61 protein-coding genes and 1 tRNA gene (1 of these 62 only partly in view) are annotated in these 55,746 nt (G+C 58.0%); 39 read left to right on the top strand and 23 right to left on the bottom strand.

From position 1 onward, the window contains the following. A protein-coding gene (gene hppD / locus TK42_RS22320; RefSeq protein ID WP_032875438.1) for a 4-hydroxyphenylpyruvate dioxygenase crosses the window boundary here: on the bottom strand, positions 1-851 show its 5' portion. It extends 226 nt beyond the left edge of the window; 851 of the gene's 1,077 nt are visible here — the first part of the coding sequence; its start codon is at positions 849-851; its stop codon lies beyond the left edge, outside the window. A 426-nt stretch (positions 852-1,277) separates the two neighbouring features. Between hppD and TK42_RS22315 the strand changes: the two genes are divergently transcribed. Both TK42_RS22315 and TK42_RS22310 read left to right on the top strand, forming a co-directional pair. Next, entirely contained in the window at positions 1,278-2,819 is a 1,542-nt protein-coding gene (locus TK42_RS22315) for an EAL domain-containing protein (protein WP_103735145.1), read from the top strand. A gap of 174 nt (positions 2,820-2,993) precedes the next feature. Beyond that, on the top strand, positions 2,994-3,359 hold the full coding sequence (locus TK42_RS22310) for a histone-like nucleoid-structuring protein, MvaT/MvaU family (RefSeq protein ID WP_032875443.1): 366 nt from the start codon (positions 2,994-2,996) through the stop codon (positions 3,357-3,359). Positions 3,360-3,471: 112 nt separating this feature from the next. Here the strand turns inward: TK42_RS22310 and TK42_RS22305 are convergent, their stop codons facing one another. Then, positions 3,472-4,008 (bottom strand): DUF4946 domain-containing protein, encoded by a 537-nt coding sequence (locus TK42_RS22305; RefSeq protein ID WP_078821338.1) that lies wholly within the window; start codon positions 4,006-4,008, stop codon positions 3,472-3,474. Positions 4,009-4,186: 178 nt separating this feature from the next. Between TK42_RS22305 and gloA the strand changes: the two genes are divergently transcribed. Continuing rightward, positions 4,187-4,708, top strand: a complete 522-nt coding sequence (gloA, locus tag TK42_RS22300; RefSeq protein ID WP_005788230.1) for a lactoylglutathione lyase — start codon at positions 4,187-4,189, stop codon at positions 4,706-4,708. An 83-nt stretch (positions 4,709-4,791) separates the two neighbouring features. On the opposite strand, the gene ahpF is transcribed toward gloA, so the two are convergent. The 3 genes from ahpF to TK42_RS22285 form a co-directional block, all read right to left on the bottom strand. After that, positions 4,792-6,357 carry an alkyl hydroperoxide reductase subunit F gene (gene ahpF, locus TK42_RS22295; RefSeq protein ID WP_032875448.1) on the bottom strand — a complete coding sequence of 522 codons (1,566 nt, stop codon included), beginning with the start codon at positions 6,355-6,357 and terminating at the stop codon, positions 4,792-4,794. A gap of 130 nt (positions 6,358-6,487) precedes the next feature. Then, positions 6,488-7,051, bottom strand: a complete 564-nt coding sequence (gene ahpC / locus TK42_RS22290; RefSeq protein ID WP_005788226.1) for an alkyl hydroperoxide reductase subunit C — start codon at positions 7,049-7,051, stop codon at positions 6,488-6,490. Positions 7,052-7,184: 133 nt separating this feature from the next. Beyond that, positions 7,185-8,117, bottom strand: coding sequence for a site-specific integrase (locus TK42_RS22285; protein WP_032875451.1), 933 nt, complete (start codon positions 8,115-8,117; stop codon positions 7,185-7,187). 169 nt (positions 8,118-8,286) lie between these two features. On the opposite strand from TK42_RS22285, the gene TK42_RS22280 reads away from it, so the two are divergent. Then, on the top strand, positions 8,287-9,294 hold the full coding sequence (locus TK42_RS22280; RefSeq protein WP_032875454.1) for a DNA-binding protein: 1,008 nt from the start codon (positions 8,287-8,289) through the stop codon (positions 9,292-9,294). Here the strand turns inward: TK42_RS22280 and gorA are convergent, their stop codons facing one another. Continuing rightward, positions 9,295-10,653 (bottom strand): glutathione-disulfide reductase, encoded by a 1,359-nt coding sequence (gene gorA / locus TK42_RS22275; protein ID WP_103735144.1) that lies wholly within the window; start codon positions 10,651-10,653, stop codon positions 9,295-9,297. 105 nt (positions 10,654-10,758) lie between these two features. Further along, positions 10,759-11,598, bottom strand: coding sequence for a UTP--glucose-1-phosphate uridylyltransferase GalU (galU, locus tag TK42_RS22270; protein ID WP_003173830.1), 840 nt, complete (start codon positions 11,596-11,598; stop codon positions 10,759-10,761). Between the two features lie 312 nt (positions 11,599-11,910). Between galU and TK42_RS22265 the strand changes: the two genes are divergently transcribed. The 11 genes from TK42_RS22265 to TK42_RS22215 all read left to right on the top strand — a co-directional run bounded on the left by TK42_RS22265 (position 11,911) and on the right by TK42_RS22215 (position 20,801). After that, positions 11,911-12,096: a hypothetical protein gene (locus TK42_RS22265; protein ID WP_103735143.1), complete on the top strand. Its 186-nt coding sequence runs from the start codon at positions 11,911-11,913 to the stop codon at positions 12,094-12,096. Between the two features lie 507 nt (positions 12,097-12,603). After that, on the top strand, positions 12,604-13,125 hold the full coding sequence (locus TK42_RS22260) for a fimbrial protein (protein WP_032875466.1): 522 nt from the start codon (positions 12,604-12,606) through the stop codon (positions 13,123-13,125). A gap of 47 nt (positions 13,126-13,172) precedes the next feature. Next, a complete protein-coding gene (locus TK42_RS22255; protein ID WP_032875469.1) occupies positions 13,173-13,733 on the top strand; it encodes a fimbrial protein in 561 nt (186 codons plus the stop codon). 19 nt (positions 13,734-13,752) lie between these two features. After that, positions 13,753-16,365 (top strand): outer membrane usher protein, encoded by a 2,613-nt coding sequence (locus TK42_RS22250; protein WP_103735142.1) that lies wholly within the window; start codon positions 13,753-13,755, stop codon positions 16,363-16,365. Then, a complete protein-coding gene (locus TK42_RS22245) occupies positions 16,362-17,123 on the top strand; it encodes a fimbria/pilus periplasmic chaperone (RefSeq protein ID WP_103735141.1) in 762 nt (253 codons plus the stop codon). The genes TK42_RS22250 and TK42_RS22245 overlap by 4 nt, the downstream gene beginning before the upstream one ends. Positions 17,124-17,143: 20 nt before the next feature. Further along, positions 17,144-17,716, top strand: coding sequence for a fimbrial protein (locus TK42_RS22240; RefSeq protein ID WP_032875475.1), 573 nt, complete (start codon positions 17,144-17,146; stop codon positions 17,714-17,716). 10 nt (positions 17,717-17,726) lie between these two features. Then, positions 17,727-18,221 (top strand): fimbrial protein, encoded by a 495-nt coding sequence (locus tag TK42_RS22235; protein WP_103735140.1) that lies wholly within the window; start codon positions 17,727-17,729, stop codon positions 18,219-18,221. 29 nt (positions 18,222-18,250) lie between these two features. Continuing rightward, positions 18,251-18,730, top strand: coding sequence for a fimbrial protein (locus tag TK42_RS22230; RefSeq protein ID WP_103735221.1), 480 nt, complete (start codon positions 18,251-18,253; stop codon positions 18,728-18,730). Between the two features lie 11 nt (positions 18,731-18,741). Next, positions 18,742-19,281, top strand: coding sequence for a fimbrial protein (locus TK42_RS22225; protein WP_103735139.1), 540 nt, complete (start codon positions 18,742-18,744; stop codon positions 19,279-19,281). Positions 19,282-19,398: 117 nt separating this feature from the next. Next, on the top strand, positions 19,399-20,370 hold the full coding sequence (locus TK42_RS22220; protein ID WP_032875484.1) for a fimbrial protein: 972 nt from the start codon (positions 19,399-19,401) through the stop codon (positions 20,368-20,370). 149 nt (positions 20,371-20,519) lie between these two features. Next, complete coding sequence (locus TK42_RS22215; RefSeq protein ID WP_032875487.1) at positions 20,520-20,801, top strand: hypothetical protein; 282 nt, start codon at positions 20,520-20,522, stop codon at positions 20,799-20,801. Between the two features lie 9 nt (positions 20,802-20,810). Here the strand turns inward: TK42_RS22215 and TK42_RS22210 are convergent, their stop codons facing one another. Together TK42_RS22210 and TK42_RS22205 are read right to left on the bottom strand one after the other, a co-directional pair. Continuing rightward, positions 20,811-21,041 carry a hypothetical protein gene (locus tag TK42_RS22210; protein WP_032875489.1) on the bottom strand — a complete coding sequence of 77 codons (231 nt, stop codon included), beginning with the start codon at positions 21,039-21,041 and terminating at the stop codon, positions 20,811-20,813. A gap of 199 nt (positions 21,042-21,240) precedes the next feature. Continuing rightward, the gene (locus TK42_RS22205; protein ID WP_005788197.1) at positions 21,241-21,591 is read right to left on the bottom strand and encodes a hypothetical protein; all 351 of its coding nucleotides are present in this window, start codon (positions 21,589-21,591) and stop codon (positions 21,241-21,243) included. Between the two features lie 213 nt (positions 21,592-21,804). Here TK42_RS22205 and TK42_RS22200 point away from each other — a divergent pair, with 213 nt between their 5' ends. From TK42_RS22200 to TK42_RS22155, 11 genes are all read left to right on the top strand, one after another. After that, the gene (locus TK42_RS22200) at positions 21,805-22,107 is read left to right on the top strand and encodes a DUF1883 domain-containing protein (RefSeq protein ID WP_003173824.1); all 303 of its coding nucleotides are present in this window, start codon (positions 21,805-21,807) and stop codon (positions 22,105-22,107) included. A 25-nt stretch (positions 22,108-22,132) separates the two neighbouring features. Continuing rightward, the gene (locus TK42_RS27010) at positions 22,133-22,300 is read left to right on the top strand and encodes a hypothetical protein (RefSeq protein ID WP_177464515.1); all 168 of its coding nucleotides are present in this window, start codon (positions 22,133-22,135) and stop codon (positions 22,298-22,300) included. 3 nt (positions 22,301-22,303) lie between these two features. Beyond that, positions 22,304-22,969: a DNA oxidative demethylase AlkB gene (gene alkB, locus TK42_RS22195; protein WP_032875491.1), complete on the top strand. Its 666-nt coding sequence runs from the start codon at positions 22,304-22,306 to the stop codon at positions 22,967-22,969. 75 nt (positions 22,970-23,044) lie between these two features. Continuing rightward, positions 23,045-24,094: a bifunctional DNA-binding transcriptional regulator/O6-methylguanine-DNA methyltransferase Ada gene (gene ada / locus TK42_RS22190; protein ID WP_103735138.1), complete on the top strand. Its 1,050-nt coding sequence runs from the start codon at positions 23,045-23,047 to the stop codon at positions 24,092-24,094. 96 nt (positions 24,095-24,190) lie between these two features. Then, a complete protein-coding gene (locus TK42_RS22185) occupies positions 24,191-25,255 on the top strand; it encodes a nitronate monooxygenase family protein (RefSeq protein ID WP_103735137.1) in 1,065 nt (354 codons plus the stop codon). 113 nt (positions 25,256-25,368) lie between these two features. Then, positions 25,369-26,118, top strand: coding sequence for a molybdate ABC transporter substrate-binding protein (gene modA, locus TK42_RS22180; protein WP_103735136.1), 750 nt, complete (start codon positions 25,369-25,371; stop codon positions 26,116-26,118). After that, positions 26,119-26,799, top strand: coding sequence for a molybdate ABC transporter permease subunit (gene modB / locus TK42_RS22175; RefSeq protein WP_005788186.1), 681 nt, complete (start codon positions 26,119-26,121; stop codon positions 26,797-26,799). A 5-nt stretch (positions 26,800-26,804) separates the two neighbouring features. After that, entirely contained in the window at positions 26,805-27,884 is a 1,080-nt protein-coding gene (gene modC, locus TK42_RS22170) for a molybdenum ABC transporter ATP-binding protein (protein WP_032875499.1), read from the top strand. A 74-nt stretch (positions 27,885-27,958) separates the two neighbouring features. Then, positions 27,959-29,008, top strand: a complete 1,050-nt coding sequence (locus TK42_RS22165; RefSeq protein WP_103735135.1) for a DNA topoisomerase IB — start codon at positions 27,959-27,961, stop codon at positions 29,006-29,008. 124 nt (positions 29,009-29,132) lie between these two features. Beyond that, positions 29,133-30,767, top strand: coding sequence for an ABC-F family ATP-binding cassette domain-containing protein (locus TK42_RS22160; protein ID WP_103735134.1), 1,635 nt, complete (start codon positions 29,133-29,135; stop codon positions 30,765-30,767). A gap of 69 nt (positions 30,768-30,836) precedes the next feature. Next, on the top strand, positions 30,837-31,541 hold the full coding sequence (locus TK42_RS22155; RefSeq protein ID WP_032875504.1) for a YoaK family protein: 705 nt from the start codon (positions 30,837-30,839) through the stop codon (positions 31,539-31,541). Positions 31,542-31,689: 148 nt separating this feature from the next. Here the strand turns inward: TK42_RS22155 and TK42_RS22150 are convergent, their stop codons facing one another. The 4 genes from TK42_RS22150 to TK42_RS22135 all read right to left on the bottom strand — a co-directional run bounded on the left by TK42_RS22150 (position 31,690) and on the right by TK42_RS22135 (position 33,506). After that, positions 31,690-32,043 carry a hypothetical protein gene (locus TK42_RS22150; protein ID WP_005788175.1) on the bottom strand — a complete coding sequence of 118 codons (354 nt, stop codon included), beginning with the start codon at positions 32,041-32,043 and terminating at the stop codon, positions 31,690-31,692. Between the two features lie 172 nt (positions 32,044-32,215). Continuing rightward, positions 32,216-32,527 (bottom strand): AzlD domain-containing protein, encoded by a 312-nt coding sequence (locus TK42_RS22145; RefSeq protein WP_005788173.1) that lies wholly within the window; start codon positions 32,525-32,527, stop codon positions 32,216-32,218. Beyond that, the gene (locus TK42_RS22140) at positions 32,524-33,219 is read right to left on the bottom strand and encodes an AzlC family ABC transporter permease (RefSeq protein ID WP_005788171.1); all 696 of its coding nucleotides are present in this window, start codon (positions 33,217-33,219) and stop codon (positions 32,524-32,526) included. The genes TK42_RS22145 and TK42_RS22140 overlap by 4 nt, the downstream gene beginning before the upstream one ends. A gap of 71 nt (positions 33,220-33,290) precedes the next feature. Next, on the bottom strand, positions 33,291-33,506 hold the full coding sequence (locus tag TK42_RS22135) for a hypothetical protein (protein ID WP_005788169.1): 216 nt from the start codon (positions 33,504-33,506) through the stop codon (positions 33,291-33,293). Positions 33,507-33,681: 175 nt separating this feature from the next. Here TK42_RS22135 and TK42_RS22130 point away from each other — a divergent pair, with 175 nt between their 5' ends. From TK42_RS22130 to TK42_RS22095, 8 genes are all read left to right on the top strand, one after another. Then, positions 33,682-34,038 (top strand): metalloregulator ArsR/SmtB family transcription factor, encoded by a 357-nt coding sequence (locus TK42_RS22130; RefSeq protein ID WP_032880957.1) that lies wholly within the window; start codon positions 33,682-33,684, stop codon positions 34,036-34,038. Positions 34,039-34,057: 19 nt separating this feature from the next. Then, entirely contained in the window at positions 34,058-35,341 is a 1,284-nt protein-coding gene (locus tag TK42_RS22125) for an arsenic transporter (protein ID WP_103735133.1), read from the top strand. A gap of 11 nt (positions 35,342-35,352) precedes the next feature. After that, positions 35,353-35,844 (top strand): arsenate reductase ArsC, encoded by a 492-nt coding sequence (locus TK42_RS22120; protein WP_032875512.1) that lies wholly within the window; start codon positions 35,353-35,355, stop codon positions 35,842-35,844. 148 nt (positions 35,845-35,992) lie between these two features. Further along, a complete protein-coding gene (locus TK42_RS22115; protein ID WP_103735132.1) occupies positions 35,993-36,604 on the top strand; it encodes a LysE family transporter in 612 nt (203 codons plus the stop codon). 318 nt (positions 36,605-36,922) lie between these two features. After that, complete coding sequence (locus tag TK42_RS22110) at positions 36,923-37,216, top strand: hypothetical protein (protein ID WP_103735131.1); 294 nt, start codon at positions 36,923-36,925, stop codon at positions 37,214-37,216. A 235-nt stretch (positions 37,217-37,451) separates the two neighbouring features. Then, entirely contained in the window at positions 37,452-40,166 is a 2,715-nt protein-coding gene (gene mgtA, locus TK42_RS22105; RefSeq protein ID WP_103735130.1) for a magnesium-translocating P-type ATPase, read from the top strand. A gap of 63 nt (positions 40,167-40,229) precedes the next feature. After that, the gene (locus tag TK42_RS22100) at positions 40,230-40,577 is read left to right on the top strand and encodes a DUF2493 domain-containing protein (RefSeq protein WP_005788155.1); all 348 of its coding nucleotides are present in this window, start codon (positions 40,230-40,232) and stop codon (positions 40,575-40,577) included. Between the two features lie 18 nt (positions 40,578-40,595). Next, the gene (locus TK42_RS22095; RefSeq protein WP_103735129.1) at positions 40,596-41,417 is read left to right on the top strand and encodes a hypothetical protein; all 822 of its coding nucleotides are present in this window, start codon (positions 40,596-40,598) and stop codon (positions 41,415-41,417) included. Here the strand turns inward: TK42_RS22095 and TK42_RS22090 are convergent. Beyond that, the gene (locus tag TK42_RS22090) at positions 41,414-42,109 is read right to left on the bottom strand and encodes a tellurite resistance TerB family protein (protein WP_103735128.1); all 696 of its coding nucleotides are present in this window, start codon (positions 42,107-42,109) and stop codon (positions 41,414-41,416) included. The genes TK42_RS22095 and TK42_RS22090 overlap by 4 nt on opposite strands. A gap of 125 nt (positions 42,110-42,234) precedes the next feature. Between TK42_RS22090 and TK42_RS22085 the strand changes: the two genes are divergently transcribed. Beyond that, positions 42,235-42,762, top strand: a complete 528-nt coding sequence (locus tag TK42_RS22085) for a DinB family protein (protein ID WP_103735127.1) — start codon at positions 42,235-42,237, stop codon at positions 42,760-42,762. Between the two features lie 114 nt (positions 42,763-42,876). Here TK42_RS22085 and TK42_RS22080 read toward each other — a convergent pair whose 3' ends face one another. Continuing rightward, the gene (locus TK42_RS22080) at positions 42,877-43,353 is read right to left on the bottom strand and encodes a hypothetical protein (RefSeq protein WP_103735126.1); all 477 of its coding nucleotides are present in this window, start codon (positions 43,351-43,353) and stop codon (positions 42,877-42,879) included. A gap of 224 nt (positions 43,354-43,577) precedes the next feature. Here TK42_RS22080 and TK42_RS22075 point away from each other — a divergent pair. From TK42_RS22075 to TK42_RS22065, 3 genes are all read left to right on the top strand, one after another. Beyond that, positions 43,578-43,664: transfer RNA gene (locus TK42_RS22075), tRNA-Leu, on the top strand. 501 nt (positions 43,665-44,165) lie between these two features. After that, positions 44,166-44,444: a hypothetical protein gene (locus TK42_RS22070; protein ID WP_078821311.1), complete on the top strand. Its 279-nt coding sequence runs from the start codon at positions 44,166-44,168 to the stop codon at positions 44,442-44,444. A gap of 658 nt (positions 44,445-45,102) precedes the next feature. Further along, entirely contained in the window at positions 45,103-46,551 is a 1,449-nt protein-coding gene (locus TK42_RS22065) for a serralysin family metalloprotease (RefSeq protein ID WP_032803527.1), read from the top strand. Positions 46,552-46,675: 124 nt separating this feature from the next. Here TK42_RS22065 and TK42_RS22060 read toward each other — a convergent pair whose 3' ends face one another. Beyond that, on the bottom strand, positions 46,676-47,314 hold the full coding sequence (locus TK42_RS22060; RefSeq protein ID WP_032875538.1) for an NAD(P)H-dependent oxidoreductase: 639 nt from the start codon (positions 47,312-47,314) through the stop codon (positions 46,676-46,678). 25 nt (positions 47,315-47,339) lie between these two features. Here TK42_RS22060 and TK42_RS22055 point away from each other — a divergent pair, with 25 nt between their 5' ends. Beyond that, positions 47,340-47,876: a MerR family transcriptional regulator gene (locus TK42_RS22055; RefSeq protein WP_236648006.1), complete on the top strand. Its 537-nt coding sequence runs from the start codon at positions 47,340-47,342 to the stop codon at positions 47,874-47,876. A gap of 110 nt (positions 47,877-47,986) precedes the next feature. Here TK42_RS22055 and TK42_RS22050 read toward each other — a convergent pair whose 3' ends face one another. From TK42_RS22050 to pstS, 7 genes are all read right to left on the bottom strand, one after another. Then, the gene (locus TK42_RS22050; protein ID WP_032875541.1) at positions 47,987-49,846 is read right to left on the bottom strand and encodes a calcium-binding protein; all 1,860 of its coding nucleotides are present in this window, start codon (positions 49,844-49,846) and stop codon (positions 47,987-47,989) included. Positions 49,847-50,233: 387 nt separating this feature from the next. Then, positions 50,234-50,860: a hypothetical protein gene (locus TK42_RS22045; protein WP_032875543.1), complete on the bottom strand. Its 627-nt coding sequence runs from the start codon at positions 50,858-50,860 to the stop codon at positions 50,234-50,236. After that, on the bottom strand, positions 50,860-51,558 hold the full coding sequence (locus tag TK42_RS22040; protein WP_032880962.1) for a hypothetical protein: 699 nt from the start codon (positions 51,556-51,558) through the stop codon (positions 50,860-50,862). The genes TK42_RS22045 and TK42_RS22040 overlap by 1 nt, the downstream gene beginning before the upstream one ends. Positions 51,559-51,613: 55 nt before the next feature. After that, positions 51,614-52,375, bottom strand: coding sequence for a phosphate ABC transporter ATP-binding protein PstB (gene pstB, locus TK42_RS22035; protein ID WP_019817112.1), 762 nt, complete (start codon positions 52,373-52,375; stop codon positions 51,614-51,616). A 76-nt stretch (positions 52,376-52,451) separates the two neighbouring features. Further along, a complete protein-coding gene (gene pstA / locus TK42_RS22030; protein WP_005788134.1) occupies positions 52,452-53,345 on the bottom strand; it encodes a phosphate ABC transporter permease PstA in 894 nt (297 codons plus the stop codon). Next, positions 53,342-54,310 (bottom strand): phosphate ABC transporter permease subunit PstC, encoded by a 969-nt coding sequence (gene pstC / locus TK42_RS22025; protein ID WP_005788132.1) that lies wholly within the window; start codon positions 54,308-54,310, stop codon positions 53,342-53,344. The genes pstA and pstC overlap by 4 nt, the downstream gene beginning before the upstream one ends. A 75-nt stretch (positions 54,311-54,385) precedes the next feature. Beyond that, positions 54,386-55,417: a phosphate ABC transporter substrate-binding protein PstS gene (gene pstS / locus TK42_RS22020; RefSeq protein ID WP_005788130.1), complete on the bottom strand. Its 1,032-nt coding sequence runs from the start codon at positions 55,415-55,417 to the stop codon at positions 54,386-54,388. Positions 55,418-55,746: the final 329 nt, after the last annotated feature.

Raw genomic sequence — 55,746 nt, 5'->3', positions numbered from 1 at the left:
TCGCCGTGGTTCGGCAGGCGGCCTTCCAGCATTTCGTAGTAAGTGTCTGGCGGTGCGGTCATAAAACGCATGCCGATCTTCTTCAACGCGTCCCAGGTTTTGACCAGGTCGTCGGTGAGGAACGCCACGTGCTGGATGCCCTCGCCGTTGAACTGCATCAGGAACTCTTCGATCTGCCCGGCGCCCTTGGATGATTCTTCGTTCAACGGGATGCGGATCTTGCCATCCGGTGCGCTCATGGCTTTGGAGGTCAGGCCAGTGTATTCGCCCTTGATGTCGAAATAGCGCGCTTCGCGGAAGTTGAACAGTTTTTCGTAGAAGTTGGCCCAGTAGATCATGCGTCCGCGATAGACGTTATGGGTCAGGTGGTCGATGACCTTGAGGCCGGCGCCTACCGGATTGCGGTCAACGCCTTCGAGATAGACGAAATCGATGTCATAGATCGAGTTACCTTCGCCGAAGCGGTCGATCAGGTACAGCGGCGAACCGCCGATACCCTTGATCGCCGGCAGGTTCAGTTCCATCGGCCCGGTTTCAATATGAATCGGCTGGGCGCCCAGTTCCAGGGCCCGGTTGTAGGCTTTTTGCGAGTCCTTGACGCGGAATGCCATGCCGCACACCGACGGCCCATGTTCGGCCGCGAAGTAGGCGGCGAGACTGCCGGGTTCGTTGTTGAGGATCAGGTTGATCTCGCCCTGGCGATACAGGTGCACGTCCTTGGAACGGTGGGTCGCCACCTTGGTGAAGCCCATGATCTCGAAGATCGGCTCCAGCGTGCCAGGCGTCGGCGATGCGAATTCGATAAATTCAAAGCCCATCAGGCCCATCGGGTTTTCATATTGGTCGGTCATTTCGATGCCTCATCATTCTTGTAGGTAGCAATTGATCAGTTGCGAGCAAGGATGAGGTTCGAGGGTGGCGCACAGGAAAGACCCCGCACGCTGCGGGCGAGGAAGTCACCAAAGATGAGGGGGGAGCCGAGTAGCTTCATGGTGTCATCAGTCTCTGACGGCCGAGGCTTGCGTGAGCGCAAGTCCATATTCTTGTATGCGTAAACCGATTCTACACAGCGTAAACAGATTTGTCCGTACTCTTATCAAATCCCCATTGCCCTCCTTCGTGCAAGAGGTTTGTAGCAAGCGCGCCGGCTGGTTAAGCACCCGGGACACGCGTGAATAGGCCCACAGCCCAGAATCAACAATAGGTAGCGAGCGTACTTGGGCAATGCCATCTATCATCGGCACATACCCTTCTTTTTTCAGCGACTGACTGTCCCTATGCCCCTGACCTCCAAAGGCCCACGAGGCCGAGCCACACGTTACGTCATCAGCGCAACCTGTGGACTGCTCCCGATTCTGCTGGGGGTCGCGATTCTTTACTGGCAAGCTGAACGCACACTTGAACAAAGCACCACACAAACGGCTCAGGAAGCAGTGCGCCAGTTCGATTTGATGCTCGACAATACCGCTCTCGCCGCCCGGGATTTGCTGCCATTGGCAGGCAAGCCGTGCGATAACGCGGCGAAACTGGCGCTGCGCGAACAGGTCACGCGCCGGCCGTTCGTACGCGCCACCACGTTGTCCTGGCAGAAAAACATTTATTGCAGCTCACTGTTTGGCGGCGACTACCAATCGCCGGTCAACCCGGACGACTATGTGGATGGCCGGTTGTGGTTGATGAATGGCAACCCTGTCACGCCAGATACTGCGTTACTGGTTTACCGCCTGGTGGAGGGTGAGCAAGGCGCGTTTGCCTCGATCGACAGCTACCACCTCACCAATGCCTTGCGCCTGATCAGTCGTTACGCCTATTTGGTGCTGCAAGTCGGGCCCAATTGGCTGGATGCCGACGGCAAAGTGCATAACGACGCAGTGCCCGTGTTCGCCGTGGCGCATCATCACCTGGCGTCGGCGCGCTATCACTACAGCGTCGAGGCCGGGATGCCTGCCGGGGAAACCTGGCGTTATATGCAGGCCCGCTATCCGGCGGTGTTCAGCCTGGTGGCGTTCTTTGGTGTGCTGGCTGGCATCCTCGCCCATTGGCTGCAAAAACGCTCGTCGGCACCCACCCACGAACTGCAACGTGCATTAAGCGCCAACGAATTTATCCCGTACTTCCAACCCGTGGTGCGCGGTGATACGCGTCAGTGGGCCGGTTGCGAAGTGCTGATGCGCTGGAAACATCCCAAAGAGGGCCTGGTGCGGCCAGATTTGTTTATTCCCCTGGCCGAAGACTCCGGCCTCATCGTGCCGATGACCCGCGCCCTGCTGCGCCAGACCGCCGCGCAACTGGCGCCCCATGCCGAACGCTTCAACCCCGGTTTTCATATTGGCGTGAACATTACCGCGCGGCATTGCCAGGACCTCGAACTGGTGAACGATTGCCAGGAGTTTCTCGCAGCCTTCCCGCCCGGCCAGGTCACCTTGGTACTGGAGCTGACCGAACGCGAACTGATCGAGCCCACCGAAACCACCCGCAGCCTGTTTGACGCCCTGCATCAGTTGGGGGTGATGATCGCGATCGATGACTTCGGCACCGGCCATTCCAGCCTCGGCTACTTGCGCAACTTCAATGTCGACTACTTGAAGATTGATCAGAGCTTTGTCGCCATGATCGGTGTGGATGCACTGTCACGGCATATTCTGGACAGCATCATAGAACTGTCAGCCAAGCTTGACCTTGGCATTGTTGCCGAAGGCGTGGAAACAGCAGAACAGTGTGAATACCTCGTCGCCCAAGGTGTGGATTTCTTACAAGGTTACCTGTTCGGCAAGCCGCTACCCTGCGATGAGTTCATTAAATCGTTAGGCAACCGATGAAAGATTGTTATTTGGACAGAAGACATGATTTACTCCAGAGGGATTAACTACTACAATTTTTCTGCCTGTGCAGAACTCGCAGAAGGGTCTTCTTCGTTGACGTCGTGTTAACGTTTCTGGCTTATAGCTTTGTCTGCAGTTGATATCAGCCACTACACTATTGGAGTACAGATTTTGTCCAGACTCGCCGAATTTCGCGCAGCAGAAAAAGCCCTTCAAGAGCAGCTGGCCCAGCTGGAATCCTTGAAGAATGACGCAGGCTTGAAGAAAGAAATCGAATTCGAAGAAAAGCTCAAAAAGCTGATGGACAGCTACGGCAAAAGTCTGCGCGATGTCATCGCCATTCTTGATCCAGCCCCGCGCAAGGCGGGTGCAACCATCGCCGCAGCGCCAAAGCAGCGCCGTGCACGGGTCGTCAAGGTTTACCACAACCCGCATACCGGTGAGCTGATCGAGACCAAAGGCGGCAACCACCGCGGCCTGAAAGCGTGGAAAGAAGAGTACGGCGCTGCCACGGTAGATTCCTGGCTGCGCGGTTAATCATCCCGCACTAAAAAAAGCCCCGCACATGCGGGGCTTTTTTGCAGTTGACGGTTCGAAAGCGAACTTAACCAGCCGTTCATTTTGTTCAAAACCACTAAAAAGGGTCGATTCAAAGTTTCAGGCTGTTGCGCACCGAACTGACTTCGTCTTTGCTCGCCTCGTAGGCTTGCGCCTGGCCCGCGTAAGAAAATACATAGGCCTTATCTGTATCCACTGCGCCGACTAATGTTTGTGACAACACGTGCCGTCCATTTTCGGTTATCACGCAAGTAGTCTCCAACGCTTCAAGGCGACTCAGTGTCGTAGGATGCATCTTGCTGCACACGCTTTGATAACCGCCCTGGGCGAAATCTTTCTGAATCGATTTGCGCATTTCCAGTAACACGCCTGGAAGATTAACTTTATGTCCGGTTTCAATTGGCGTGCCGGTCAACTCCATGACCATCAGGGTTGCGCCGTTTTCATCATTTTTGATCGCGCGCTGGCGAGACACTGTTTGAGCCTTCGCGGGGACTTCGTCGTCAGGTATGACTTCTTCGACCTGCCAGCCGCTGGGCCAATGAATCTCCGGGTCGGCCGCCAATACGAACGGGCTCCCCAGCATCAGGCACAACGTACTCAACAGCGATTTACGAAACTCGATCATTATGAAAAACGCCCAGGGTTCAAGCCGCAAAGTTTGCGGCCCCGGACCCGCCGCTCGCAAGGGCCGCGTGCGTTTTTTCATTTGGCGCGGCAGGTAGCCCTTGCGTATCATGAGCCGGCAGCACGGATGCTTGCCGCACGCCAAGGGACCGCTTTGCCCCATTTTTTCTGGAGGGCCCATGAGCCTGCACGAACTGAACACCTTCCCGGGCGTCACTGCCCAACCTGACACCGCCACTGCAAATTTTGTGTTTAACCACACCATGTTGCGGGTCAAGGACATCACCAAATCGCTGGACTTCTACACCCGCGTGCTGGGTTTCTCCCTGGTTGAAAAACGCGACTTCCCGGAAGCCGAATTCAGCCTGTATTTCCTCGCCCTGGTGGACAAGGCCCAAATCCCGGCCGACGCCGCCGAGCGCACCCAGTGGATGAAATCGATTCCGGGCATCCTTGAGCTGACCCATAACCACGGCACCGAAAACGACGCCGACTTTGCCTATCACAACGGCAATACCGACCCGCGTGGCTTTGGCCATATCTGTATTTCGGTACCGGATATCGTCGCTGCGTGCGAGCGTTTCGAAGCGCTGGGCTGCGATTTCCAGAAGCGCCTGACGGATGGCCGCATGAAGAGCCTGGCCTTCATCAAGGACCCGGATGGTTACTGGGTCGAGATCATCCAGCCGGCGCCGATGTAACACGCGGCGCGTCTCGCGCAGTACGCAGGAATAAAAAAGCCCCATGATTGCTCATGGGGCTTTTTTGGTTTTTCGCGTGTCACTTATGCCGGGGCTGATGTGCGAATCAAGTGATCGAATGCACTCAGGGAGGCCTTGGCACCCTCGCCCACCGCAATGACGATCTGCTTGTAGGGCACGGTAGTGACGTCACCGGCCGCAAATACACCCGGCAGTGAAGTCTCGCCACGGGCATCCACGATGATCTCGCCGCGAGGCGTCAGCTCCACCGTGCCTTTGAGCCAGTCGGTGTTGGGCAACAAACCGATCTGCACGAAGATACCTTCCAGGTCGATAGTCTTGAACTCACCACTGTCGCGATCCTTGTAGGCAAGGCCGGTGACTTTCTGACCATCGCCTTTGACTTCGCTGGTCAGCGCGCTGGTAATCACATCCACGTTCGGCAAGCTGTAAAGCTTGCGTTGCAGCACCGCATCGGCGCGCAACTTGCTGTCAAACTCCAGCAACGTGACATGGTTGACGATCCCGGCCAGATCAATAGCCGCTTCCACACCGGAGTTACCGCCGCCGATCACCGCAACGCGCTTGCCCTTGAACAGCGGCCCATCGCAGTGCGGGCAGAAGCACACGCCCTTGGCCTTGTATTCCTGCTCGCCCGGCACACCCATCTCTCTCCAACGGGCGCCAGTGGCCAGGATAACGGTCTTGGACTTGAGGGTCGCACCGCTTTCGAAGCGAATCTCATGCAACTCACCGGCATTTTTCGCCGGCACCAGGCTGCTGGCGCGCTGCAGGTTCATGATGTCCACGTCGTACTGACGCACATGCGCTTCCAACGCACTGGCCAGTTTCGGCCCTTCGGTTTCCTGTACCGAGATAAAGTTCTCGATGGACATGGTGTCCAGCACCTGGCCACCAAAACGTTCCGCCGCTACACCGGTACGGATACCTTTACGGGCTGCGTAGATGGCCGCCGAGGAACCGGCTGGGCCGCCGCCGACAACCAATACATCGAACGCCTCTTTGGCACTGATTTTCTCGGCGGCTTTTTCGAGGCCGCTAGTGTCGAGCTTGGCAAGAATTTCTTCCAGGCCCATGCGGCCCTGGCCGAAGTTCACTCCATTCAAGTAGACACTGGGCACCGCCATGATCTGGCGTTCGTCGACTTCGGCCTGGAACAGCGCGCCGTCGATGGCCACATGACGGATATTGGGGTTCAGCACCGCCATCAGGTTCAGGGCCTGGACCACGTCCGGGCAGTTCTGGCACGACAGCGAAAAGTATGTCTCGAAGCTGAACTCACCTTTAAGGGCGCGGATCTGTTCAATCACTTCGACACTGGCCTTCGACGGGTGGCCACCGACTTGCAACAGAGCCAGCACCAGCGAAGTGAATTCATGACCCATGGGGATGCCGGCGAAGCGCAGGCTGATATCGGCACCCGGGCGGTTGATGGAGAACGATGGCCGGCGCGCATCATCGCCATCGGTTTTCAGGGTAATCAGCGTGGTGAGGCTGATGACGTCCTGTAAAAGAGCAAGCATTTCCTGGGATTTCGCGCCGTCGTCGAGGGAGGCGACGATCTCGATCGGCTGGGTGACCCGTTCCAGGTATGACTTCAACTGAGCTTTAAGATTGGCGTCCAACATACGGGCGATTTCCTGTTCATTCGGTTTATTGCAGACAAAAAAACGCCCGAGCGAATCTCGCCCGGGCGTTTTGAGGGCGGATGCAGCTTACTTAAGTGCGGATTCCCGCCCTTGATACGTCTTCACAGACTTAGATCTTGCCGACCAGGTCCAGGGACGGAGCCAGAGTGGCCTCGCCTTCTTTCCACTTGGCTGGGCACACTTCGCCTGGGTGGGCAGCGACGTATTGAGCAGCCTTGATCTTGCGCAGCAGCTCGGAAGCATCACGGCCAACACCACCGTCGTTCAGTTCGACGATCTTGATCTGACCTTCCGGGTTGATCACGAAAGTACCGCGGTCAGCCAAGCCAGCTTCTTCGATCAGCACGTCAAAGTTGCGGGAGATGGTCAGGGTTGGGTCACCGATCATGGTGTACTGGATTTTGCCGATGGCTGGCGAAGTGTTGTGCCAGGCAGCGTGGGCAAAATGGGTGTCGGTGGACACGCTGTAGATTTCGACGCCCAGTTTCTGGAATTCGGCGTAGTTGTCAGCCAGGTCTTCCAGTTCGGTTGGGCAAACGAAGGTAAAGTCGGCTGGGTAGAAGAACACTACCGACCACTTGCCTTTCAGGTCAGCGTCGGTCACATCCAGGAAGCTGCCGTTTTTGAAAGCGGTGGCTTTAAACGGTTTTACTTGGCTGTTGATGATAGGCATCGTTGACTCTCCGTCAGGGGTTAAGAAGTTGATGAGATGAATCCTACCGACTCTTTCGGTCGATGGCCCATTGGCAAACCTGATGCTGATGATTGGCTTTCTCTATCAAGTGGCGGTATTAATAGAAGAAATTTCAAATCAGCGGCTGGGTGGCCAGGGTCATGCCGAGAAACGGCGTCGCTTCAACATAGCGCATGGCGGATTTCATGTCGTTCCACCCGACGTAACTCATCAGCGACTTCAAGTCCCAGCCACTGCGATGGGCCCAGGTGGCAAAGCCGCGCCGCAGGGAGTGGCTGGTGTATTGCTCGGCGGGGATGCCTGCACGTTCCAGGGCCTGGCGCAATAATGGGATGACACTATTGGGATGCAGCCCCTCCTCGCCCAGGTTGCCCCAACGGTCGATGCCGCGAAAGACCGGGCCGCGAACCAGCGCCGAGGCGCTGAGCCAGTCGCTGTAAGCTTGCACCGGGCACAGGCGCAGCAGCGCTGGCGTCTGGTATGTCTTGCCCAGGTTTTCCCGATCGCCTTTGCTACGCGGTAGGTACAGGCTGATCCCGGCGCCGGGCACAGCCTGGACGTGCTCAATGCTTAATCGGCACAGCTCATCACTGCGAAACCCCCGCCAAAAGCCCAGCAGGATCAGCGCAGTGTCACGCTTGGCGCGCAGCAAGCGGGGCTGGTCCTGGTTTTCGCTGGCCTGGCTTGCTTCAAGCGCCAGTGAAGTGACGACCTGCTCAAGATGCTGTAGCTGCAAAGGCTCAGCCTGCCGCTCGCGCGCTGGATGCACGGCACGAATCCCCTTGAGCACCTTGCGCACCACGGGCGCTTTCGTCGGATCGGCAAAGCCCTGGCTGGTATGCCACTGCGCCAGTGCCGAAAGCCGCAGTTTCAAGGTGTTCACCGCCAACACTCCGGCGTGCGCCACCAGATAACGCGCCACGCTGTCGCTGGTGGCCGGCAGAAACCCTCCCCAACTCACTTCGAAGTGCTCGATCGCCGCACGGTAGCTGCGGCGCGTGTTGTCGCGGGTCGCAGCGTTGAGATATCGATCCAGCTCGCTCATGGGTGTCGTTTCGTACTGCCGTCAGGGGAAGTGGCGGTTAAAACCGTTATGACACGGGATAATACGCCAATATCCCATCTGTTAAATCATGAATTTCAACGATTTTTTATACGTGTTAAAGTATGTATATACATACCATGTACCACAGTACTAAATCGACGGAGACTCCATGGCTCGCGGCGGCATAAACAAAGCAGTAGTTCAAACCGCACGCTTGGCAATCCTTGCCCGCGGCGAAAACCCCAGCATCGACGCAGTACGGATCGAGATGGGTAATACCGGTTCCAAAACCACTATTCATCGCTATTTGAAGGAGCTGGACGAAAGTGAAACCCGGCTGACCATTACCGAGGCGCCGATTGACGACGAGCTAGGCGAGCTGGTTGCACGTCTGGCCCAGCGCCTGAAAGAGAAGGCTCAGGAGCCGATTGACTTGGCGCTGGCGCAATTTGAACAGCAGAAAACCGCCCTGCTCGCCCAGGTTGAGGCGCTTGAAGAGGCACACACTCAGCTCAAGCAGCAATTTGATATCCAGGCCGCAGCCCTGGCGGAAGAAAGCGCTGCGCTGCAAACCGTCAGCACCAGCCTGCAAACCGAGCAAACCCGTAACGCCGGGTTGAGCCAGGCGTGCAGTGATTACGAGTTGCGGATCAACGACAAGGACGAACAGATTCGCTCACTGGAAGAGAAACACCTGCACGCACGCGACGCGCTTGAGCATTACCGCAACGCGATAAAGGAACAGCGCGAGCAAGAGCAGCGTCGCCATGAAGGCCAGCTGCAGCAGGTTCAAGCCGAATTGCGCCAGGCTCAGCAAAGCGCACTCGTACGCCAGGATGAAATCACCCAACTGCATCGCGATAATGAACGCCTGCTGATTGAGCAGCGAGTGACCACCAAGGAACTGAACGCATTGCAGGATCAGACCCGCAAGGATCAGGCCGCACAACTCAAGCTCAATGAGCATCTGAGCAAGATCGACAGCGAGCGCGCCCTGCTTCAGGAGCGCCTGCGGGTTGCAGCACTGGACAGTCAGGCACGCCAGGAGGCGCTACTTGAAAATCAGCAGCGCAACAAGGCACTGGAACTGGACCTGATCAAGGCCCAGGCCAGCATCGACGCGCTGCGCCTGGCCGCCGCCGTTGCAACGGCGCCAGAGACAGCACAACCATCCTGATCAATCGGCCACAGGCGTGCGCATGGTGACGAACTCTTCGGCCGCCGTCGGGTGCACGCCGATGGTCTCGTCGAAATGCTGTTTGGTCGCGCCCGCCTTGAGCGCGATCGCCAGCCCCTGCACGATTTCGCCTGCATCCGGACCGACCATATGGCAGCCCAAGACCTTGTCGGTGTCGGCATCGACCACCAGTTTCATCAGGGTCTTTTCCTGGCAGTCGGTCAAGGTCAGCTTCATAGGCCGGAAACGGCTTTCAAAGATCTGCACCTTGTGGCCTTGCTTGCGCGCGTCTTCTTCCGTCAGCCCGACGGTGCCGATATTCGGCAGGCTGAACACCGCCGTTGCGATGTTGGCGTAATCCACCGCACGGTACTGCTCTGGCTTGAACAGGCGCCGCGCCACGGCCATGCCTTCAGCCAGGGCGACCGGCGTCAGTTGCACCCGACCAATCACATCGCCAATGGCCAGGATCGATGGTTCGGCGGTCTGGTAAAGATCGTCCACCTCAACGAAGCCGCGCTCGTCCAACTTCACACCGGTATTTTCCAGCCCCAGGTTGTCGAGCATCGGGCGGCGGCCGGTGGCATAGAACACACAGTCGGCTTCCAGCACGCGGCCATCCTTCAAGGTGGCCTTGAGGCTACCGTCGGCTTGCTTGTCGATGCGCTCGATATCGGCATTGAACTGCAGGTCCAGCCCGCGCTTGGTCAGCTCGTCCTTCAGATGGGTGCGCACCGAACCGTCGAAGCCGCGCAAGAACAGGTCGCCGCGATACAGCAAGGTGGTGTTGGCACCCAAACCATGGAAAATTCCGGCGAATTCCACTGCAATGTAACCACCACCCACCACCAGTACGCGCTTGGGTAGCTCTTTAAGAAAGAACGCCTCATTGGAACCGATCGCGTGTTCACGCCCTGGAATTTCCGGGATCTGCGGCCAGCCGCCGGTAGCGATCAGGATGTGCCTGGCAGTAAAGCGCTCGCCGTTGATCTCTACCTGATGCGCATCTACCAGACGCGCATGGCCTTCATGCAGGGTCACCCCGCTGTTGACCAGCAGGTTGCGATATATGCCATTAAGACGGTTGATCTCGCGATCCTTGTTGGCAATCAGGGTTGCCCAGTCAAAGTTCGCTTCGCCCAATGACCAACCGAAGCCACTGGCTTGCTCGAAGTCTTCGGCAAAATGCGCGCCGTACACCAACAGCTTTTTCGGCACGCAGCCGACGTTCACACAGGTGCCGCCCAGATAGCGGCTTTCCGCAACGGCCACCTTGGCACCGAAGCCTGCGGCAAAGCGCGCCGCACGAACACCGCCGGAACCGGCGCCAATTACATACAGGTCAAAATCGTAGGCCATTTCACTCTCCTCGGCAGGACACCAGCATACCGACTTACATGGGGCTGAAAAACGAAAAAGCCACCCGAAGGTGGCTTTCTCTTGAAACAGTGCGGCAAGCGTGAATCAGTAGGCCTTGCCAGTCTTGTAGAAGTGCTCGTAGCAGAAGTTGGTTGCTTCGATGTAGCCTTCGGCGCCACCGCAGTCAAAACGCTGCCCTTTGAACTTGTAGGCAATTACGCAACCGTCTTTGGCTTGCTTCAACAGTGCATCGGTGATCTGGATTTCGCCACCCTTGCCCGGCTCGGTTTCTTCGATCAGCTTGAAGATGTCCGGGGTGAGGATGTAGCGACCGATGATCGCCAGGTTCGACGGAGCATCTTCCGGCGCTGGCTTCTCGACCATGTCACGCACGCGGATCAAGCCATCGCCAATATCGTCGCCGGCGATAACACCGTACTTGTTGGTTTCGGTTGGGTTGACTTCCATCACCGCAACGATGGTGCAGCGGTATTTCTGGTAGAGCTTGACCATCTGGGTCAGCACACCATCACCTTCCAGGTTCACACACAGGTCATCCGCCAGAACCACGGCGAACGGTTCGTCACCGATCAGCGGGCGACCGGTAAGGATAGCGTGGCCGAGGCCTTTCATTTGAGTCTGACGGGTGTAGGAGAACGAGCACTCGTCGAGCAATTTACGGATACCGACCAGGTATTTTTCCTTGTCGGTGCCTTTGATCTGGTTTTCCAGCTCATAGCTGATGTCGAAGTGGTCTTCCAGGGCGCGTTTGCCGCGGCCGGTAACGATGGAGATCTCGTTCAGGCCGGCATCCAGGGCTTCTTCCACACCGTACTGAATCAGTGGCTTGTTCACCACCGGCAGCATCTCTTTGGGCATGGCTTTGGTCGCTGGCAAGAAGCGAGTGCCGTAACCGGCTGCTGGGAACAAGCATTTCTTGATCATATGAGTCCTTACAAAGGGCTGTGCGTACGGAATTCGGCGCAGTCTAATCAGGCCGCAGTCACCTTACAATGGGTCCTGCTGGCGTTGCGATGTCATCATAGAGAAAAAATGTCGGCGTAAGTTCCGCTGATCTTGCAAAGGGGTTGCCCACGATCAGACGAAACACACCCGCCCCCCCTTTATTTAAAAGGGCTGCAATGGTTTTAGCACGCTTTTCGCCGCCTGGCACTGACCTGCAACAACTTGCGCCCCCCCCCTAGCCGTTTGCCGGTATCATGGCCGCCTTGAATCAGACCACGAGATTGCCAATAGATGTCAGAACCCAAAGGTGTAAACGGCTACCTGATCACGCAGCGTGCAGACGGCTGGCACTTGATCAATTTTCACGGCGACAGCGTTGCCGGAACATTTGCGATCGAGAGCCAGGCGATTGCCGTAGCTGAAGTGTTTGTGGATGAAGCAGGCCACGCGTCGAGCAAACGTCCGAAAAACAAGTAAGCCTCGCCACACCGCCACAAAAAAGCTCCGGTCGACGGGGCTTTTTTTTGGACGCCTGTATTTGTCGGCGCCGTGCGACCTCTCCGCCCTCGACACTTAGTTGTTTCGCTTCGTAATTAACTATTGTTTTTTAGTTCGCGTAATCCCATTCTTACATCCGCAGCCCCAACTAACATATTCTTATTTATTAGAGTGTGGCTCATTTCCTACAGTCAAAATCAGCTTTTTGGCAAATCGCCATATCCTTCCTATATATCCTTACACCGTGTAGCTACACAACTAACGGAATGTGCCGACTTACTTTCTCATGGCAACACAGCACAATCACTTCCACTTCGAGCGTACCCGTGAATTGCAATACAACTAGTTGGAAACTGTGATTATTCAACAGCCGACTCGGCCGACGACTGGCCGGCGTTCCGGGAGCTACGTTTGGGGTGAAACAGTCAGTCCCGCTCGCAATGGTGACGGGGCTCTTCAATGACATTTTTATGCGGGCATCTGCAAATGAAAACCAAGTTCAAAACTGCGCTGTTTACCCTCGGGCTGTTCGCGGGCTCGATTTCTGGAGCTAACGCGGCAGATGGGACCATTACCTTTCTGGGATCGGTCCACTCGGGGGCCTGCTCCATCAAGCCTGAATCCGTAGATCAGAGCGTTCACCTGGGCGCAATCGCAAAGCATCAATTGCAGGCAGGCGGAAAGTCTGAAGCCCGCCGTGTGCTGATAGAGCTTGAAGGCTGTGACCTGGCGGGCCTCACCGACAACACCGTGACCACAACCTTTACCGCGGCGCCGTCAACCGACGTCCCTGGGGCGATCGGCACCGTCGGTAGTGCAGGCCGCGTGGGCATCATGATGACCCATGGCGGCAGCCCTGTTCAGCTCGGTGTGGCGACGGTGCCCCAGGCCATTTCTACCGGTGATAACACCCTGGAGTTCGGCGCCTATGTTCAAGGCGCTGCTACCGGCGACATCGTCCCGGGCGATTTCAGTGCAGTCACTAATTTCACCTTGGCTTATCAGTAAGTTTTCCCCCCGCCACTTTCGGTGGCGGGGGGCTGGTGGAGATAGCGGTGAAAACATTCATAAGTCTAGCGATCACCTCGTCGCTGGCGATGCTCATCAGCCCTTACGTTTTTGCGCAGACGCTTGCACAGGGCGAGGGTGTGGTCACGCTGGGCGGAGAAGTCGTTGACTCGGCTTGCGGGTTGGAGCTGACCAGTGCTGATCAATCCATTGAAATGACGCCCGAACCCATAGGTCGGCTTTTACGCAATGCGTTGGGAGAGCCTCACCCTTTCGAGTTGCGCCTGGTCAATTGCTCGCTGACCCGTCCCGACCCGCATCGCCCAGGGGCGACGTTGCCTGATTGGCAACATCTGCGCGTCACGTTTGACGGCCCTCGCGACAGAGAAGGCCGCTCCTTTGCCGCCTTTGGTGATTCACAGGGGATCGCCTTCCATATTTGGGATTCGGCCGGCCAGGAGAGTGTTCCGGGTGAGCAGATGGCGCCGCACCCCTTGGCGGAAGGTGACATGACACTTCACTACACGCTGCGGCTGGTGGGTAACGGGCTGCCGCTGGCACCTGGCGCACATCGCGTCGCCGTGCGATTCAAGTTGGAATACTTTTGAACATTGATGGGTTGCTTTCATGCTGAATGCGTCGAAGATCAAAAACAAGCTGCGTCCGAGTCTGGTTGGCGGGCTGATGTCACTGGCAGGAACTGCATGGGCCGGCGGTGATATCGAATTCAATACGGACGTTCTTGATCTCAATGATCGCACCAATATCGATTTGTCTCGATTTGCACGCAGCGGGTTCATTTTGCCCGGCACCTACACGATGCTTGTACAGATAAATGGCCAGCCTGTTTCCGAGCAATCGGTGGCATTTTACCCGCCCGAGGATGACCCCAAAGGAAGCCAGGCGTGTTTGTCAGTTGACCTGGTGGAACAACTGGGCCTGAAGGCATCCGAAGCGGCCAGCCTGACCTGGTGGAAAGGTAGCGAGTGCCTGGACATTCACAGCCTGCCAGGTACGGAGGTCAGCGCGGATCTGGCGACCTCCACGCTGAGCATCAACCTCCCCCACGCCTACCTTGAATACAGCGCGATCAATTGGGACCCACCCGCACGCTGGGATGAAGGGGTGCCAGGGCTTTTGATTGACTACAACATGACGGCGCAGTCCAACGCTCAAAAAAACGAGCGTACCCGCAATCACCTCAGTGGTAATGGCACCGTGGGTGCCAATGCCGGGGCTTGGCGCCTGCGGGCCGATTGGCAGGGGCGTGTCGACAGCGCGAGGGACAGATCTGCCGGGGAGCAAAAACTGGAATGGAGTCGTTACTACGCTTATCGCGCAATACCTGCGCTGAAGGCGCGCCTGTTGGTGGGAGAGAACTACCTGTATTCGGATCTGTTTGACAGCTTCCGTTTTACCGGGGCGGCGCTCAACTCGGACGAAAGCCAGTTGCCACCTAATTTGCGCGGTTACGCCCCTGAAGTGGTCGGGGTGGCCAAAACCAATGCCAGGGTGGTAGTCAGCCAACAAGGACGCGTGCTGTATGAAACCCTGGTGGCAGCCGGCCCATTTCGCATTCAGGATCTTAATGATGCCGTCGCCGGTACGCTGGATGTGCGCGTCGAGGAGCAGGATGGCTCGGTGCAGACTTTCAAGCTCAACACTGCTGGTGTGCCCTACCTCACGCGCCCCGGGCAGGTTCGATACAAACTGGCAACTGGTCGCCCTTCCAGTCTTCAGTACGGCGCTGACGGTAATCTCTTTGGCACGGGCGAGTTTTCGTGGGGGGTCAGCAACGGCTGGTCGCTGTTTGGCGGCGCTATAACGGATAAGTACTACCGGGCGGCAACGATTGGGGCGGGACGTGACCTTTTGGCTTTGGGCGCCCTCTCGCTGGATGTTACCCAATCCCACGCCAACGTGTGGAATGAAACGCTGTCCGGTAAATCTGTGCGCCTGCAATATTCGAAGAACTTTGAACAATACGACAGCCAAGTAACCTTTGCCGGTTACCGGTTCTCCGACAAGAACTTCTTGAGTATGAGTGAATACTTGGATGCTCGTCACTACGGAATGAACGGCGAACTGGCTGGGCGCGAAAAATACGATGAGCACGGTCAATACACGGGTGGATGGAAGCCTGTGGGTGGCAGCAAGGCGCTTTATACAGCCACTGTAAATAAGCAGTTTCGAGACTTGGGTGCCACCGTCTACGCCAGTTACAACAAACAAACTTATTGGACCCGACCGGCGACTCAACGTTGGAACTTATCGCTGTCACGTTATTTCAATATTGGTACCGTCAAAAACATGAGCCTGTCTTTGAACGTGTACCGCACTCAGGATTATAACTATAAGGATAACGGTATGGCGCTGACGGTCAGTGTGCCACTGGGACGCAGCGGCACGCTATCGTTGGACGCTAACAGAACCGCGGGCAAAAACGGGTTTTCAACCCGCTACAGTGATCGCATTGATGAGCGCAACAGTTACCAACTCAGTGCGAGCGACAATTCGGCCAGCGGCTATCTGAGCCATGCGGGTGACCAGGCTGACTTGACGCTTGCTGCCAGTCGGCAGCAAGGCAACTACACCAGCCTCAGCATGTCAGCTCGCGGCGGTGGCACGCTCACGCCTCACGGGGCAGCGCTGCATCGTACCAACAGCATGGGCGGGACCCGCCTGATGGTCGATACCGGCGGTGTTGCTGATGTGCCGGTGCGCGGTTACGGCACGCCAACCCGCAGTAATGCGTTTGGCAAGGCCGTCATTTCCGATTTGAGCAGCTACCAGCGTACGGCCGCCAGTGTCGACCTGGAACGCTTGCCGAGCAATGTCGAAGCCACCCAGTCGGTCACCCAACTGACGCTCACGGAAGGGGCCATCGGTTATCGCGCCCTGGAACTCATTTCCGGTGAGAAAGCCATGGCTGTCCTGCGTCTGCCGGATGGCAGTGCGCCGCCCTTCGGTGCAATGGTCAAAAACACAAAACAGCAGGACACCGGGATTGTGAATGACGGCGGCAATGTCTACCTGAGCGGTATTCAGCCAGGCGAGCAGATGGTCGTCAGTTGGAGCGGCCGCGAGCAATGCACCCTCACCTTACCCGTCGTTTTGCCTGCGGATGGCCTGACCAACGCACTGCAACTGGACTGCCGGATGGCAGTCACCGATCAACCCTTGTCCGCGCCGGCAGAGCTGACCGGCAAGCACACCGCCCCGGAGACTACATCATCATGACATTGAACATACGCATCACACTCTCGACCCTCACACTGCTGGCGCTCAGCCTGAGCCAAAACGCCACCGCAGCGATTGGCCTGGACCGTACCCGGGTGATTTTTGATGGCGGCAAGGATGCCACCAGCGTGAGCATCACCAATAACAACACCCAGCTGCCTTATCTGGCCCAAGGCTGGATCGAGGATGAGCAAGGCCAGAAGATAACCACACCCTTGATCGTGTTGCCACCGGTGCAGCGCGTAGAACCCGGCAAACAAAGCCAAGTGAAGGTCCAGGCGTTACCGGCAGCCAAGTCCCTGCCCCAAGACCGGGAGACGGTCTATTACTTCAACCTGCGGGAAATTCCACCTCGCACCGATAAGGCCAACACGTTGCAAATCGCGTTGCAGACCCGTATCAAATTGTTCTACCGACCACAAGCCATCGCGCCCAGCCAACAAGAAGTTTCCAACCCCTGGCAGGAGCGCCTGACCCTTACCCGACAAGGCGAGCGTTATCAAGTCAATAACCCGACGCCTTACTACGTGACGCTGGTGGACGCACGTAGCAGCAAGGACGGCAAGACCGTCGCGGGCTTCGAGCCGCTGATGGTCCCGCCCAAAGGTGCGGTGACGTTAGGCCCGACGGTCAAAGCCCTCGGTTCCACGCCTCATCTTGCCTACGTCAATGATTACGGCGCACGCCCACTGCTGGCCTTCTCCTGCAGCGGTGAGACTTGCAAGGTGAACCTGCAAGCAGCACCGCCTAACCAGTAAGTCTGCCGCCGGAGTAAGCCATGAAACCGCACTATATGAAGGTACTGAGCGGCCTGTTACTGGCCTGTTGGGGGAGTGCGCAGGCCGCGGATGTCGAGGGTATGAATGGCGTGCTGAATATTTCCGGGTCCATGCATGAAACACCTTGCAGCCTGGAAATGAACTCGCTGCATCAAACCATTGACCTGGGCGTGGTATCCACCAGCCAGTTACGCCGGCCCGGCGATCAGGCAAACCAGGTGGCGTTCCAGTTGCGCTTTACCGATTGCAATCGCACCGCCGGCAGCATCCGCAGTGAACGCACCGGCAATCTTACGTGGAGTGCCTTTCAGCCGGTGCTATCGGTCGCATTCCTTGCGCCTGCGGATGCCGATGATTCACGGCTGGTCAAAGTGCAAGGCATCACCGGGATGGGCCTGCAGCTGACCGACTCGCTTGGGCGGGATGTACAACTGGGATCGAGGGGCGAACCGCTGTTCTTGCCCCTGGGCGGCAACACCAAAACCTGGAACGTCCGGCCCACTCGCACCTCCGCGCCACTGTCCAGCGGGGCATTCCGCGCCGTGGTGGATTTCAGGCTCAATTATGAGTAAGAGCAGAGCAATGGCTAAATCAAACGGTTCGTGGGCTGTATTTATCGCGAGCAACCTGCTATTGGCGCTCAGCCAGGGGGTTCAGGCCGATACCAACCTGACCATCCGAGCGGTCATCATCGCGCCGCCCCCGTGTGTCATCAACAGCGGAAGCACGCTCAACGTGCCTTTTGGCAATGACCTGCTGACCTCTCGGATTGACGGCGTCAACTACCGTCGATATGTGCCCTACACCGTCACCTGCGCCTCCCCTTTCAGTAATGCGTTGACACTGGAACTCAAGGGCACGAGTGCCACGTTTGACAATCGCGTGCTCGTGACCCGCAAACCGGATCTTGGCGTGAAGCTGTTCATCAATGGCGCTGATTGGCCCTTGAACACGGCGGTGAACTTTACCTATCCCAACGTTCCGGTGGTGCAGGCAGTACCGGTCAAACGCGCAGGCAGCACCTTGACCGGTGGAACATTCGATGCGGCGGCCACTCTGGTGGTGGATTACCAATGAAATCGATCACCGATAAAGAGAACCGAGCCATGACCCTTTGGCCGCAGAGAGCGATGCTCGCCTTGTGTTCCATCGGCTTTTGCAGTGGTGCATCAGCCAACCTGACTTTCAGCGGCACGCTGAATGAGCCGCCGCCTTGCACCATTGATGCCGGCAACACGATTGAAGTCGATTTTGGTGATGTCGGGATAAAGCGTGTCGACGGTGTGAGGTACCGCCAGGGCGTCGGCTACACCATTAGCTGCGGCACCGACACCCTGCCATGGGAGCTGAAGTTAAGCGTCAACGGTACCGCCACATCGTTTGACGGTTCAGCCGTACAGACCAGCGTGCCGGAGCTGGGCATTCGGGTTTTCCAGAATAACCAGCCGTTTCCACTCAACACACCCCTGGACATCATCCTGTCGTCACCGCCCGTACTGGAAGTGGTCCCGGTCAAACAGCCGAGGGCAACCCTGGCACCCGCAAGGTTTACGGCGGTGGCCACGCTGTTGGCCGAATACCAGTAGGAGTCGAATCAATGGGACACAAGCGCCATACAGCTTGGCCGTCTACTGCGCTGATACTGGCCTTGGGCCTGATCGGCGAGGGACAAGCAGCGGACAATCTGAGCTTCAAGGGCAACCTGGTTCAGGAGGCTTGCACGCTGCGTCCTGGTGACGATGCCGTCACCTTGGAACTCTGGGACGTCACCAGCAAACACCTCTACATCAACACACGCTCACAGGGCAAAGATTTCAGGCTGCACCTGGAGAACTGCGACACCACGGTTGGCTCCACCGTCACCATCACGTTTGGCGGCAGGGAAAATGCCGCGCTGCCCGGAATGCTCGCGCTGGACGCAGGAAGTGGCGCCTCGGGTATCGGGGTTGGCATAGAGACGCCGAGCAACAAGCCACTGCCGTTGAACACCGTCAGTGATGCGCAGGTGTTGAGTGACGGCAGCAATGTGATCGCGCTTAAAGCCTTTGTGCAGGGCGAGCCGCAGGCCATCAGTGACCAGACCATCGGGCAAGGCGTGTACAGGGTGACCTCTACTTTTACGTTGGACTATCCGTAGCCGCTCCTCGGCAGAGAACGGCATGGACAAACCCTTAACTCTCTTCCGGACGGTTTCAGCACGGGGCTGTATACCTGCGCAGCGACCTGCGGACAGAGGAGCAATGAGAGATCAAAAATGAAACAACTCTATGGAGCTATAGTGCTTCTCGTGCTGCTGAGTAGTGTCACCACGACCGTGCGAGCAGCGGATTGCCGCGTTAATGGCGGACCATGGCAATACGTAGGCGACGGCGGAATTCTTAACCTGCAGGTCCCCGTCAACGTTAGTCTCGGCTCGGACAGCACCCGTATCATTCTTGAAGGCGCGTGGCTGGACTGCCGATTTACCTTCTGGGCTGCTCACCCTACGCGCATAGACTTTTGGGGAACAGCGGCGCCAGCCGGCCCTCCCTGGGTGCCCGGTCCGAAATTTTCCAACCAAGGTACCGGCTTACGCATAAACGGCGCGTTTTATAACACTCCAGTGCCGTTTAACATCCGGATCGCGACCATGCCTAATAACGGTGCGGCGTATCCCATCAGTGTGGCCCCCTATATCTTGCTGCGAAACGATCCGAGCAACCCTATCGAGGTTCAAAGAGGGGATGTCCTGGGCATGCTGAATCTCTACCAAACGAACAATTACAGTTCGGGAACTACGAGGCTCGTACTCACGTACACCGCTGCGAACAACTTCGGCGTCTCCCCATCGACTTGCACGATCAACAATAACAACCCGATCGAGATCAACTTCGGCGACGTAAACCAGCGGGCGATCGGCAGCGATCCACTGACCACGCCCATTCGCACCAACCGCAGGCTAAGCTACTCGTGCCCGAATAGCGGAATTACCACGCCGATAACCATCACCTACAAAGGCATCCCGTCGTCGTTTGATAATCGGCTCCTGACAATGACCAACCCCAACGTAGGTACCGCCCTTGTACGTGCAGGCTCTGCGGTTCGAGTCAACGGTTCATTCCTGACCCAAATTACCAACAGTGTAGGAGGCGATGATGTGACGTTTTCGCTGGTGGGACAAGCGGGCTCGCTCCCTGCAGCTGGGGCAATCAGCGGGAGCGGCGTGCTGGTGATGGGAGTGCCCTGACGGCCACCAACAGCTGACTTACGCTAACCAAAGGTGCGCAAGCGCAGTACTTGCAACGGCGACTGCACACCAGGTGGCAGTTCGCTATAATCCGCGCCAACGCCCCACGATAGTGTCAGCGCCCTCTACCCTCTCGACGAAGACCTTTTATGAAAAAAATCCTGGCACTGACTGCGGTACTAGCACTTGCCGGCTGCACGACCGCTTCCGACACTTTGCTGAAAAATGGCGAACAAGGCTTGACTATCGACTGCTCGGGCGAGGCCAACTCATGGGCCAGTTGCTACGAGAAAGCTGACGCCTCTTGTGCCGGCACCGGTTACCGCATCGTCGGCACCAACGGCACGCCAGCCCTCAAGGACAGCGACAAGACCCTGGGCCAGGACGTAGGCAATTTCAAGGGCCGCAGTGTGGTGGTGGTGTGCAAGTAAACCGCCGGGCTACAGATGCACTTCGGCAAACTTGATACCCAGGCCGCGCAAGATTTCGATGAGGTCATCCAGGCGTGCAAATGATTCGACCTCGTCCTGATCGTCTACCAGGAAGTAACTGCGGCCGCCGCTTTTCTTGAAGAATACGATCCACTCGCCCAGATCGGCGGGGTTCTGGATGACATGGGTCGCCGAAATCTGACCTTCGGCCTGACGGGCTTTGACGTGTTCTCGTTTCATAACGGGCTTTCCAGAAAGAACAAATGCCGCTCGAACCCAAGGTTTGAGCGGCATCTTTATAGTGAATGCACGACAGTTTAACGGATGCCCTGCCCGATCAGCACGGACGCATAGGCAAAAAAAGCCCCAATCCTGCAGGATCGGGGCTTTTTATCGGATTCAGTGCGTAGGGTGAGACGCCTTGCCAGCGCAACCAGACTCAGCCGGAAATGCACTCTTCCCCAGCTTTCTTCACGTCGCCCGGCCGGATCGGCACGTTGGACATGCTTTCATAGAGCTTGATACTGCTACCACTGGAGCGGTCTTCGATTTCGAAGATCGCAGAAGGGTCCGCCGAAAACTTCTGCGGCACGATGACCTGGATACCGTCTTTATGGGGTTCGATCTGTGGCGGCCGACGGGTCGCCTCCAGTTTGCGCACAACACACGCCGCATATTCCTGCGGTTTCTTCCCTGAGATGACCACCAACGTTGGCGGGGTCTGCTTGATATCTGCAACCGAAGCACACCCAGCAATTGCCAAGGCCAGCACCAACACACTCCACTTCATACTAAAACCTCCGATAAAGACCCTACGACAGCGAGGATGGTAAATTTCTCCCAGCAACGTAGGATTTATCTCTGATAACACGGTAAATAACTGTTTTTAATTGTCGAAGTCGTCGACGACGGCCCGATAATAAACGCGCTGGGGCTGATAAACTCCATCTTAACCTACGTATCGTTCTGATTTTTCAGAAAAAGCCCTTCTGGAGACACCCGCATGAAATTCATTCACCAGCGTGAGCACCTCAACGAGGGAGACATTGTCGTTATCGAATGTTCACAGACCTGCAACATCCGCTTGATGAGCGATGCGAACTTTCGCAGCTTCAAAAATGGCGGGCGCCATACCTACCACGGCGGTGCATTCGATAAATTCCCGGCCAAGATCACTGCACCCAGCACCGGCTTCTGGAACATCACCCTTGATGTGGTCACTCGTCGCGCCATCAGCGTGACCCGCAAGCCAGCGCTGTCCCACAAGATCCGCATCGTTCGTCGCACCAGCACCAAGCTGAGCTGAACCAGCAACTGACAGGAAAAAAGCAGTGACCCATACGACCAAATACGTCATCAAGTACAAGCTCAACGGCGAACGCCGCTTCGAATTTGCCCAGTTGACCGCCAACAGCGTCGAAGAAGCCAAGCAAGCCCTGGCGAAAATTCACGATGCCAGCGACGTAATTACCGACATCACCGTGAGCAAGGCGCTGTAAGTCATGCCGGGCCCTACTGCCGATTTGTTCGCCGATGATGCCCTGCAACAACCTGCCGGGCGCGAGCAGATCGGTGAAGAATCCTACGTTCTAAGGGGCTATGCCCTGCCCTGGATTGAGCGGTTGCTACCTGAGTTGCGGCGTGTGCTGGCCCAGTCCCCCTTTCGGCAAATGGTCACGCCCGGTGGCTTTACCATGTCGGCAGCGCTGAGCAGTTGCGGCGAACTGGGCTGGACCACCGATACCCGCGGCTATCGCTACAGCCCACTCGACCCGCGCAACCAGCAACCCTGGCCCGCCATGCCGGATGCGTTGCGCCAACTGGCCATGGCGGCGGCAACCGAGGCCGGCTTCCGCGACTTCCTGCCTGACGCCTGCCTGATCAACCGTTACGTGCCAGGGGCAAAGATGTCTCTGCACCAGGACAAGAACGAGCGCAGCTACAGCGCGCCGGTGGTCTCAGTGTCCCTCGGCCTACCGGCGATTTTCCTGTTCGGTGGCCATGAGCGCAGTGACAAAACGCAAAAAGTCTCGCTGTTCCATGGCGATGTGGTGGTGTGGGGCGGGGTTGATCGCCTGCGCTTTCATGGGGTGATGCCGATCAAGGCCGGCGAGCATCCGGTCATGGGCGCGCAACGCATCAACCTGACCTTTCGCACCGCCGGCTAATTTGACCGCAAGCTTCGGAGTTTTACCGGTGGGCGACCCGCTTAATCTGCCCCTGAACCGTCTGGAGTGCAGGCCATGAACAACGAACACGATCCGCGCTGGGCCGCCATCATTGCCCGCGATGCCAAGGCAGATGCCCTGTTTGTCTACGGCGTGAAAACCACGGGCGTGTATTGCCGCCCCAGCAGTGCTTCGCGTTTGCCACGCCCTGAGAATATCGAGTTCTTCGACACACCGGCCCAGGCCGAAGCCGCGGGTTATCGTGCCAGCAAACGCGCTACGGGCGATCAGACTCAACTGGCGGCTTACCATGCGCAGTTAGTCGCCGACGCCTGCCGGCTGATCGAACAGGCTGAAACGCCCCCGAGCCTGGATGTACTGGCAGGCCAGGCCGGGTTGAGCCCGTTCCACTTCCACCGTGTGTTCAAGGCCGGCACTGGCTTGACCCCCAAGCGCTACGCCAGCGCCCTGCGCTCACGTAAGGTCCGCGATGGCCTCAAGGGGCAGCAGTCGGTGACAGACGCCCTGTATGACGCAGGCTTTAACGCCAACAGCCGTTTTTATGAAGCGGCTGACCAGCTACTCGGCATGAAACCCAAGGACTACAAAGGCGGCGGCGTCAATAACACCATTCGCTTTGCCGTTGGCCAATGCTCGCTGGGCGCAATTCTGGTGGCGCAGAGTCAGCGTGGCGTGTGTGCGATTTTGCTCGGGGATGATCCGGATAAACTGGTGCGCGACCTGCAAGATCAGTTTCCCAAGGCCAAGTTGGTTGGCGCGGATCAGGATTTCGAACAGCTGGTCGCCCAGGTGGTGGGCTTTGTCGAAGCCCCTGCCCTGGGCCTGGATCTGCCTCTGGACCTGCGCGGCACGGCCTTTCAGGAACGGGTATGGCAGGCATTGCGCGAAATCCCGGTAGGAAGTACCGCCAGCTATGCCCAGATAGCCGAATACATCGGCGCACCCACCGCCTTTCGCGCCGTGGCCCAGGCCTGTGGTGCCAACCACCTGGCGGTGGCGATTCCCTGTCATCGTGTGGTTCGCAGCAATGGCGAGCTTTCGGGGTACCGCTGGGGGGTGGAACGCAAACGTGAGTTGCTGAAGCGCGAAACCCCGCCTTCATAAAACGCCATTCTCGTCCAGTGAATAAAACAGAGTGGCCCGGCGCCAACGGCCCTGCTAAAACAGCGAAATGCCCTACTAACGCTGGAGACGCATCCCATGAGCACCTGGCCAGACACCCGTATTCTCGACCTGCTGGGCATCGACGTGCCGATCATCCAGGCGCCAATGGCCGGCGCGACGACCACCGCCATGGTCATCGCTGCCCAACGCGCGGGGGCGCTGGGTTCCATGCCTGCCGCAGCGCTGAGTATCGAGCAACTGCGTGAAGCGGTCACTGTCATCCGCCAGGCCAGTACACGGCCGTTGAATCTGAACTTCTTCTGCCATCAGCCGCCTGTGGCCGATGAAGAGCGTGACCGCCATTGGAAGGATGTGCTGCAACCCTACTATCACGAACTTGGTGCCGATTTTGATGCGCCCACCCCCGTGTCCAATCGCGCACCGTTCAACGACGCGGCGTGCCAGTTGGTGGAACAACTGCGCCCGGAAGTCGTGAGCTTTCATTTTGGTCTGCCGGAAAAGTCCTTGCTCGATCGGGTAAAAGCCACGGGCGCCAAAGTGCTGTCCTCGGCCACCACCGTTGAGGAAGCGATCTGGCTGGAAAAACACGGCTGCGACGCAATTATTGCCATGGGCATTGAAGCCGGTGGGCACCGTGGCCTATTCCTCAGCGATGACCTGAACAGCCAGATCGGTTTGATGGCACTGGTGCCGCAAGTGGTCGACGCGGTCAGCGTGCCGGTGATTGCCGCAGGCGGCATCGGTGATGCGCGTGGCATCGTAGCGGCCCTCGCCCTGGGTGCCTCGGCAGTCCAGATTGGCACGGCGTACCTATTCACGCCCGAAGCCAGCATCACCGCCTCTCACCACCACGCGCTGCGCCATGCCCAGGCCAGTGAGACGGCACTGACCAACCTCTTCACCGGCCGCCCGGCGCGGGGCATCGTCAACCGCGTGATGCGGGAACTCGGCCCGATCAACCCGAGCGCCCCGGCATTCCCCAAAGCCGGTGGTGCGTTAATGCCGCTCAAGGCCAAGGATGAAGCAGGTTTCAGCAACCTGTGGGCGGGCCAGGCACTGGGGCTTGGCAAAGACCTGTCCACTTATGACCTGACGCGTCAACTGTCCGAGCAGGCGTTGACCCGACTCGCGCGCCACTGACATCAGCGGCAACTTTGCACTGTACCGGCAATGGCCAACCGCTATATATTCCCATACATAGCGGTAGAGCCTTCTACCTGAACGCCCCGTACAGCCCAAGGAGTCGCTTCACGATGAACCGTATCTCGCGCCTGGCCCCCCTGCTTGCCGTGTTCGTGCTGGGTTCGGCCCATGCCGGTGAAGTGCAGGTGGCCGTGGCCGCCAACTTCACCGCGCCGATCCAGGCAATTGCCGCCGACTTCGAAAAAGACACCGGCCACACGCTCATCGCAGCCTACGGTGCTACCGGGCAGTTCTACACCCAGATCAAGAACGGCGCGCCGTTCGAGGTGTTCCTCAGCGCCGATGACACTACCCCCCAGAAGCTCGAAAGCGAAGGCCAGACGGTCAAGGGGTCGCGTTTTACCTACGCCGTCGGCACCCTTGCGCTGTGGTCGGCAAAAGCGGGCTACGTAGACGCCAAGGGCGAAGTGCTCAAGCACAATCAATTCAAGCACCTGTCCATCGCCAACCCCAAAGCCGCGCCCTATGGCCTGGCCGCCACCCAGGTACTGGCCAAGCAAGGTTTGACCGCGCAGGTCAAGGACAAGCTCGTCGAAGGCCAGAACATCACCCAGGCCTATCAGTTCGTGTCCACCGGGAATGCCGAGCTGGGCTTTGTCGCCTTGTCGCAGATCTATAAAGACGGCAAAGTCACCAGCGGTTCGGCGTGGATTGTTCCGGCATCGATGCATGACCCGATCAAACAGGACGCCGTGATCCTCAACAAAGGCAAGGACAGCGCCGCTGCCAAGGCGCTGGTTGAGTACCTGAAAGGCCCGAAAGCCGCTGCCATCATCAAATCCTACGGCTACGAGCTGTAAATGCCCCTGTCGAGTGCTGACTTTTCCGCGATCTGGTTGACCATCAAACTGGCGTCACTGACTACTGTGATCCTGTTGATCATCGGCACTCCGATAGCCCTGTGGCTGTCGCGCACCACCTCATGGTGGCGCGGCCCCGTCGGTGCAGTAGTCGCATTACCGTTGGTGCTGCCGCCAACGGTCATCGGTTTCTACTTGCTGTTGACCATGGGCCCCAACGGTTACTTTGGCCAGTTCACCCAATGGCTGGGCCTGGGCACGCTTACATTCAGTTTTGCCGGGCTGGTGATCGGCTCGGTGATCTATTCCATGCCGTTCGTGGTGCAGCCGTTGCAGAACGCCTTTTCCGCCATCGGCACACGCCCATTGGAAGTAGCCGCGACCTTGCGCGCCAATCCGTGGGACACGTTTTTCACAGTGATCCTGCCCCTGGCACGCCCGGGTTTTATCACCGCGTCGATCCTCGGCTTTGCCCATACCGTCGGCGAGTTCGGCGTGGTGTTGATGATCGGCGGCAATATCCCGGACAAGACCCGAGTAGTCTCGGTGCAAATATACGACCACGTCGAAGCCATGGAATATGCCCAGGCCCATTGGTTGGCCGGCGCCATGGTGGTGTTCGCGTTCCTCGTATTGCTGGCGTTGTACTCCAGCCGCAAAACCAGGATGGGCTGGAGCTGATCGTGATGATTGATATACGTCTGAACTTGAAATATTCCGCCTTTGCGCTGGACGTGGACCTGCAATTGCCTGGGCGTGGGGTGACCGCGTTATATGGACAGTCCGGCTCCGGCAAGACCACCTGCCTGCGTTGTATCGCCGGTTTGGAGCGCGCCGAGGAGGGTTTTGTACAGATCAATGATGAGGTCTGGCAAGACAGCCGCAACGGGCTGTTCGTACCGCCGCATAAACGCGCCTTGGGGTATGTATTCCAAGAGGCAAGCCTGTTTGCTCACCTGTCGGTACGGGCCAATCTGGAGTTCGGCCTCAAGCGCATCCCGCGCGCGCAACGGCGTGTGGATATGGCCCAGGCCACCGAGCTGCTGGGCATCGGTCACCTGCTTGAGCGTCACCCACAACACCTGTCCGGGGGCGAGCGTCAGCGCATCGGTATCGCCAGGGCCTTGCTCACCAGCCCCAGGCTGTTACTGATGGATGAACCGCTGGCCGCCTTGGACAGCAAACGCAAAAACGAGATCCTGCCGTACCTGGAGCGCCTGCACGACGAGCTGGATATCCCGGTGCTCTACGTCAGCCATGCCCAGGATGAAGTCGCGCGCCTGGCCGACCATATCGTCCTGCTCAGCGACGGCAAGGCCCTGGCCAGCGGCCCCATCGGCGAAACCCTGGCGCGTCTCGATTTGCCCCTGGCCCTGGGCGACGATGCCGGCGTGGTGATCGCCGGCAGCGTCATTGCCTACGACGCGCACTATCAGTTGCTCACCCTGCAACTGCCTGACTGCCGATTGCAGATTCGCGTGGCCCATGCGCCGGTGGCGGTGGGTAAACCGTTGCGGGTCAAGATCCAGGCACGGGATGTGAGCCTCAACCTGCAAGCGGACGAACACAGCAGCATCCTCAATCGTTTGCCCGTGACGGTCATCCAGGATATGGGGGCGGATAACAGCGCCCATGTTCTGGTACGCCTGGATGCCGGCGGCACACCATTGCTGGCACGTATCACGCGTTTCTCCCGCGACCAGCTGCAACTGCATCCGGGCCAGGTGCTGTGGGCGCAAATCAAGGCGGTGGCGGTGCTGGCTTAAGCAATTGGCACGACCGCAAAACGCTGCGGTCAATCAGACATACCGGCCTGATTTGTTGCCAAGGAACCCGCACCATGCCCGACTCTTCGTTGCCCGCCGACCTGCCCCGTGACCTGCATTATGTGGATGACACCCAGCCTGGAATCCGCCGTAAAAAGCTGCGGGGAAAGTTTCAATACCTGGACGCAAAAGGCCAGCGCATTACCGATGCTGATGAAATAAAACGTCTGAACGCGTTGGCTGTACCGCCTGCCTACACCGATGTGTGGATCTGCGCCGACCCGCACGGCCATCTGCAAGCCACCGGCCGCGACGCCCGTGGCCGCAAGCAATACCGTTACCACCCACGCTGGCGCGAAGTGCGTGACAGCGACAAGTATTCGCGGTTGCAGGCATTCGGCAGCGCCTTGCCAAAATTGCGCAAACAGCTGGAAGCCCAAATCGCCGAGCCCGGCTTTACCCGCGAAAAGGTGCTGGCCACGGTGGTGACGTTGCTGGACGCCACGCTGATCCGCGTCGGCAATACCCAATACGCCCGCGAGAATAAATCCTACGGCCTGACCACCCTGCGCAATCGCCATGTGGACATCAAGGGCAGCGAAATCCAGTTTCAGTTTCGCGGCAAAAGCGGTGTCGAGCACCAAGTGAGCGTCAAGGACCGACGCCTGGCCCGCGTGGTCAAGCGCTGCATGGAATTGCCCGGGCAGAACCTGTTCCAGTATCTGGACGAAGACGGTGAACGCCACACCGTCAGTTCCCATGACGTCAACGCTTACCTGCACGAACTCACCGGCGAAGACTTCACCGCCAAGGACTACCGCACCTGGGCGGGCACGGCGATGGCATTGGCGGTGTTGCGCGAGTTGGCGTGGCAGCCGGAGTCAGACGCCAAGCGGCACGTGGTAGGAATGGTCAAGGACGTGGCCAGGCAGTTGGGCAACACGCCCGCCGTGTGCCGCAAGTGCTACATCCACCCCGCGGTGCTTGAGCATTTCAGCCTCGGCGAACTGTCGAAACTGCCCAAGCCACGAGTGCGCAAGGGTCTGAAAGCCGAGGAAGTCGCCCTGGCGATGTTCCTGGAGAAGCTGGCCGAAGACTTGCCGCACAAAGCCAAGGTGGGTTAGCCTTTGCGCCCCTTCTGATTTACGGGACGAGCGCCGACGTGAACAACTAAGCCTTCCAGAATGTATCCGCAACGAGCCGCCTGGCGCGCTTGTTGGCCTGTTCGACATTTTTTTGGAGGTGCTGATGACTGACGTCAACCGGCTGCCCGTTCTTGTTTCCCTGCAACATGTGTCTTTCCAGTTCGCCAATGGCGAAACCTTGCTGGAGGACGTGAACCTGTCCATTGATCGCACCCACACCGGCATCGTCGGGCGCAATGGCCGTGGCAAAAGTATCCTGGCGAAGTTGATGGCCGGCATCCTGCAACCGTCCTCCGGCACGTTGAAAAGACCGCTCAGCCTGATCTATGTGCCCCAGGCGTTGACGATTCAAGCGGGAGAAACTGTCGCCCATATCACCGGCACCGCCCCTGCCCTGGCCGCCCTGGAGCGTATGGCACGCGGCGATGGCCGCCTGGGCGATCTGGAACTGATCGATGATCGCTGGGACCTCGCAGAGCGTCTGCGCCTGGCATTGGATGCCGCAGGCTTGCCAACACTTGCCGCCGACACTCAATCCGACCGACTCAGCGGCGGCCAACTGGCCAGGGTCGCGCTGATCGGAGCGCTGTTGGCGGCGCCGCAGTTGTTGATTCTGGACGAACCCAGCAACCACCTCGACAGCGCCGGGCGCGAGTGGCTGTTGCGCGAACTGGCTGATTGGCGCGGCGGCCTGGTGGTGGTCAGCCATGACCGCCAATTACTCGACACCATGGCGCGCATCATCGAATTATCGCCCCTTGGCGTTCAGGTGTATGGCGGCAACTACGCTGCCTATCGACAGCAACGCGATACCCAACAGCACGCCGCTATCGCCGCATGGGAACATGCGCGCCAGGAACGTAGCCGTGAGCGTCGGCGCTTGCAAAAAGACCATGACAGCCTCCAGCGCCATGCTGCGCGCTCACGCAAGCAGGCCGAGACCGCCAACGTCGACCGTTTTACCAAGTCCCGCTGGAAAAGCGCTGCCAAGGAAGTCGTCAGCACGGTACGCAGTGCCCACCACGATCACAAACACCAACTCGACGCCCAGGTGCGCCAAGCCTACGCGCGCGTAGTGGATGAGACACCGACCCTGCTCGCCTTGCCAGGCTCGGCAGTACCCAACGGCCGGCAGGTCCTGACTCTGGAACGTGCGCAATTGCCCTGGCTCGACCCCAAGGCGTCGGGCACCTACCTGACGATCAGCCTGTCGGGGGCCGCACGCGTTGCCGTGCGCGGGCCGAACGGTTGCGGTAAATCCACCCTGCTCAAATTACTTGCAGGCCAGTGGCAGGCGGTGAGTGGCGGGTGCACAGTGGCGGTGCCCAGCGCTTATATCGATCAGCAGCTGACGTTGCTGGATGACCGGTGCAGCGTTGTCGAGCAGCTTAACCTGCTCGACACGCCGTTGGCCGAAGCCGAACTGCGCACGCGCCTGGCGCTGCTGCAGCTGGATGCTTCGCGGGTCACGCGGCCGACCGGGCAACTCAGCGGTGGCGAGCGCTTGAAAGCCGCCATGGCCGTTGCCTTGTGGCGTGATACACCGGCGCAATTGTTGCTCCTGGATGAACCCACCAACCACTTGGACCTGGAGTCGGTGCTTGCCTTTGAACAGGCCTTGAAGGGATTTACCGGCGCGATGCTGGCCGTGTCACACGACCCTGCATTCTTGCAGGCGATCGAGCCGACTCATCATCTGACCTGGCACCCCACAGGCTGGCAACTGGAACGTGCCTGAAGTCATTGCGCATACACGCAAAGCGTCCTACGGTAGTGGCCGAATAATCTCATCGTGGAACCCAGCCCCATGCTGCCTTCGTCCCGCAAGCCTTACACCAATGCCACGCTCGCCCATCGCCAGCGCTGGCGTGGCCGCGTGGGCTTGATGCTGGTGGCCTGCCTGTCGGTGCTGGCGGGCATGACCGATGCCATTGGCTTTATGGCCAGCGGCGATTTCGTCTCGTTCATGAGCGGCAACACCACGCGCCTGGCGGTGGCCATCAGCGCGGGTGACCTGGGGCTCACCGGGCGTCTGGTGTTGCTGGTTGCCACCTTTGTGGTCGGTAATGCCTTGGGTGTGGTGGTCAGCCGTTTCAGCAAGCGCCACGCACTGCCGTTGTTGCTGTGCATCGGCGCCTTGCTCTGCGGCGCGGCGCTGTTGCCGGCGACCGACACCTTGCCCGCGTTGCTCGCGGCAATTATTGCCATGGGCATGCTCAACGCGGCGGTCGAAGAAGTGAACGGATTACCCGTGGGGCTCACTTACGTCACCGGGGCGCTCTCACGCTTTGGTCGCGGGCTGGGGCGCTGGGTAATGGGCGAGCGTCGCAATGGCTGGCGCGTGCAATTGATTCCGTGGGCCGGAATGTTTGTCGGTGCCGTGATCGGCGCACTGCTGGAGCAGCAAATGGGACTGCGCGCACTGTGGGTCAGTGGTGCATTGGCGGGGTTATTGGGGCTGGTGACATTGATGATTCCGCGGCGCTGGCACTTGGGTTTTATGCCGCGTTGAGGCTGAACAAAGAGGTGCTCGCTCGACGTTTAAGCCTCGACATCCGTGTACCGGTAAAGAGCCATCACGTCGAGCGAGCGATTGAATCATAAGGCAATGCCCGGCGGCTGTCCCGCCAGGCGTTTCGGAATCGGGTTAAGGCAAGGTATTACAGACAAGTGGCAAGCGCTGCCAGGCGACGTTTGGCTGGCATGTTGTCCTCCACGGCATAGTATTTGACGGTAGAACCCGCCCCTGTGCTTTGTATGTCAACAAAGTAGTCGCCGGCCGTGGTGTAGACGGTGTAGCCACCTGCCTCGGTGGGCTCCTTGAAACCGCCGGCATCAACGCCGAACACGCGCTCATCCTGCCAGCCGAACTGAATGCACTGGGCGACCACCAGGGTGGCCTTGTCCGATGCCAGGGTTTTATAGGGGCTGCCTGCACGCGCCTCTTTCATCTTCGAGCCCGCGCAACCGGCCAGTGCGGCCAGTACCAATGCGCCGATTACCATCTTGAACATGCCTGTGCTTCCTTGGAAAAACCGTGACTCTACCACTGTGCCGCGGCCAACTGACGCGCCCATGAACTTTGTTTCACTGTGACGGGCCAACCCGCCGTCTATAGTGGCCAAGCTCATTTTTTGGAAGTCTCCCTTCTGCCCGCCCTCCCGCGGGCTTTTTTTTGCCCTGGCGTCAGAACCACCAGCGAAACAGATAGAACAGCGCCATGCTCAACAGCACAGTGATCAGCACACTGCGCGTCCAGAACATCAAGGCCACGGCGCAGATACCTGCGAGCAAGTAAGGGTTGCTCGGGCTCAAGTTGAGCCGATGATCGGCCAGGAAAATAATCGGCCCGCAGATCGCCGTAAGCATCCCCGGCACGGCAAAACCCAGGAACTCACGGGCGCCACGATTAAGCCTCACCGGCAAACGTGGCTCAATAAACAGGTAGCGGTTGAAAAACACCACAAGGCCCATGGCCACAATCATCAGGTAAATCATCGCTGCCCAACTCCCAATCGCTTGCAGGCAAAACCTGCGCTCATCCCCAGTACACCCGAGACCACCACCGCCGACTCCCAGTGCAAATAACTCAACCACACCGAACACAGCAGCGAGACCGCGACACACACCACGGTCGGCACATCGCGCACCACGGGGGTAATCAGGGCGATAAAGGTCGCGGCAATGGAAAATTCCAGCCCCAACTGATCAAGACCTGGAATGCTTTTGCCCAACACAATGCCGGCCAGGGTGAAGAGGTTCCAGATGATGTAAAACGTCAGGCCGACGCCCAATGCGTACCAGCGATTGAAGGTCTGGCGGTCATAGTGGTTGACCAGGGCAAAGAATTCATCGGTCAGCAGGAAACCCAGGCTCATGCGCCACCGGACATTGAGCGACGACAGCGTGGGACGCATGTGCATGCCATAGAGCAGATGCTGGGAGGTCAGTAACAAAGTGGTGAGTACGATGGATATCAGGCTGGCACCGCTCTTGACCATGCCGATGGCCACCAACTGCGCCGCACCGGCAAACACGATGGCAGACAAGCCTTGGGCTTGCAGCGGGGTAAATTGCGCATCGATGGCCATGGAGCCGGCGAGCAACCCCCACGGGGCGCAGGCAAGAGACAAGGGAATAACGGCGATGGCGCCGCGAGTGAAGGCGTAATGAGGTAATGCAGTGGGCATGGAAACGGCTCATCGACGGACAGTCGACAAGCATGCCAGTGCAATCAGGGGCTTGTCTTGAACGATCTTGCTCAGGCGAGCCTCACCGAAACCTGCTCCACCGAATCCCGCGCTTCACGCAGTTCGTACGCGTCCTGGTTCAGCCGGTGGATGGTATTGAGCAGGCGCTGGCGCAGCACTTCGTCACCGAGCTTTTCCACGGCGCGCATCAGGTCGAACGCCGCGGTTTCGTTATTTTCCGCGACGGAATCCAGGGTCTTGCGCAGGTTGCGAGTGGCACGGGTCACGCGGGTTCTTCCTTCATCAGCAATGAGCAGGCACTGTAGGACCTTTGTGTTTCATTTTAATTTCAAACAGTTGTGGCTGTTTCACGGGCATTTGATCCATATCAACTGAAACAGGATTTGACCAAAACATATGGAAATACGTATATTCGAATAACCATATATGGATACCCTGATCATGTCGGATCTCCTCTCTCCTCCCACCCTGTTCAAGTGCCTGGCTGATGCCACCCGCACTCGGATGACCCTATTGATCCTGCGCGAAGGCGAACTTTGCGTATGCGAACTGATCCATGCCTTGGACGATAGCCAGCCGAAGATCTCCCGTCATCTGGCGCAACTGCGCAGTTGCGGGCTGCTGCTGGACCGCCGTCAAGGGCAATGGATCTACTACCGCATCAACCCGGCACTGCCCGCCTGGGTCACACAGGTGCTGGACACCACCCTGCAAGCCAACCAGCCATGGTTGCAGAACGACGCGCTGCGTCTGGATGCAATGGGCGACAGACCACAACGGGCCAGCACCTGCTGCTGAGCCATCGGAGCGTTTATTCATGCTTGTCGCAATTGCGATTTTCCTCGTCACCATCGTACTGGTCATCTGGCAGCCCAAGGGCCTTGGCGTGGGCTGGAGTGCCAGCCTGGGCGCGATCCTGGCCCTGGGTTGCGGGGTGATCAGCCTGGCGGACATCCCGGTGGTGTGGCACATCATCTGGAATGCCACCGGTACCTTCGTCGCACTGATCATCATCAGCCTGTTGCTGGACGAAGCCGGCTTCTTTGCCTGGACAGCCCTGCATGTGGCGCGTTGGGGGCGTGGCCGCGGACGGCGGTTGTTTGCCTATATGGTGCTGCTGGGTGCGCTGGTGTCGGCGCTGTTTGCCAATGACGGTGCGGCGTTGATTCTCACGCCCATCGTGATGTCGATGCTGCTGGCCCTGCGTTTTTCACCGGCAGCGACCCTGGCATTCGTCATGGGCGCGGGGTTTATCGCCGATACGGCGAGCCTGCCATTGGTGGTATCGAACCTGGTAAACATCGTCTCGGCTGATTATTTCAAGATCGGCTTCAACGAATATGCCGCCGTGATGGTGCCGGTGAACCTGGTCAGCGTGGCCGCGACCCTGGCAGTGCTGCTGTGGTTTTTCCGCCGGGACATTCCCCAGACCTACGACCCGGCCGACCTGGAAGACCCCGCCAGTGCCATCCACGACCCCGCGACGTTCCGCGCCGGTTGGTGGGTACTGGGTATTCTGCTCATCGGCTGTTTCGCCCTGGAACCTCTGGGCATTCCCATCAGTGCGATTTCCGCCGTCTGCGCCGTACTGCTGCTGGTGATTGCCGCCAAGGGCCACAAGATTTCCACACGTAAAGTCCTCAAGGAAGCGCCCTGGCAGATCGTGATCTTTTCCCTGGGCATGTACCTGGTGGTGTATGGGCTGCGTAACGCCGGCCTGACCGACTACCTGGCCACCTGGCTCGACACTTTCGCCACCTATGGTGTGTGGGGCGCGGCTATGGGCACCGGGGTGCTGACGGCGCTGCTCTCATCGGCGATGAATAACCTGCCGACGGTGCTGATCGGCGCACTCTCCATCGAGTCCAGCCATGCTGTGGGCGTGGTCAAGGACGCAATGATCTACGCCAATGTGATCGGCAGCGACCTGGGCCCGAAAATCACCCCCATAGGCAGTTTGGCCACCTTGCTGTGGCTGCATATCCTGGCACGCAAAGGCATCACTATCACTTGGGGTTACTACTTCAAGGTCGGAATCGTGCTGACTTTGCCGGTGCTGTTGATCACCCTCGCTGCCCTCGCCTTGCGCCTGAGCGTTTAAAGGAGCCTGCAATGAAAGTGCTTTTCATGTGTACCGCTAACAGTTGTCGCAGTATTTTGTCCGAAGCCATGTTCAATCATATGGCGCCTGAGGGCTTCGAAGCGATCAGCTCCGGCAGTTTCCCCAAGGGCCAGGTTTTGCCCCGCAGCCTGAGCACGCTGCAGGCAGCCGGCATCAGCACCGAAGGTTTGTACAGCAAGGGCAATGACGCCTTTGAAGGCAGCCCGCCGGATGTGGTCATCACGGTGTGCGACAACGCGGCCGGGGAAGCTTGCCCTGTGTATTTCGGTGCGGCGGTGAAGGCGCATTGGGGGTTGCAGGACCCTTCCCACGTGCAGGGTGATGAAGCCCAGGTAGACGCTGCATTCAAGGCCACCCTCGACATTATTGCCGCTCGCTGCGAGGCGTTTTTTGCGCTGCCATTTGCCAGCCTCGGCGCGGATGAATTGAAGGTTGAACTTGAGCGTATAGCCTCAATGTGGGAGGGGGCTTGCTCCCGATAGCGGAGGGTCAGCTACAGATGAGCTGACTGACACACTGCTATCGGGGGCAAGCCCCCTCCCACATTTGGATCGTGGACCATTAAAATCTGCATGGTTTCTTAACCCTGCGCTGACGTATGCTTTCGCACTTTCCTGAAAGGACACGGGCATGCTGTCGATCTTTGTCTATGCGCTGGTATTCGGTTTTGTGTTTTGCCTGTCTCCTGGCGCGGTGCTGGCAGAGACCCTGCGTCGCGGCTTGCTGCATGGTTTCACACCGGCCCTGATGGTGCAGTTTGGTTCCCTCGTAGGCGATGCAGTCTGGGCAGTGATCGGCCTCACCGGTATCGCACTGCTGATTCAGCATGATGCGGTGCGAGTGCCACTGACGATCTTCTGCGCGCTGTACCTGGCCTGGCTGGGCATCCGCAGCCTGATTGATGCGTGGCAGTTACCCGCAACCGACAACGTCCCTGCCAGCTCAGGCAAAAATGCGTTGGCCGTAGGCGCGGCGATCTCCCTGGCCAACCCGAAGAATATTGTCTACTGGGGCGCCCTGGGCAGCGCCCTGTCGGGCATCGTCGGCGCAACCCCCAGCCAGGGGCAGACCCTGATGTTTTTTGCCGGATTCATGCTGGCGTCGGTGCTCTCGTGTTTTCTCACCGCCGCGTTGGTGAACCTGCTGCGCAAGAACGCATCACCGACTTGGCAACGCGTGAGTTATGCAGCGTGCGGTTTAGTATTGATCTATCTGGCGATACTCGCCGCGCAAGGTATATAAAGTTATCTGGCCAGTCACTTGCACATGCCTCTTGTCTGAACAAACTCTGAACGCGGGCTAATTTAATTAATCATGCGTTGACATTCTGTAATGCCCTGAGTAGATTGCCCGTGCCCGCAACTGGGGCCTTTTTTAAACCTCACAAAAGAAGCCAATGGACACAGTATCTAGTCGCTGTCCGAGCACCGCCTCTGCGGGCATCGGGCGCCAAACCCAGAATATGACAGGACTCGCCTTCCAGGTCCGGTAAGCTGCGCTAGAGCTCGATGCTCCACCGTAACTGCCTCACCGGTCGCGTGTCCGGTCCCGAGGTGTGTTATGACCTTCCAACTCATTGCTTTACCCGATGTACCTACACTGGCCGCAGCCTTGCGCGCCAAGCTGTGCCGCGAGCCCGTGAGCTTCAGGCCAACCCGCCCGGCCTTTGCTGCACCCTCCTCCCAAGTACGCCCGGTACCGCCGCTGGCGCACTGGCGTATCTGCCCTGACAGCGGCCAACTGGTGCAGCACTGGGATCACGCCGACCCTCAAGACCCACAGAGACCCAAGGTTTCCCGCCTGGCGCAAGCCAGCTTGATGCTCGGTCTTTACGTGAGCGCTCGCGCCGCCTGACCTGGCTGGAAACAACAACTTTCTTATTGATGCCCTGGAGTTCTTTATGAACAAGTCCAGTAGGAGCCCGCTGCGCGCAAGTTAATTAATGCGCTGTTAGCGGGCATTGTAGAAGTTACCTGAACACTTTATTTAAACCGATCGCGAAGTCCGCGGCTCGGCATGCTTTCGCTCGCCTGTATGCAGGTAAGTACCGGGTATGTTTTGTCGAGAATTGGCGACAGGAGTACAGACAATGAGCGCCGTAAAAAACACGCCTCTGCACAAGAAAAATGGCACCGCTGCCGACACCAAGCTGTCGATGCGCGCCGCCCGTGAAGCCCAGAATGGCCTGGCGGCCACCCTCGCCAATGTACGAGCCACCCAGGACGGCCTGACCGAACTGGACGCCTCGGCCCGCCTGCAACGGGAAGGCTATAACGAAGTCGCCCATGACAAGCCACCACACGCCATCGTCCAGTTCCTGCAGGCACTGAACAACCCGTTCATCTACGTGCTGTTGACCCTGGGCGGCATCAGCTTTGTCACCGACTATTGGTTGCCACTGCAGGCAGGTGAAGAAGTCGATCTGACCAAAGTCATCATCATCATGACCATGGTGTTGCTCAGCAGCCTGCTGCGCTTCTGGCAGGAACACCGTTCGGCCAAATCCGCCGAGGCCCTGAAGGCGATGGTACGCACCACCGCCACCGTGCTACGTCGCGAACAGGTCGGCGCCCAGCCCACTTTGCGCGAAGTGCCGATGCGCGATCTGGTGGCCGGCGACATCGTGCAGTTGTCGGCCGGCGACATGATCCCCGCCGACATCCGCCTGATCGAGTCACGCGACCTATTTATCAGCCAGGCCGTGCTGACCGGTGAAGCCTTGCCGGTGGAGAAGTACGACACCCTGGGCGATGTCACGCAAAAATCCGCCTCCAACCTCGCCGTCGACCAAGGCAATCTGCTGGACCTGCCGAACATCTGCTTTATGGGCACTAACGTGGTGAGCGGCCGCGCCAAGGCGGTGGTGGTGGCTACCGGACCGCGCACTTACTTCGGCTCCCTGGCCAAGGCGATTGTCGGCTCCCGGGTGCAAACCGCCTTCGACCGTGGCGTGAACAGTGTCAGTTGGCTGCTGATCCGCTTCATGTTGGTGATGGTGCCGATCGTGTTCTTCCTCAATGGCTTCTCCAAGGGGGACTGGGGCGATGCCTTCCTGTTTGCCCTGGCGGTGGCCGTCGGCCTGACCCCGGAAATGCTGCCGATGATCGTCAGTGCCAACCTGGCCAAAGGCGCTACAGCCATGGCCAAGCGCAAAGTGGTGGTCAAGCGCCTCAACGCGATCCAGAACTTCGGTTCAATGGATGTGCTGTGCACCGACAAGACCGGCACCCTGACCCAGGACAAGATCATCCTTGAGCATCACGTCAACGCCTTCGGCCAGCGCGACGACGCGGTGCTGTCCCTGGCCTGGCTCAACAGCTTTCACCAGAGCGGCATGAAGAACCTGATGGACCAGGCCGTGGTGCAGTTCTCGGCGCAAAACCCCAAGTTCCAGGTGCCATTTGCCTACAGCAAGGTCGATGAATTGCCCTTCGACTTTGTACGCCGTCGCCTGTCGATCGTGGTCAAGGATGCCGCCGGTGACCAGTTGCTGGTGTGCAAAGGGGCCGTGGAAGAGATGCTGAGCATTTCAACCCACACCCTGGAAGACGGCGCCGCCGTACCCCTGGACGATCGCCGTCGCGAGGCACTGCTGGCGATTGCCAACGACTACAACGAAGACGGTTTCCGGGTACTGGTGGTCGCAACCCGCCATATCCCCAAGGCATTGGCGCGTCAGCAATACACCACTGCCGATGAACGCAACCTGGTGATCCAGGGCTTCCTGACCTTCCTCGACCCGCCGAAGGAAACCGCGGGCCCGGCAATTGCCGCGCTGCAACAGATTGGCGTGGCGGTCAAAGTGTTGACCGGCGACAACGCGGTGGTCACCAGCAAGATCTGCCGTCAGGTCGGTCTTGAGCCAGGCCAGCCGCTGCTGGGCGTGGAAATCGAAGCCATGGACGACGCCACCCTGCTGCGCCGCGTGGAAGAACGCACGGTGTTCGCCAAGCTGACACCGCTGCAAAAATCCCGTGTGCTCAAGGCGCTGCAAGCCAACGGCCATACGGTGGGCTTTCTCGGCGACGGCATCAACGATGCACCGGCGCTACGGGATGCCGACGTGGGTATTTCGGTGGACAGCGGCACGGATATCGCCAAGGAGTCGGCCGACATCATCCTGCTGGAAAAGAGCCTGATGGTGCTGGAAGAAGGCGTGCTCAAGGGCCGCGAAACCTTCGGCAATATCATGAAGTACCTGAACATGACCGCCAGCTCCAACTTCGGCAACGTGTTCTCGGTGCTGGTAGCCAGTGCGTTCATTCCGTTCATGCCGATGCTGGCGATCCACCTGCTGCTGCAGAACCTGATGTACGACATCTCCCAATTGGCTCTGCCGTGGGACAAGATGGACAAGGAGTACCTGGCCAAACCGCGCAAGTGGGATGCAAAAAATATCGGCCGCTTCATGATCTGGATCGGGCCGACCTCATCAATCTTCGACATCACCACCTTTGCCCTGATGTGGTACGTGTTCTCGGCCAACAGTGTGGAAATGCAGACCCTGTTCCAGTCCGGCTGGTTTATCGAAGGGCTGCTTTCGCAAACCCTGGTGGTGCATATGCTGCGCACCCGCAAGATTCCGTTCTTCCAGAGCACGGCCGCCTGGCCGGTGTTGATGATGACCTGCATCGTGATCGCCTTGGGCATCTACGTGCCGTTCTCGCCGCTGGGCACCCTGGTGGGTCTGCAACCGCTGCCGATGGCGTACTTCCCATGGCTGGTAGGCACCCTGCTGGCTTACTGCTGCGTCGCTCAACTGATGAAAACGATCTACATCCGCCGCTTCAAGCAGTGGTACTGATCCCCCGCCATTCAAACGGTGGTGGTCGCCCGGCCGCCACCGCGCAATACAAGGATGCTCCCTATGCGCGTCTTGATCTGTGCAGGTCGTCATTACGCCGACACCAAAAAGTCCCGCCACGTGCTGGACGCTTACCACCGCCTGCACCCAGTGCAGGTGTTGATCCACGGCGGCAACCAGTTCCTCGGCAGCGAGATCGAGGAATGGGCGCGGGAAATCGGTATAGACGTGGTGCGCTACCCACCCAATTGGCAGCGCCACGGCAAGCAGGCGGAACGCCAGCGCAACCACTTCATGCTGGCCGACAGCCGCCCCGACCTGATCATCGCCCTGCCCGGCGGTGACGATACCTCGGAGCTGGTCTGCCAGGCCAAAGCCAGCGGCATTTCGGTGCTGACCGTAGAAAGCTGAATTCAAGCGAGGTGCATCATGCACAACCCACACAACCCGAAGCACCCGGACGGGTTTGCCAAATATCGCGCGCGCCATTTGCGCAGGGCGCGTCCCACCCTGCTGCTCTTGCCACCGGCCAAGCGCCGCGCCTTGCAGCGCAACCTGATCTTTATCGGCGTGACGCTGGGCACGCTGTTGATCCTCGCCCTGGTTTCCAAGGCGAATGCTGCCGGCGGCGCCTACGTGGTGGATGATGGCGCGATCAATGCGCCTGGCGAATGCAACATCGATGCCTGGCACACCGCCAATCGGCACGCAGGCAGTACGCACAACGAAACCTTGTCCCCGGCCTGCACGTTCAGTGGTATGCCATGGGTGCAGTGGGGCGCGGCGTTATCGCGGGCCACTGACGCGGGAAAGGGCGAAACGCAAGTCAGCCCACAGGTGAAGGCGCAGCTGTTGTCACGAGAAGACCTGGGGCTGGAGTTGGCAGTCGCCGCTGGGGCGCACATTGCTCTCGATCGTCAGCACGCATTCGACGGCGCTGACTTCAACCTGCCGTTAACGTGGCAGGCCATGGATGCATTGCGCCTGAACCTGAATGCCGGCTGGAACCATGCCTATAACGACGGCGCGCAACAGCACCGCCTGACCTGGGGCATGGGTTTCGAATACCAGCTTGCGCAGGTGTTGACGTTGATTGGCGAACGCTATGGCCAGGAAGGCGGTGAACAAGCATGGCAGGCGGGGCCGAGATTCCACGTCGGCAAGTTTGTCGACGTGGACCTGGTGGTCGGGCGCAGTTTGACTGGGGACCGTGCCCAGTGGCTGACCACTGGGGCTACTTTCAGGTTCTAGGCCTTGGCCTGTTGCTCCAGGTGTACCTGCAACTGCGGGTCGATTTGCAGCTGCCCGGCCAGATCGTCCAGGTAGTTGCGCTCGGCGTCCTGCTGATCATTGACCAGCAGGACGCTGGCCAGGTAAATCTCCGAAGCGATTGCTGGGTCCTTGGCATATTCAGCGAAATCTGCGGCATCCAGTGGCTTGGCGACTTCGGCGTCGAGCCACTGCTGCAGTTGTGGATCGTCGGTATGACGGCCGATCTCGGTAGAGATCATCTTTTTCTCTTGCTCATCGATCCTGCCGTCCGCCTTGGCTGCTGCGATCATTGCACGCAGTACGCCGTGGCTATGGGCTTCGGCTTCAGGCCCTTCAAGCTGGTCAACGGTCTGGATGGCTTGCTGCGGTGCATTCGCCTGCTGACGTTGCCACGCTTGATACGCCTGGAAGGCGGCCATGCCGAGAGATGCCAGCGCCGCGTAATTCATTCCGCCGCCGCTACGCGTCTGGGTCGTGCCGCCTGCCGGAGGGCCGCCCAACAAGCCACCCAGGCCACCCAGTAAACCACCCAAGCCGCCACCGGCTGATGCATTGCCGGTACCGGCGTTTTTCAACAAACCTCCAAGCAATCCGCCCAGGCCGCCGCCCGAAGCGCCGCCGCCTTGCTGCCCTGCTCGCCACAGTTGTTCCAGTAGATCGCTGGTATTCATGGTGTCGCCCTCCCGGGGCGCAATAATGGCGTTTATCAAACATAGTTCGCCTGCGATGGAACACCATGACCGCCGGGCGGGCAAGCTTTATGATGTCGCCACCATGCCGTCAAGGGAGAACCGCGGTGAACCGCATCGAGCATATTGGGTTGATGGCCCACTACAATCAATGGATGAACCTTAAGGTCTATGCCGCCGCCGGCACCTTGACCGACGCGGAGTTGACGGTGGATCGCCAGGCGTTTTTCGGCTCGATCCTCGGCACCTTGAACCACCTGATGCTGGGCGACACAGTCTGGCTCAAGCGCTTTGCCGAACATCCGGCGGGCTTTCGCGCGTTGGCACCGTTGAGTGACATCCCTACACCGGTGGATCTCAAGCAATTGGCCTTTACCAACTTGAGTGAACTGTCAGCCCATCGCGCCTGGCTGGATCAATTGATCATTGATTGGGCCAACACGCTGCAGGAGTCTGATCTGGAACAGCGCCTGCGCTACCACAACATGCGCGGCGTGGCAGGCGAGAAGCCCTTCTTCGGCCTGCTGGTGCACTTTTTCAACCACCAGACCCACCACCGGGGCCAGGTGACAACACTGCTGACCCAGGCTGGCGTGGACGTGGGTACTACCGACCTGCTGGCACTGATTGACTGAACGCGGGCACAGCGCATTACACAAATCTTGTGGGAGCGGGCTTGCTCGCGAATGCGGTACGTCAGGCACTGAGCCAGTTACTGAAGCACCGCTTTCCCGAGCAAGCCCTCTCCTTTACTTCACCTTGCTGCTCAACGTTTCCACACTGCGCTTCAAATCATCCAGGCCGCGCTTGAGGCCGGCGATTTCGTCTTTCTGCCGATCTAACGTATTTTTCTGCTCATCCACCGTGCGCTTGAGACTCGACAACTGGCTATCACTGCTGCTGGAACTCGCCCCGTCTTTACGCTTGAACTCGTCAAATGCACGATCCTGATCACCCATTTTGGTTTTCAGGCTTTGCAGCTCGCTTTCGCTACGCTTTTGCGCCGCTTGCAACGCCTCGATATCGCCGACGGAAATACTCGACGACTTCAACACATAGGTATTGCCCGCCTCTACCGAGGCGCCCGTCAATCTGTCTGTCGACGATGCACTGAACTCTCCCCACCGCACCGCACTCGCCGCCTGCGCCGGGCCAGCTATCGCCGCACCCAACAGCCCCACCACGCCTGCAGCCATCATCCAAGAACGCCTACGGACACTGAGCATCAACTGACTCCTTTGCGATTTGCCGGGATGGCATGTCGCTATGACTGTCATTTATGAGGCGTGTTCCTGCGGCGCAAGCATTCATCAGGACTTAACCCCAAGGCCCTGTAGATCACTGATCTGCCACGCTTTTTCATCGGTATCTTTATGCAGGAAAGCGCGCTTCGAGGTTGCGCCGAAGCGACAGGATCTATATATTCCCAACCCTGCTACACCGCGCTACCGCCCGAATGGCGAAACTGGTAGACGCATGGGACTTAAAATCCCCCGCTCGTAAGGGCGTCCCGGTTCGATTCCGGGTTCGGGCACCATAGATATCAAGGGCTTGCCAGGGAAACCTGAGCAGGCCCTTATCTTTTCAGCTCCGCAATTCTCTCTAAGCTCTACGAAAACCAACTGGCTCTAGAAACTTCCATCATTGAGTTGCCGAGCCGGGTGGAAGCAGCGAGGGCTAAAGTGCTTATTTACTCCAGATTGAATACTAGGCAATGGGCCTATGCGAAAGAACTCGAGTGAATAAAAACTATTTCAAAATCTTATTTAACCATTCGTCGGAATCGACGCGTTGGCAAGGTAATGACACCTTGCATTTTCCCGCCTGTAGGCTTGACTGCGGAAGCAGGTAGAACAATATACATGCAACAAATTACATTTTACTTGGAGTCCAGCATTGAGCTGGACTCCAGTATCAATTGAATATGGCGCCAGCGAGTTAACCTAACTACGGCTTTTCTGTAGCAGTGGCAAGTCTGCAGCTTTATTTTAAATAGGGAGCCAACTCATGGAATTTAAAATCCAAAAGGAATGCAAATATGGCTATCACAATCACAAACGGCGCAAGCAGAATTGTCAAGGTTGCAGTAAGTGCATGGCATACTGATACAAACCCCAGTGAGGACTACTACCCAATAGAGCAAGGTAATAGCGACACGTGGACGCGTAGCGATTCAAGAGGCTATTTAATGGTCGTCCAAGGTCTAGCAAAGACAAACGAGTACTACATTTCCTCCAGCAGCAAAATCGTTATCGAGGATGACCGTGTCAAAGATCACGGCCAATCTATTAGTCCACTAACGTCTGTCAATGCCTGATGTGTGTCGGTAAACGCATGTAGAGGCCACTCAAAACAGGAGACGGCCGAGAAAATTCATGCCCGGGTCGGAGTTGCCAACCCGACACATTAGTAAGTATTGGCACGTCCTCTTCAGTATTTTGGTGCTTCTATAGTTCCCCCATCTGCAAAAAACTCCGTAGATGTCAATCTACGGGGTTTTTAAGAGTGGAGGCCAAGGTTTTTTGCAAGAGCAATCTACGGGCGAGTGAGATCAAATCGTTCGTTCGCTTTCGTTGTTATCTCGAAGCGAGAGCAATGCCAGGCAGAAGACAGCTGCATGACCGATCTCTACATACTGACCGGCTAATTGGCCGAGTCAGCATGAGAAGTGATCTGGCCGTGATCAATATATTGAGGGCGAGCCATCAATAGGCCGCCACACTACTTAACCGCCTCTTGGATGCACCTTGAGAACCGTGAATTACCGCCCCGCAATAAAATCAGTCAATTGACTCACCAACCCAAGGCACCTTAATAATTTTTAAGAATATATCAACAAGTTATATAACATATTTAATTTTTAAATAACACTAAACCCATAAGTCCTTTATAAATGACTACCACAACAAGAAGGCAACGAAAACGTGATAAGCATATAACACTTCAAATCAATGGACACGAAGGAATGTACTCGTATGACTATCTTGGCGAAAAATCTTGTTAGCCCACTCACCACTTCGGCGCAGCTGCGAACAAGTGAAGATTACCAGGCACTCTATAATTTTTCACACACCTATGATCGAGGAGGATTTAATTCCTCACAGGGCAAGCCGTCTTACACTATTGCGCAGGCCGCGGATGAAATAACTCGAGGAGGTTACTATTGGGGTGACAACGACCACAATGGGAAATACAACTTCACCTACAGCTTTCTGACTTCAGAAAGTCAAGCATACGCCTCCGAGAATGTTTCTGGCTTCAGCGCATTCAACGCTCAACAGAGATCCCAGGCAGCCCTTTCGTTCCAATCCTGGTCGGACGTCGCCAACATTTCATTCATCGAATCCAGAAGCGGAGGCGACGCACATATATCACTGGGTAATTATAGTAACGACCTGCAGCATGGAGGTGCCAGGTCGGCTTTCGCCTTTTACCCTAATAACAGCGGAAATAGCGATGCGTTGTTTTATACCAATCAAAACTATCAAGAAAATTTAACACCGGCAAACGGCAATTACGGTCGTCAAACCTTGACCCATGAAATTGGTCACACACTTGGACTGCAGCATCCAGGTTCGTACGACGCCAGTGTGGGTCAACCGTCGTATTCGGATGCGAAATATGCCGAAGATACACATGCTTACTCCGTGATGAGTTACTGGAGCGAGAGCAACACCAACCAGAACTTCAGTAAAGGTGGTGTCGAAGCCTATGCTGCGGGCCCGCTGATCGACGACATCGCCGCGATCCAGAAGCTCTACGGTGCCAACTACAGCACTCGCGCCGGTGACACGACCTACGGGTTCAACTCCAATACCGGGCGTGATTTCCTCACTGCCACATCCGATGCCGACAAGCTGGTGTTTTCGGTATGGGACGGCGGCGGCAAAGACACTCTAGACTTCTCCGGTTTCACTCAAAACCAGAAGATCAACCTCACTGCCACCTCGTTTTCTGATGTGGGCGGCCTGGTGGGCAACGTGTCGATCGCCAAGGGCGTCACCATCGAGAACGCATTCGGCGGTTCGGGCAACGACCTGATCATTGGTAACCAGGTCGCCAACCTCATCAAAGGCGGGGCCGGTAACGACCTCATCTACGGAGGTGGCGGCGCAGACCAATTGTGGGGCGGCGCCGGCAACGACACGTTCGTGTACGGTGCCAGTTCCGATTCCACGCCACGCGCTGCGGACAAGATCTTTGACTTCACCTCGGGCTCCGACAAGATCGACCTGTCGGGCATTACCAAAGGTGCGGGCTTGAGCTTCGTGAATGCATTTACCGGCCATGCCGGCGATGCTGTGCTGAACTATGCCTCGGGTACCAACCTGGGCACCTTGGCTGTGGACTTCTCCGGACACGGTGTGGCGGATTTCCTCGTCACCACCGTTGGCCAGGCAGCCGTCAGCGACATCGTGGCGTGATACAAAGCGCGGCGCTTGGCGCGCCGCGCTCAATGATTGGAAAGGAACTCACGATCAAATACTCAGTTCTACCCATGCAGCTGCGCCCCACTATTGCTGCAATGTGGAGCGGCTGCACTTCTCCCTAGTTGATTTCGGTTACGAAATTTTCGCGAGAGCGCCGTACTTTTTTCAGGTTTACCAGCCAGTCAGACTCTGCTGCCCGATACCCCAAAGGCAGGAGCACCACACTGCGCAGATGCCTGGTTCCCAGTCCCAGAATCTCATCGACAGCCGATGGGTCGAAACCTTCCATGGGCGTCGCGTCGACTTGCTCGGATGCCGCGGCGATTAAAGCCGAGCCCAGGCCAATATAGGCTTGGCGCGCAGCCGCTTGATAGTTGGCCTCCTGCCCACGCTCGGCGACTATACCGAGGAGCATTTGACGGTAATCTTCCCAACCCTGGTTGACGGTAGCTCGTACCGTATTGGTCAGGTCGAACATCATGTTGACACGCTCAGGCGTGATGTCATCCCAGGCGGCGAACACCAGTAAATGAGAGCAGTCGGTCACCTGGGACTGATTCCAGCTGACCGCCTTAATCTTTTCGCGAATTTGCGGATTGGTCACCACCAGCAATTCAAATGGCTGGAGCCCGCTCGACGTCGCCGTCAGGCGTACCGCCTCCAGGATTCGCTCCAGCTTTTCAGCAGGTATTGTCTTGGACGAATCGTAACTTTTCGTCGCATAACGCCAATTCAGCAACTCGGTTATTTTGCTCATTCTTCACATTCCACGTAGGTCAACGGTGTTTATCCAGCCCAATCCGATTACCTTCCGGATTACGCTGCGGCTTATACTGCGGATTAAAGTCAACTTGAAGGTCAAGCAAAAAATGAAGATAGGCGAGATTGCGCGACGTACCGGCCTTGCTGCTTCAGCAATACGCTACTACGAGGAGCAAGGCCTGCTGGACGCCCCCACGCGCGACATGAACAACTATCGCTATTACAGCGAGTCCACCATTAAACGCCTGGAAGTCGTGATCCACGCGCAAAGGCTGGGGTTTTCCCTCGACACCATTCGTGGCCTTTTCCTTCATGACGGGAGCTGCTCCAAATCCCTCACTCTGGAACAGATCAATGTACGTCTGGAGGAGATACAGCAAATCGAAGCCACACTAAAAGTGCAGCGTGAGGAGTTGTTGATGCTGCAACAAACCCTTGAAGAAAGCCTTCGTACTGGCATCGCACCGGGATTGGATTGCCCGCGCAGCGCTGAGCGATCAAGGCCTGATCGAGCCGTAGTCATGCGAAGCAAGCACATGATGGCTACCGGCAAGTGAGGAAAACGCGATACTGCGGGATATAGATTGCTATAAAACGATAAGCAAGAAAAAACCCCACAGCATCAGCGATCCTGTGAGGTTTTACCGCCAACTGTACCGATGCCGCATCAAACCACGCTGATCATCTCTGCGCTCAGCTGTGCCGCATTGAACCCCACCAGGGTGACACTGCTGTCCCCCGCCAGAATCACGCTGTCACTGCCGTTCTGGGTGGTGGACCCGATTACAGCATCGGCGCTCGCAAACAACGACTTGGCGAACACCAGCAGATCATGCCCGTTCTGATGGATGTTGAAGTCGCTGATCACGTCGTGGCCGAACCCGCGCTGATCGAACACAAACAAGTCGCTGCCCACGCCACCACTGAGCTGGTCATTGCCCTGCCCGCCGATCAAAACATCATTACCGCTGGCGCCATACAGCGAGTCGTTACCCATGCCGCCCAGCAACGTGTCGTTGCCGTCACCGCCGTGCAGCAGGTCATTGCCGGCGCCACCGTCGAGCCGATCATTGCCGTTCTGGCCGAATATCAGGTCGCGTGCTGCAGTGCCTTTCAGGGTGTCGGCCAGTTGGCTACCTTCAATGGATCTGGCGTAAGCCTTGTCGGCGCCGAACAGGCCATCGAAATCCAGCTTGCCGTTGGTGACCGTATAAGACGGCGTCAGCGTCTGCCCGATACCGCTGAAGATGCCACCGATAACAGGCAGTTGACCGAGCGTGTTGGCAAGGCCCGTTTCGAACTCGACATGCTCTACGCCATGCAGTTCTTTAAGGCCGTATTGGCCGCTGCTATCGTTCAAAAACAACGTACCGTCGCTCAGTTTCACGGCTTCGTAGGCGGACGCCGTACCTTTGAGAAAGACTTTGTCATCGCCTGCACCGCCAGCAACGATATCGGTACCGGTACTGACCCGGAAACTGTCGTTACCACTGAACCCGTCGAGGAAGTCATCGCTGCGACCATCCTGCAGCTTGTCTGCACTGTCGGTGCCCAGCAGGAAGGCCGGTGTACCGTAATGGTTGGAGGTGGCGGTCTGTTTGTCGCTGACCCAGGTGAAGCTGCGGCTGATCGCGTCGAGGTTGCTGATCACGATGGTGCTATCGCGCTCGATGTAATCGTAGAACGTCGACTGGGCGATGCGCTGAATGGGGTTGATAAAAATACCTTCGAGGTGCGCGGCCCATCCTGACAAGTTGGCGATGGAAAACGGACCGTTGGGCCAGGTTGGCAGGGCGTAGATCGTATCGAACAGCACGATATTGTCGGTCGTCGAGGTGTAACTGGCGTCACTCCCCTGAAGAGCGTCGATGATGGCGCTTCCCACGTTGGTTTCCTGACCGGTGAGGCGGTGCACCACATCGTTTTCAAAACCGAAGTTGTAGATTCCGTCGCTGTTGCTGGACTTGGGTGACTCCATGCCAAAGTAGTCCGAATCCTTGAAGAAACCGTCTGCCAGCGTGTCTTTGCCGATATACATACTGTTAGTGACTGAGCCACCCTGGCTGTAGCCGGTTACCAGCACATCCTTGCCGCTCAGGTTGTGGCCTATCGCGTAATCCTTGATTGAATTGAGCAGGTACTCATAGCCGTTGATATACGAGTTATCGATCATGGCCGGCCAGCCCAGCAGATCAGTCAGGGAGTTGGTGCCGGCAATGGAAAACCCCATTTTCAGCAATTGACCACTGTCATCGTATTGACCAAACACCCTGGCCTGGGAACCGAACACGCCATCGCCGGTGAAGCTTCCGGTGATATCGGTGTGACTGCTATCAACGCTCAGTTCATTGGCGCCGATTTCACGCCAGCCTTTGGGCAATGCAAAGGTGTTGCCCTCCCCCAGTACCGCACCTGGAAGGTTGTAGAGCGCGCCTACGGTCGCGACACCGCTGGTGTAAGTGGCGAGGTTCCAGGCATCTGAAATCAGCACACGGGCATCTTGACCCTTGTAATCGAATATAGCCATGTCAGTACTCCTTGAGCCCAGCGATCAACACCGAAGTCGACGGTAATAACTGATACGTCGGGCTAAACAATATGCATTGAAGTTGTTGTTGTGCATTCTGTTCAGGCTGCTTCTTTTCTTAATATCGACTTTGACCATTAAGGAAGCTTGTCAACATTAGCGTAGAAACATTGCCGTACATCGACCGACTATCGGATTGTAAGGAGCTGTTATTAAGCACCCATACAAAAAAGCGCCGGGAGCGCTATTTAACAAACAATAAGTGGGCGTTTGTTTTTTACGTGACTAATGGGTCAGGACTAATTAAACCCGCCGCGCGCGTTATGGATGACTTACTCAACCCAATAACGATCCAATATCAAATAGCGATGCAGATAACACTCGCCCTCAGGAAGAAAAAACTTCAGCACCTTGTCGCGCCGGCTTTTGATATCGGGGCACTTGCTGCCTGGCCAATTGCGCCTGCACGCCCGCGACAGCTTCAAGTACTCTCTGCGCCCACTGCCCATCCTGCGGGTCAACCACGACCACACGAAAGCCATGTTCATGACCTTCTATGCGCACGCCCTCGGAATCATCCACGTGTAAATCGATATCGAAGGCCGACGGAAGCTTCGACGGCGTGTTCAACAGCCCGCGCGCGTTGAGGGCTTGGTTATGCACGACGCTGTTCACCACGCCATCGACGCGTATGCCGTACAGCATCAGCCAACGCCTGATATACGAAGGCGCCCGGCCTGACGAGGTGTAAACCCAGATGCTGCACCCCTGGCGCCGTAGCTCCCGGGTCAGGGAGCGGGTGCCGACACGCAGCGGCTCGCCCCACCAGCGATGGACGCAGGCCGGCAACCAGCTGCTTTCCACGGGGGAATGATCAAGTTGGCAGGCCAGGGTGTCGTCGATATCAAACGAGATCCGTACGCGTGGCCGTGTGAGCAGACGCGTGGACAGGGCTTGAACGAGTAGGTTGGCGGACGTTCGGCATTTGCCCGCAAAGGTTTGATACCTGCTCATCATTGGCCTCCCTGATAGATTGGTTGCGGTGCGTCGCTCAAGAAAAACACACCCGGATCAGGCGCTTGTTCCTCCAGGAACGCGGCGTACTTTTTCTTGATCTTGGGCAATTCATACAGGGCCTTCACCCCATGTTTGGCCGAGTTGCGGATCACCGAGGAGGGGTTGAAGTAGCCTTCGGCGTTTTCGAGTGTCAGCACGAACGGCGGCAACCCTGCACGCATCAGCAGGTAGCTGACGATCAGCGAGCCACTGCGGTTATTACCTTCGATGAACAATTGCGGTTTGCTGAGGATGCGTACATACACACCTGCTGCACGCTTCCACACCGATTCACTGCGGTAGGCGCAGTACCAATTGAACAAGTCCTTGATGCCACCCTCAACGTTGTTGAAGAAGTGCTCCTCGGTTGCGGCCAGGTGTTGCGCGTATTCCAGGCGGCGTGCCGGATCTCGACCACAGAGCACCGTGGCGTTGATCTCCAGCATCAGGTCAAGGTGGTGCAGATCAAACAGGTCCACGCCCTGGGCGACGTAGTCGTCAACCAGCGCATAACCTGCAAGCACATTCTCCAACACCTCGTCCGTCAGCGGGTCCCGCGGCTCGGTAAACTGCGTGCTGAGCTGGGCAAAGCGGCTCTGCACCTTACGCAGGGCGCGTTCAATCGCTGGCAAATCTAGACGATGCGTTACAGGCATTGGCATTCCCGAGAAGACGTTGGCGCAGGTGCGGCTGTTATCGAACATGGATGGTTCAGCTGAACTTGCCGCTGATGTAATCCTCGGTCATCTGCTCACGCGGGCTGCCGAAAATCTGCGCAGTCGGGCCCATTTCCACCAGGTAGCCAGTGCGCGTGCCTTGGGAAATATCCACCGAGAAAAACGCCGTGGTGTCTGCTACGCGGATGGCCTGCTGCATGTTGTGGGTCACCAGTGCGATGGTGTAGTCCTTCTTCAATTCCACCATCAGCTCCTCCACCCGGCGGGTCGCGATGGGGTCGAGGGCCGAACACGGCTCATCGAGCAACAGCACTTCCGGCTCGGTGGCGATGGCGCGGGCGATACACAACCGCTGCTGCTGACCACCAGAGAGCGACAAGCCACTGACCTTGAGCTTGTCCTTGACCTCATCCCACAGCGCCGCGCCTTGCAGGGCGTGCTTGACGCGGTCGCCCAGGTCGCCTTTGTAGCGATTCAGGCGCAGGCCGAACGCGACGTTGTCGAAGATGCTCATGGAAAACGGGTTGGGCTGCTGGAACACCATGCCGATATAGCGGCGTACCACCACCGGGTCGACGCCCTTGCCATACACGTCCTGGCCGAGGAAATGCACGTGGCCCTCGAAGCGAAAGCCCTTCACCAAATCGTTCATGCGGTTGAGGCTGCGCAGCACAGTACTTTTGCCGCAGCCCGACGGGCCGATAAACCCGGTGATCTTGTTTTTTTCAATCGGCACATGGCTGTCACGCACCGCCATGAAGTTGCCGTAGAAAATCCTGTCCAGCTTGCAGTCCATGACCACAGGCGACTGGGTGACAAACGGAGCGGCTATTTGCGCAGTTGAGACGTTCAAAATTCAGATGCTCCCGTTCTTAATACTTGGGCTTGCCGAAGATACGGCTGACAATATTGACAACCAGCACAATCATCACCAACACCAACGAGGCCGCCCAGGCGAGCTCAAGCTGGTTGTCGAACGGCATGCCGGAGAAGTTGTAGATCAGCACCGCCAGCGAGGCCGTGGGGTTCATGACCGCGAGGTCGCCGTCGTGGTAGATCCAGTAGTTGCTGAACAGCGCGGTAAACAGCAGCGGCGCGGTCTCACCGGCAGCACGGGCCACGGCGAGCATCACGCCGGTGAGGATCGCCGGCAGGCCGGTCGGCAAAATGATCTTCCAGATCACCTGCGAGCGCGTACAGCCCATGCCGTAGGCGGCGTCCTTCATGATTTTGGGCACCATGCGCATCGATTCTTCGGCGGTGAGCACCACGATCGGCAGCATCAGTACCGCCAGGGCTACACCGCCCGCCGGCGCCGAGTAAGTACCGGTGGTCATGACCACCAGAGCGTAGGCGAACACCCCGGCCAGGATCGACGGCAGGCCCGTGAGCATCTTGGCGGCAAAGCGCGCAGTGTTCGCCAATTTGCTATCCGGCCCCAGTTCGGCCAGGAAGATCGCCGCCATGATGCCGACCGGCACCGCGATGGCAGCAGCAATGCCGACCATCACAAAGGTGCCTGCCATGGCGTTGCCGAAACCGCCGCCGGTTTCGAAGCCGGTGGGCGGCAGTTCGGTAAACACTTCCAGGCTCAGGCGTGCGCCACCACGGGTGATCAGCATGTAGAGCACGGAAATCAGCGGCACACTGGCCAGCAGCGCGCCCAGCCAGACCAGCGTTGTCAACACCAGGCTGCGCAGGGCGCGGCCTTCGAACTTGCGCTGCAGGCTGGGCACCGCGGTGATTGGGGACGTGAGGTCAGTCATTGTTTAGTACCGCGCTGGGCGTAGAGCATGATCATGGAACCGATGACGTTCACCAGCAGCGTGATAAACATCAGCACGAGCGCGGCGTACATCAACACCTCGATCTCATTCGGCCCGGCTTCGGGAAAGTTCAGCGCCAACAAGGCCGCCAAGGTATTGGCCGGCGCAAACAGCGACAGTGAGATGTTGTTGGCGTTGCCCACCAGCATTGCCAGCGCCATGGTTTCACCCAGCGCGCGGCCGAGGCCGAGCACCAGCGAACCGAAAATACCAGTGGCGGCAGAAGGCACCATCACCTTGAGAATCGCCTCCCAATGGGTAGTCCCCATACCGTAGGCAGCCTGCTTGGTTTTCATCGGCACGCTGGTCAGGGCGTCCTGGGACACGGCGGCAATCGTCGGCAGAATCATGATCGCCAATACCAGCGCCGCAGGCAGCAACCCTGGCCCGCTCAAGGAGGTGCCGAAAAACGGGATCCAGCCCAGTTCACTGTTCAACCAGGTGGTCAGTGGCCGGATCGCCGGGATCACCACGTAGATGCCCCACAGGCCATACACCACGCTGGGGATGGCCGCGAGCAATTCAACGATGGTGCGAAACACCGCCGCCAGCTTCGCCGGCAGGAAATCCTGAGTCAGGAAAATCGCCATGCTGACGCCGAAAACCCCTGCAATCAGCAGCGCAATCAGGGCGCTATAGAGCGTGCCCCAAATCGCCGGCAGGATCCCGTACTTGCCTTGGTTGACATCCCAGACACTGCCAAAAAGCACGTCGAAACCATGCTTCTCCATGCCGGGAAGGGCCTTGCGTCCCACCTCGAATACCAAGGCTGCGACCAACGCCAGAATCAGTACCACCCCGATTCGCGCAAGCCCACGGAAGGTGCGATCGACCAGGAAGTCTTTTGCAGAGGGGGGTTGGCAGGCAGAATCCGGGTTAACCGGAACGACGAAAGGTTTGATCATGGGCGAATTCCGGAACAAGGGGGGAAACGCTCCCGGCCTGGCTGACAGCCCAGGCCAAGAGCGACCTCACGGGTGTTACTGGATGTTGGCGGAAGCTTTACGCACCTGATCGACCACCGATTGCGGCAGTGGGATGTAGCCCATCGAGTCGGCGATTTTCTGCCCCTCGGTCAAGCTGTACTCGACCATTTCGCGCATGGCCTTGGCCTTGGCCGGATTACCGTTGTCCTTGCGGAAGATCATCCAGGTGTAGGACGTGATCGGGTAGGACTTGGCACCGTCCGGATCCGGCAGCCAGGCCACCAGGCTTTCCGGCATTTTCACTGCTGCCAGGGCCTCGGCACCGCTCTCGGCGTTCGGTACCACGTACTGGCCGGCCTTGTTCTGCAACTGGGCGAAGTCGACCTTGGCCAGCTTGGCGAAGCCGTACTCGATGTAGCCAATCGCGCCTGGCGTCTGGCGTACGGTGGCCGTCACGCCATCGTTCTTGGGCGACTTGATGAATTTGTCGCTGGCAGGCCAGTTGACCGTGTTGCCCTCGCCCAGCGCCGTTTTGAATTCAGGATTGATGGTCGCCAAATGCTTGGTGAACACCGCCGTGGTGCCGCTGGAGTCTGCACGCACTACCACGGTGATCGGTGTGTCGGTCAGTTTCAGGTCCGGGTTGGCGGCGACTATCTGTGGGTCGTTCCACTTGGTGATCTTGCCCAGGAAGATATTGGAATACACATCGCGTGGCAGCTTGAGGCCCTTGGGGTTGCCCGGCAGGTTATACGCCAGCACGATTTCACCCGCGGTCATCGGCAGCAATTGCACGCCTTCGGCCACCTTGGCGATGTCTTCATCTTTCATGGCCGAATCACTGGCGGCGAAATCGACGGTTTTATTCAGGAAGTCCTGCACACCGGCGCCGCTGCCCTTGGATTGATAATCCACAGTGACGCCAGCGGTCTTCTTGCTGAAGTCCTTGAACCAGGTGAGGTAGATCGGTGCAGGGAAGCTGGCACCGGAGCCGGTGAGGCGCACGTTTTCGGCGGCGAAGGTCATGGAGGAGGCACACAAAGAAACCGTAACGGCCAGTGCTGCAGACTTCATCAAGCTTTTCATTAAAAGAACTCGTTGTGGTGACGGGCTCCCGAACTGTGCAGCAGGGTTGTTACATTTTTATGAAAATTGAATGGCGAACCGGGGTTTTGTCCCTGTTTGCCGCTACAACGATGTATTTTCGGGCGATTGGTTAGTAACAAATTGCGTCTAAAATGCTGCGATCCCCTATGGCGGCATAGGTATCTACACATCTTTTGATACGGCGCTGTACCTGTGGCGAGGGAGCTTGCTCCCGCTGGCGGCCTCAGGGCCGACCCGGGTGCTGGGTCAGATCGAGTACATATCCGTTATTTAGGTAACGGCCACTATTGGTTCCGCTCTTACAGCGG

The sequence above is a fragment of the Pseudomonas sp. GZJR-8 genome (assembly GCF_002916705.1).
In the GTDB taxonomy this organism is placed as follows: domain Bacteria; phylum Pseudomonadota; class Gammaproteobacteria; order Pseudomonadales; family Pseudomonadaceae; genus Aquipseudomonas; species Aquipseudomonas synxantha_A.
This window is presented reverse-complemented; position numbering and strand designations above follow the sequence as displayed.

What these genes read in the sequence shown, in the direction of transcription:
- gorA (WP_103735144.1), bottom strand. Translation starts at nt 10,653, where the DNA reads ATGGCCTACGATTTTGACCTGTATGTAATTGGCGCCGGTTCCGGCGGT.
- galU (WP_003173830.1), bottom strand. Translation starts at nt 11,598, where the DNA reads ATGATCAAGAAATGCTTGTTCCCAGCAGCCGGTTACGGCACTCGCTTC.
- TK42_RS22220 (WP_032875484.1), top strand. Translation starts at nt 19,399, where the DNA reads ATGAAACAACTCTATGGAGCTATAGTGCTTCTCGTGCTGCTGAGTAGT.
- TK42_RS22050 (WP_032875541.1), bottom strand. Translation starts at nt 49,846, where the DNA reads ATGGCTATATTCGATTACAAGGGTCAAGATGCCCGTGTGCTGATTTCA.
- modC (WP_032875499.1), top strand. Translation starts at nt 26,805, where the DNA reads ATGATTGATATACGTCTGAACTTGAAATATTCCGCCTTTGCGCTGGAC.
- TK42_RS22150 (WP_005788175.1), bottom strand. Translation starts at nt 32,043, where the DNA reads ATGTTCAAGATGGTAATCGGCGCATTGGTACTGGCCGCACTGGCCGGT.
- TK42_RS22100 (WP_005788155.1), top strand. Translation starts at nt 40,230, where the DNA reads ATGCGCGTCTTGATCTGTGCAGGTCGTCATTACGCCGACACCAAAAAG.
- TK42_RS22160 (WP_103735134.1), top strand. Translation starts at nt 29,133, where the DNA reads ATGACTGACGTCAACCGGCTGCCCGTTCTTGTTTCCCTGCAACATGTG.
- mgtA (WP_103735130.1), top strand. Translation starts at nt 37,452, where the DNA reads ATGAGCGCCGTAAAAAACACGCCTCTGCACAAGAAAAATGGCACCGCT.
- gloA (WP_005788230.1), top strand. Translation starts at nt 4,187, where the DNA reads ATGAGCCTGCACGAACTGAACACCTTCCCGGGCGTCACTGCCCAACCT.
- ada (WP_103735138.1), top strand. Translation starts at nt 23,045, where the DNA reads ATGAACAACGAACACGATCCGCGCTGGGCCGCCATCATTGCCCGCGAT.
- pstC (WP_005788132.1), bottom strand. Translation starts at nt 54,310, where the DNA reads ATGATCAAACCTTTCGTCGTTCCGGTTAACCCGGATTCTGCCTGCCAA.
- pstA (WP_005788134.1), bottom strand. Translation starts at nt 53,345, where the DNA reads ATGACTGACCTCACGTCCCCAATCACCGCGGTGCCCAGCCTGCAGCGC.
- modB (WP_005788186.1), top strand. Translation starts at nt 26,119, where the DNA reads ATGCCCCTGTCGAGTGCTGACTTTTCCGCGATCTGGTTGACCATCAAA.
- TK42_RS22280 (WP_032875454.1), top strand. Translation starts at nt 8,287, where the DNA reads ATGGCTCGCGGCGGCATAAACAAAGCAGTAGTTCAAACCGCACGCTTG.
- TK42_RS22140 (WP_005788171.1), bottom strand. Translation starts at nt 33,219, where the DNA reads ATGCCCACTGCATTACCTCATTACGCCTTCACTCGCGGCGCCATCGCC.
- TK42_RS22265 (WP_103735143.1), top strand. Translation starts at nt 11,911, where the DNA reads ATGTCAGAACCCAAAGGTGTAAACGGCTACCTGATCACGCAGCGTGCA.
- TK42_RS22095 (WP_103735129.1), top strand. Translation starts at nt 40,596, where the DNA reads ATGCACAACCCACACAACCCGAAGCACCCGGACGGGTTTGCCAAATAT.
- TK42_RS22285 (WP_032875451.1), bottom strand. Translation starts at nt 8,117, where the DNA reads ATGAGCGAGCTGGATCGATATCTCAACGCTGCGACCCGCGACAACACG.
- TK42_RS22165 (WP_103735135.1), top strand. Translation starts at nt 27,959, where the DNA reads ATGCCCGACTCTTCGTTGCCCGCCGACCTGCCCCGTGACCTGCATTAT.
- TK42_RS22200 (WP_003173824.1), top strand. Translation starts at nt 21,805, where the DNA reads ATGAAATTCATTCACCAGCGTGAGCACCTCAACGAGGGAGACATTGTC.
- TK42_RS22260 (WP_032875466.1), top strand. Translation starts at nt 12,604, where the DNA reads ATGAAAACCAAGTTCAAAACTGCGCTGTTTACCCTCGGGCTGTTCGCG.
- TK42_RS22210 (WP_032875489.1), bottom strand. Translation starts at nt 21,041, where the DNA reads ATGAAACGAGAACACGTCAAAGCCCGTCAGGCCGAAGGTCAGATTTCG.
- TK42_RS22145 (WP_005788173.1), bottom strand. Translation starts at nt 32,527, where the DNA reads ATGATTTACCTGATGATTGTGGCCATGGGCCTTGTGGTGTTTTTCAAC.
- TK42_RS22315 (WP_103735145.1), top strand. Translation starts at nt 1,278, where the DNA reads ATGCCCCTGACCTCCAAAGGCCCACGAGGCCGAGCCACACGTTACGTC.
- TK42_RS22125 (WP_103735133.1), top strand. Translation starts at nt 34,058, where the DNA reads ATGCTTGTCGCAATTGCGATTTTCCTCGTCACCATCGTACTGGTCATC.
- TK42_RS22250 (WP_103735142.1), top strand. Translation starts at nt 13,753, where the DNA reads ATGCTGAATGCGTCGAAGATCAAAAACAAGCTGCGTCCGAGTCTGGTT.
- modA (WP_103735136.1), top strand. Translation starts at nt 25,369, where the DNA reads ATGAACCGTATCTCGCGCCTGGCCCCCCTGCTTGCCGTGTTCGTGCTG.
- alkB (WP_032875491.1), top strand. Translation starts at nt 22,304, where the DNA reads ATGCCGGGCCCTACTGCCGATTTGTTCGCCGATGATGCCCTGCAACAA.
- TK42_RS22305 (WP_078821338.1), bottom strand. Translation starts at nt 4,008, where the DNA reads ATGATCGAGTTTCGTAAATCGCTGTTGAGTACGTTGTGCCTGATGCTG.
- ahpC (WP_005788226.1), bottom strand. Translation starts at nt 7,051, where the DNA reads ATGCCTATCATCAACAGCCAAGTAAAACCGTTTAAAGCCACCGCTTTC.
- TK42_RS22065 (WP_032803527.1), top strand. Translation starts at nt 45,103, where the DNA reads ATGACTATCTTGGCGAAAAATCTTGTTAGCCCACTCACCACTTCGGCG.
- TK42_RS22225 (WP_103735139.1), top strand. Translation starts at nt 18,742, where the DNA reads ATGGGACACAAGCGCCATACAGCTTGGCCGTCTACTGCGCTGATACTG.
- TK42_RS22115 (WP_103735132.1), top strand. Translation starts at nt 35,993, where the DNA reads ATGCTGTCGATCTTTGTCTATGCGCTGGTATTCGGTTTTGTGTTTTGC.
- pstB (WP_019817112.1), bottom strand. Translation starts at nt 52,375, where the DNA reads ATGGACTGCAAGCTGGACAGGATTTTCTACGGCAACTTCATGGCGGTG.
- TK42_RS22235 (WP_103735140.1), top strand. Translation starts at nt 17,727, where the DNA reads ATGGCTAAATCAAACGGTTCGTGGGCTGTATTTATCGCGAGCAACCTG.
- pstS (WP_005788130.1), bottom strand. Translation starts at nt 55,417, where the DNA reads ATGAAAAGCTTGATGAAGTCTGCAGCACTGGCCGTTACGGTTTCTTTG.
- TK42_RS22090 (WP_103735128.1), bottom strand. Translation starts at nt 42,109, where the DNA reads ATGAATACCAGCGATCTACTGGAACAACTGTGGCGAGCAGGGCAGCAA.
- TK42_RS22080 (WP_103735126.1), bottom strand. Translation starts at nt 43,353, where the DNA reads ATGCTCAGTGTCCGTAGGCGTTCTTGGATGATGGCTGCAGGCGTGGTG.
- TK42_RS22205 (WP_005788197.1), bottom strand. Translation starts at nt 21,591, where the DNA reads ATGAAGTGGAGTGTGTTGGTGCTGGCCTTGGCAATTGCTGGGTGTGCT.
- TK42_RS22215 (WP_032875487.1), top strand. Translation starts at nt 20,520, where the DNA reads ATGAAAAAAATCCTGGCACTGACTGCGGTACTAGCACTTGCCGGCTGC.
- TK42_RS22120 (WP_032875512.1), top strand. Translation starts at nt 35,353, where the DNA reads ATGAAAGTGCTTTTCATGTGTACCGCTAACAGTTGTCGCAGTATTTTG.
- TK42_RS22040 (WP_032880962.1), bottom strand. Translation starts at nt 51,558, where the DNA reads ATGCCTGTAACGCATCGTCTAGATTTGCCAGCGATTGAACGCGCCCTG.
- TK42_RS22155 (WP_032875504.1), top strand. Translation starts at nt 30,837, where the DNA reads ATGCTGCCTTCGTCCCGCAAGCCTTACACCAATGCCACGCTCGCCCAT.
- TK42_RS22130 (WP_032880957.1), top strand. Translation starts at nt 33,682, where the DNA reads ATGTCGGATCTCCTCTCTCCTCCCACCCTGTTCAAGTGCCTGGCTGAT.
- ahpF (WP_032875448.1), bottom strand. Translation starts at nt 6,357, where the DNA reads ATGTTGGACGCCAATCTTAAAGCTCAGTTGAAGTCATACCTGGAACGG.
- TK42_RS22110 (WP_103735131.1), top strand. Translation starts at nt 36,923, where the DNA reads ATGACCTTCCAACTCATTGCTTTACCCGATGTACCTACACTGGCCGCA.
- TK42_RS22230 (WP_103735221.1), top strand. Translation starts at nt 18,251, where the DNA reads ATGACCCTTTGGCCGCAGAGAGCGATGCTCGCCTTGTGTTCCATCGGC.
- TK42_RS22240 (WP_032875475.1), top strand. Translation starts at nt 17,144, where the DNA reads ATGAAACCGCACTATATGAAGGTACTGAGCGGCCTGTTACTGGCCTGT.
- TK42_RS22070 (WP_078821311.1), top strand. Translation starts at nt 44,166, where the DNA reads ATGGCTATCACAATCACAAACGGCGCAAGCAGAATTGTCAAGGTTGCA.
- TK42_RS22245 (WP_103735141.1), top strand. Translation starts at nt 16,362, where the DNA reads ATGACATTGAACATACGCATCACACTCTCGACCCTCACACTGCTGGCG.
- TK42_RS22060 (WP_032875538.1), bottom strand. Translation starts at nt 47,314, where the DNA reads ATGAGCAAAATAACCGAGTTGCTGAATTGGCGTTATGCGACGAAAAGT.
- TK42_RS22185 (WP_103735137.1), top strand. Translation starts at nt 24,191, where the DNA reads ATGAGCACCTGGCCAGACACCCGTATTCTCGACCTGCTGGGCATCGAC.
- TK42_RS22045 (WP_032875543.1), bottom strand. Translation starts at nt 50,860, where the DNA reads ATGAGCAGGTATCAAACCTTTGCGGGCAAATGCCGAACGTCCGCCAAC.